We start from the raw sequence: 55,599 nt of genomic DNA on the forward strand, positions 1-55,599 counted from the left end.
GGAACGCCTGAACCACCCGGAGCTTTTTCAATGAGGCAACGAAGCGGCCCGCCGGAGGCCTCCAACGAGGCAACGAAGACACCCATCCGGGGATATTCAAATGAGGCAACGAAGTATCTCTGCCGGAGGTATTGCTTTGAGGCAACAGGGTACCAATTCCCGCCCGGGAGCGTTGGCGGGGCTTAGCCCGCGGCCCCGGCTGTAGCCTCCTCTGCCACCTCCAGGGTGGGCAGGGTGACCCTTTCCTGGCCTGCGTAGATGTTCAGGCTCGTGCCGCGGCTGAACCCCGCCAGGGTCATGCCACTGGCTTCCGCCAGCTCTACGGCGAGGCTCGAGGGCGCACTTACCGCCGCCAGGACCGGAATCCCGGCCAGGGCTGCTTTCTGGACAAGTTCAAAGGATGCCCGTCCCGATACCTGCAGGACCAACCCGGTCAGCGGCAGCATCTGCTCCCGCAGCGCCCAGCCCACGACCTTGTCCACGGCGTTGTGGCGGCCCACGTCCTCGCGCAGGCACAACAATTCCACGCCGCCGTCGTCCTTTATCCGGAAAAGGCCCGCGGCGTGGACGCCGCCGGTGGTGTCAAAAACGGCCTGGGCTTCCCGGAGCCGGTCAGGCAGGCTGGCCAGGACCTCCGCCGGTATGGTCACAGGATCGGCGGCCGGGCTGTAGCGGGAAGATTTCCGTACGGCTTCTATTGAGTCCGTGCCGCAGATGCCGCAGGAGCTCGAGGTGTAGACGTTCCGCCCCTTGGCCGGAAGTTCCACGTCGGGCCGCAGCTGGGCCTCCACCACGTTGAAGGTCTGAACACCGTCTTCATCCTCGCCGGCACAAAACCGGAGCGAAACCAGCTGCTCGGGAGCCCAAATGATTCCTTCGGACACCAGGAATCCGGCCACCAGGTCAAAGTCGTCGCCGGGAGTCCGCATCGTCACCGAGAATGAAAGCTGGCCGAGCCGGATCTCCAACGGCTCTTCTACAGCGAGGACATCCTCACGGTGCCGGATGGGGAACTCCAGGGCATCGGGCGAGCCGTCCAGGACGTATTTGTGCACCTTGCGGCGCTGGGTAACGCGTCCCATCAGCGGGCTTCCATGCAGTTCATAGGTCAATCATCGCACCACGGATGAGCCCGTGCAGTACGCACTGGGCCTGTGCAGGACGGCCCGGGCCCCTGCAGGAGGCCCCGTTAGCCGAGCAGGGCACTCCAGTCCACCGGCCCGGCAGGCTTCGCGGCATCCTTGCCCGCGGCTTTGGTGGCGCTCTTGGCCGCCGGCCGGGTTTTGGGCTTGGCAGCCGCCGTTTCGGGTACCGGCAGCGGCGGCCCCCACGGCAAAGCGAACGCAGGTACGGGCTCGCCGAGCTGCACTCCGTGGGGCGGGACAACCAGCACGCCGTCCGCCGACGCCAGCCCGCGCATCATCCCCGGGCCGGTGTGCTTGGCCGGCGAGGCCATGCCGTAGAGGAGCCGGAAAGGCATCAGGCGTGTCCGTCCCGGCTCGGGTTCGAGGGTGGTGCCGCAGGGAATGTGCTGGATGGGCGGCATGGCGCCGTGGCCCAAGGCCGCGAGCAGGGGTTCACCCACCGTGGACAGTGCCATCATGGCGGCCAGCGGGTTTCCCGGCAGTCCCAGCACAAAGCGCCCATCGGGGAGTTCGGCCAGGACAGCGGGGTGGCCGGGGCGCATGGCGATGCCGTCGATGATCAGCCGCCCGCCCAGTTCCGCCACGGCGCGGCGCAGGTGATCCGTGTCAGAGACTCCCGTCCCGCCGGTAGTGATGACGACGTCGGCGGGCAGCGCGGCGGGGTCCGGAACCTCCGGTGCGAGGTCCTCCAGCCCTGCCAGCCACTCGGGATAGGAGTCGCCGATCCTTTCCTGGCCGCCGTAAAGGCCGCCGAGCATGTCCACCACGGATGCAAGCTGGGGGCCGAACGTATCGCGGACCTGCCCCGGCACAGGCAAACCCTGTGCCACCACTTCGGATCCGGTGAGCAGGAGCTTCACCACAGGCTTCCCACGAACCAGCAGGTCATCATGCCCGGCCAGGGCGGCGACGGCCAGGTGTGCCGGATTCAGGGTCACACCGGCTTTCACCAGGATGTCCCCTTCGGCCGCCTCCTCGCCAGCTTTCCTGATGTGTTGGCCGTTGCCGGGCTCGCCCGGGCGGGCGGTGCCGCCCGTGAGCACAAGCGGCAGGCCGTCGTCGTCGGTGCCGAGCACTGCGCTCTCGCTGCGCAGCACCGCCTTGGCGCCTTGCGGGATCAATCCGCCGGTGACAATGGGACTGGCCTGATGCGGGGCCAGCCGGTGGCCGGTCTCCGCCACGATCCATGGGCCGCTGCCGTTGACCGCCCACCCGTCCATGGCAGACGATGCGTAGTGCGGCATGTCGTGCAGCGCCGTGATGTCTTCAACCAGGACCCGCCCCAAGGCCTGGCTGAGCGCGACGCGTCCCGGCGGAATCGGGGTGGCGCTGTCAAAGGCAGCTTGGCGCGCCTCTTCCCAAGTGTGGGCCAGGTGGGTTGAGTGGGACTTCGGCGGCGGCGGGGCATGCTGCGGGTCGGGGCTCCCGGCTTCATCGCCGGGGGCGGCGGTCATTCGACGGTGATCATTCGACGGGGGCCCCTGTGGCCTTGGAAGGGGTGGCTTCAGGCCCGCTGGCTACAGTCTCGCCTGCTTCAGAGTCGTAGTCCGCGGCCAGGGTCCGGGCGCGGTCCATGGCCGCTGCCATGGCTGCGGCGTCGGGCGCCTGCCCCGATCCGGCCGCCAGACCCGCTGCGAGACCGGCAATATAAGTCGTCAGCGGAGCGGCTGGCCGCACTACTGAGTGGGCCGCAACTCCGGCCAGCGAGAGGATGGCGTTGACGTCAATCTGCACGTCCTCCAAGTCATACGCCTGCAGCAGGGACCGGCACCACTCTTCCAGCGTCTCGTCCTGGCTCTTCATGCTGTGCCTCCCAAATCTTCTGCGGCCGCAGTGCTCCGGAATCCACCGAGTGGATCAGGGCCGGCCACCCCAAGGGTGGCGGCATCGTCCCAGGTATCCACGTCTGCCGTGGAGCCAGCCGGAACGGCGACAGGTTTTAGGTCAAGACTAGCAAGGAGTGCCCGGACCGACCCGTTGGTTAAGTCACCGTGGGCGGCAAGTTCCGCCGCGGAGCGTTGTAGCGCGGCCGTGCTATAAAAGCCCACCAGCGGCTGCCGGCGACCATCCTCAGAGACAGCCACCACGCCGTCCTGTTCCGCCGTCGGGCCCGCGGCGCGCAGCCCCTCCCGGAGGGCCGCCACTGCCTGCCTGACGTTGGGCATGTCGCAGGCAAGAACCAGGGTCAACGCCGGCCGGCTGCCTTCCGCCTTATCCAGTGCTGCGAGCCCGGCGGCGATGGCCGCAGCCGGACCGCCGAAGGGGGGCTCCTCACGGCAACTGAGGGTCCCGGCGGGAGTTTCCCCGGCGTCAGGACCCACGACGACGACGGCCCGGGCACCTCCGGCGGCGGCGACCGAACGGCGCAACAGGGTTTCGCCGTCGTACGTCAGCCCTTGCTTGGGTACGCCGCCCAGACGCGCCGAACGTCCGCCGGCGAGAATGAGGGCATCAAAATCGAAAGGGTCTGCATCCACGTCCCCAGCCTAACTGCGCTGGGACCTCACTGCGCTCGAAGGGATCAGGCCGCCCGCTCAGGCAGGAGGAAAGGATCCCAGGCAGGCGTCGGCTTCTCGAGTTCCTTGATCTGCCACATGGTGCCGTGCGGCGGTTCAGGCACAAACCTCAACTTCCAGCCCATCTCAGCAGGCGTATGATCGCCCTTGCTGTTGTTGCATCGAAGGCACGCAGCTACAAGGTTTTCCCACGAGTCTGCGCCGCCACGCGATTTGGGCTGCACATGGTCGATGGTGTGGGCACCCTTGCCACAGTAAGCACACCGGTGACCGTCCCGCCGCAGGACACCGCGGCGGCTGACTGCGGTGCTCTGGTTGTATCTCGGGCGGATGTAGCGGTTCAGGAGGATCACGGACGGGCGGCCCAGGATCTCCTGCGGCCCCACCACGGGGTCATCGCCCTCGGCAATCACGCTGGCCTTGCCCGTGAGCACAAGCACCAGCGCCCGGCGGAAGGTGACTACCGCCAGCGGTTCATATCCAGCATTCAGAACGAGAGTGCGCATGCACTTACCTCTTTGTGGCCGCACCCGTCAGGGGCACGAGGGCCGGCTGCCCCCGGCATATCCGGGCTATGGATCGACACCACAAGAGTAAACAAAAAATACCCGGAAAAACTAATCGCCCGGTCCGACCGTTCCGACGTGTCGAGGCCGCCACCTGCCCGCCCGGTTCCGGCAGGGCAAGAGACAGCAAAGGACCCCCGCCATCAGGCGGAGGTCCTTTGAAAGCTCAAACAGTTGCTAGGACACGCGGATGAAAACCGGTCCTGAGCCAACGTTGGCACTGAACACAACGGTCTGGTTGCCGTTGTAGCCGCCGTGCACGGCCTGTCCGTTGCCTGCGTAGACAGCAATGTGGGCCATGCCTGAGCCGCCGTTTGCGTAGTAGATCAGATCGCCGGGCTGTGCTTCTGCTGCACTCACGGTGCGGCCCAGGGAGAGGTAGCCGGCGGGCCAGTCGTGGAAGTGGATTCCTACAGCGGCCAGCGAGTTGGTCACCAGCATGGTGCAGTCCTGGTTGACACCCAACTGGGCGTACGCAGCGGACAGGATGGCCTGGCCCTTACCGCTGGCAGCGACCGGTGCGGCCGGTGCTGCGGGAGCGGAAGAGGCCACCTTGATGGCTGCCGCGGGCGTGGCCGCGGGAGCGGCGGCGGCCGGCGCCTCAACAACGGCCGCGGGCTCTTCAACGGGAGCCGGCGTGGTGGTGACTGCCGGCTTCTCGTAGGAGATGGCAATGGTGGATTCAGCCGAAATGACGGCCGGTGCCGCGACGCCAACCTCAACGGTGGGGGCCGCTTCGTGCTGAACACCGGTGTCGGCGGCGTTAGCCGCGATACCACTGGTCAGGACCAGGCCGGAAGCAGCGGCGATAACCGCGGCCTGACGGCCCATGCCGCCGGCGTTGTCGCCGACTGCCTTGGCAATGACAGCCAGCGAGTTGGTCTTGGTGACCTCGGCGCGGTGCCGTGCAACAGCTGCACGAGTAGTCATTAATGTTTCTCTCTTTCGTGTTCCTCAGCACCGCGGTAGCAGGCATAAGGGCTTTGGACGCGCCGGCATCTTGGGGGTACGCCGGCACGCCCCGAACGGGGATTCAGTATGGGTTTCCGCGAGGAAGAGTCCCTGCAGCGCAAGACTGCAGGGACAAAGGCGCAGGGAAGTTACTTCGCCAGGGTGAAGAAGGAGGAGGTGCCCGTTGCAGCAGCAGCGTGCAGCATGGTGCCCTGCGAGGGGTTCAGTGCGCTGATCATCATGCCGTTGCCGACGTAGATGCCCACGTGGGCGCCGCCGTTTTGCATAACCAGGTCACCGGGAGCGGGCGTGGAGGTGGGCCGCATAACGGTCCAGGCGTTCGTGCGGGGAATGCTGATGCCGGCCTGGGCGTAGACCCACTGCGTGAAGCCCGAGCAGTCCCAGCCGTTGGGAGTGGTGCCACCCCACAGGTAGGGGTGGCCGATGCCGGTGTAGGCAATGGCTGCCAGGCCCGACGCAGCTGCGGAGGAAACGGTATCCGCAAGCTTGGCCGATGCGTCCTTGGTCGCGTCGGCAGCCGGTGCACCAGCAGCCCGGGCTGCTGTTTCCGTAGCGGTGGACTGCGCACGCACCCGTTCGATCACGGGCGCGGCCGTGGTCTTGACCACCGGGCGCTCGAAGGAGACGGTGGCGGTGGGTGCGGCGGTCACGGCAAGCGCAGCCTGTGCGGATCCGGACTCGGTGGACGCGGACACACCAGCGGTGGTGTCAGCGGCGTTGGCCGGAAGCCCCATGGTCAGGATGAGACCTGACGCGGCTGCAATGACTGCAGCCTGGCGACCTACGGTCCCGGCATTTGCACTGACTGCCTTGGACACGGAGCCCAAAGGATTGGTGCGAACCGTTTGCGCACGGTGGCGCGCAGAATTATGGCGTGAAGACACGAAGGTAGCCTCTCCCAATGCCTGCGAGGTGAGCTGTCGGATTCGGATGGGAGTTCACCCGGCCGCGCCGCTTCCTGGGAAGCTTTGCGACTTAACCCCAAGGCCTTCAGAATCGAAGACCAAAATTGGTTCCCCCGCCCCTGCCAGACGATGTCATGCGAACGGACCTTGAGCGGTGGCAGAGCTAGGCAATCCACTCAAGAACGTCAACTTCGGAAAAGTTGACGCGCTTTAGACGTTACAGGAGATCAGAGCCAATGTCACATTCAGGTCACGGCATGTCACCGAGATTTGAGAGCTGACCATCATTTGAGCTCAGAGCCATCCGGTGGGATCAACGACGTCGCCGTTGACCTGAACCTCGAAGTGGAGGTGGCAACCGGTGGAGGCGCCCGTGGTGCCGCTGAGGGCCACAACCTGGCCGCGGGTCACGGTCTGGCCGACCTTGACGGCGAACGAGGACAAGTGGTTGTACGTGGTTTCCAGTCCGTTGCCATGGTCCACCACGACGCGGTTACCGCCGCCATACTGGTGCCAGCCAACAAATGTCACAGTTCCGCTGGCAGCAGCCATCACCTGGGTCCCGCACTGCGCCACGTAGTCCTGGCCGCGGTGGAAGTCACCGGTACCACCGGTGATAGGGCTGACGCGGAACCCGAAAGGCGACGCGGTGATCATCTGGGCCAACGGCGGGCCAAGGGTTCCGGCGGAGGCCGCACGCGTGATGGACCCGACTGACTGGGCGCTCAACAGCTGCTTGAGCTTGCCGTCCGGGTCGCCTTGGGTAACAACGGAAGAGCGGCTGAAGTCAATCTGCGCGCCAGCTTCGGCGGAAATCTCAGGCTGCGGAGCGGCCGACACTGCCGAAACGGACTGGCCGGGCTGCTGGTCCGCCATGACCGGGCCCGTTACCGGAACGGTCACGGTCAGGAGCAGGCCCGTTGCGGCAAGGGCGATGCCGGCTTTCTGCCCTACGCCGCTGGCGGCGGCGAAATCGGTCACCTGCCGGAATGCACCCCGGCGGCGGCGCGCTTCGCGCTGCGGATCGCGGGGCCTCTCCGCGGTGGAATCCCCGACCGTGCGAGGCGCCGAAGCAGGGCCCGCCGCGCGGCGGCGGCCCCTTGAGTATTGCGTGGTCAAGAATGTTCCTCTCTGGATAGCCTGCGAAGTTAGCTGTCGGATTCGGATCAGAGAGTTCAAAGACCCGGCCCGCCGCTGCAAGCACTTCGCGCAGAAATATCCCGTGAGGATCCCTCGCTGGAAGAGGCTTGCTGCTGACGGACTTCACCCCAAGGCAGCCTTGCGACTGCCGGTTGTGGTTCCCCCGCCTCTGCCAGTTGGTGACTCGTGCACCTGATTCGCTGGCAGAGCTCGGCTCCGGATCAGGTAACGCTTTTGTATCGACGCTTGGTTTCAAACTATAGGCGATCAAAACGGACAGTAACAATTCCGTTATATTTGCGGAATGGCAGAAGTTGCGCTAGCCCAAAGAGGATCGGCCGCGCCACAGGACCGCTTCATGTGACTGCGGCGGGTTTCAGCTAACCGAAACGAAAACGTGGGCCGCGACTTCCGGTGGCAGTTCGAGCGCGCCCTCGATCCCCGGAACCCGTACGGAAATGTACTCCCCTACGCGCTCCAGCGAGACCGCCGCGCCGGGCCTGATTCCGCCTTCATCCAGCTGTACCAACAACTCAGGTTCCACCTGGATGGGCTCAGCCAGCCTGCTGATCGTGACACTCGACGTCGGCCCGTATCCGCGCATGGCCTCAACGAGATTAATCACACCAGTTTCAGGGAGGGCGGCAGCTCCGCCCAGCGCGGCCAGCCCGGGGATGGGATTGCCGTAGGGCGACTTGGTGGGGTGGTCAAGGAGTTGGTAGATGCGCCGTTCCACCCGCTCGCTCATCACGTGCTCCCAGCGGCACGCTTCATCATGAACGTAGGCCCAGTCCAAGCCAATAACGTCAGCCAGGAGGCGCTCCGCGAGCCGGTGCTTGCGCATCACCTCGGTGGCGCGCTTGCGGCCGGTCTCGGTGAGTTCCAAATGACGGTCCCCGGACACCACAACCAAACCGTCGCGTTCCATCCGCCCGACGGTTTGGGAAACGGTGGGTCCGGAGTGGCGCAGCCGCTCGGCGATGCGTGCGCGAAGAGCAACGATGTTCTCTTCCTCAAGCTCCAAAATGGTTCGAAGATACATCTCCGTGGTATCGATCAGATCCGTCATCCAGCTCAGCTCCTCGAGCACAGTACCTTGCGTTGACCCACCGTATCGCGTTCAAGCCGCAGAGAGGTCCAGTAAAAAGCTTAACCTATTTTGAATTTGTCCGGATAATCGCCCTAGGCTGCGAATCGTCTCACTGACCAGACTATGACGGCGCCGGTTGCCGCCCGATCCAAGGTTTCAGGCAGAATAAAAGCGGCCCTCGTTGCAGTCGCCGCTGACTGCCGGCCACCCCACCGTCCCGGACGTCAACCACGTCCATGCCGAATTTGGAGCCCTTGTGAGCGAAACCAGCATCACTATTCCTGCCGATCTCCTGCCCAAGGACGGACGCTTCGGCGCGGGACCTTCCAAGGTCAGGCCGGAGCAGCTTGAGGCCCTCTCAGCAGCGTCCCGGACAATCCTCGGTACTTCCCACCGCCAGGCGCCCGTCAAGAACCTGGTGGGTTCCGTTCGCGAGGGCCTCAGCCAGTTCTTCCGCGCCCCGGAGGGCTACGAGGTTATCCTGGGCGTCGGCGGCTCCACGGCATTCTGGGACATCGCAGCCTTCGGCCTGGTGGAAAAGAAGGCCCAGCACCTGTCGTTCGGCGAGTTTGGCTCCAAGTTCGCCTCGGCCACCAACAAGGCGCCCTTCCTGGAGGCCTCCTCCATCATCAAGTCCGAGCCCGGCACCCGCCCGGATGCCCGGGCGGAGGCCGGCGTTGACGTCTACGCGTGGCCGCAGAACGAGACGTCCACGGGCGTTGCAGCTCCGGTCAAACGCGTCGAGGGCACCGACGCCGGCTCGCTGGTCGTGGTGGATGCGACGTCCGCCGCCGGTGGGCTGGACGTGGACGTTGCCGAGTCGGATGTGTACTACTTCGCCCCGCAGAAGAACTTTGCGTCAGACGGCGGCCTGTGGCTGGGCCTGTTCTCCCCCGCCGCACTGGAACGCGCAGCGCGGATCAAGGCGAGCGGCCGCTGGATCCCGGACTTCCTGGACCTCCAGACGGCCATCGATAACTCCAGGCTGAACCAGACGTACAACACGCCCTCTCTCTCGACACTGGTGACGCTGGATTCCCAGGTGCAGTGGTTGAACTCGAACGGCGGGCTCGACTTCGCCAGCAAGCGCACTGCCGATTCTGCAGGCCGGATCTACGCCTGGGCCGAGGCATCCGAATACGCCACCCCGTTCGTGACCAAGTCCGAGGACCGTTCCAACGTCATCGCCACCATCGACTTCGACGACTCGATCGACGCCTCAGCCATCGCCAAGGTGCTGCGCGCCAACGGTGTGGTGGACACCGAGCCGTACCGCAAGCTGGGCCGGAACCAGCTCCGGATCGCGACCTTCGTCGCCATCGAGCCGGACGACGTCTCCGCCCTGCTGGCAAGCATCGACTACGTCGTCGGCGAGCTGCGCAAGTAACTTCCGCGCGGCACCCGTGCTTGCGGTGAGCCGCAGGCGTCAGCGTTCGACGGCGTCGTCCGGATTCTGGTCCCGGGCGGCGCCGTTTGCTGTGTCCCCCAGCCTGGAGACGACGCCGAAGTGGCGCAGGCCGCGGGCACGCCGGTTGAACGTCAGCCGGAGCTGCTGGGCACGGATGATCCACACCATGCCAATCAGGGCAGCGATGATCCCGGAGGCGGCCGCCACGGCAAGCGACCAGCGTCCCCCTGCCACGTTGGCCACCCAACCCACCAGCGGCGCCCCGATCGGCGTGCCGCCCATGAAGATGGCCATATACAGTGCCATCACCCTGCCTCGCATGACCGGATCGGTGGTGGTCTGGACGTAACCGTTCGCGCTGGTCATCATCGTGATCGCAAACAGCCCCACCGGCACCAGCGCAACCCCGAACCAGAAGTAGTCCGGGGCAAGCGCGGCCAGTCCGGAGGTCACACCAAAGGCCGCGGCAGCACCGAAGATCATCCGCAACCGGGGTTTGCCGCGGCCGGCGGACAGGAGCGCACCCGTCACGGACCCGATCGCCATGATCGAATTCATCAGCCCGAAGGCGCCTGCGTCCAGCCCGAATTCCGTACCCACCATCGCAGCGATGAACAGCACGAAGTTGAGCCCGAGGGTTCCCACGATGAAGACTGCCACCAGGACCACCACGATGTCCGGCCGGAACCGCACATAACGCAGCCCCTCCCGGATGCGCCCCTTGCCGGGCGCCGCGCGGGGAAGCTGCCGCAGGGACGCCGTCGGAATCTTCCACAGGCTCAGGAGCATGGCCAGGAACGTGACGGTATTGATCAGGAACACCCAGCCGGGTCCGACGGCCACGGTCAGCATGCCTGCCACTGCGGGCCCGATCATGCGGGCCACATTAAAAGAAGCACTGTTCAGTGCCACGGCGTTGGGGAGGTAGTCGTCGCGGACCAGCTCAGAAACGAAGGTCTGGCGCACCGGCGCATCCAGTGCTGACACCACGCCCAGCAGCAGGGCAAAGCCATAGACATGCCATAACTGCCCGACGCCCAGAACCACCAGGACGCCCAGTCCGGTACTCAGCAGCGCCATCACCGACTGCGTCATGATCAGCAGTTGTTTGCGGCTGTAACGGTCCGCCACGAGTCCGGCGACGGGGGCCAGGAAAAGCTGGGGACCCAGCTGGAGGGCCATGGTGATGCCCATGGCACCGGCGTCATGATCGGTCAGGTGGTCGAACACCAGCCAGTCCTGAGCCGTCCGCTGCATCCAGGTTCCGATGTTGGAGACCAGCGCTCCAATGAACCAGATCCGGTAATTGAGGATGTGCAGGGATTTGAAGGTGGACATCATGGCCGGCCTCCGTGCTGTTCAACCCTGCGCGCCACCAAGTGCCTAGTCAGCCTCGCCAGCGGGTTCGGATTCGTCTGCTTGGTCCGCGTCCGGCTCGTCGTTGCCGGCGGGTTCTTCCTCCGCTGCCTGTGCGTCCTCGGGGCGGACCCGCTCGGCCCACGGCACCCACTCCGGGGACAGGATGGAGTCCGCCGACGGGAGGAGGCCCAGCTCGCTGACGGTAACCACCTTGGAGCGGGAGTTCCGGGTCATCACCGCATACCATTGCCAGCCCTGGTAGCCGGGCAGCTTGGATTCGAAAAGGTGGGTGACCAGGCGGTCGCCCTCGCTCTTGGCCGCGATGTGTGCCCCGATGTCCGACGGCGCCGTGATGCCTTCGACAGCGGCCCGCGCCACATCGACGGCAGCCGCGAGGAAAGCATCCGGTTTGCCGATCCGCCACACGGGCACGCCGACGCGACGCTTGGCCTCAGGTTTGACGCCTGGCTGATCCGCTGCGGTCGCCTGCGCGCCGGACGGTGCCTGCTCGCTCAAGGGCGCCTGCTCCACTGCCGTGGTGTCCGGCTGTTCAGCTTCCGGGTTCATCGCCAAGGCCTAAACGTCCAGCTCGTCGGCAACCTTACGCAGGGCCGCCGCGATGGCTTTGCCCTTGTTGCCTTCCGGGTACTTGCCCGCCGACAGGGTGCCGGAGAGGTTGTCCAACACACTCACCAGGTCCTGCACCAGCGGTGCCAGGTCCCGCGCGTTGGGCCGCTTGGCCTTGGCGATGGACGGCGTCTTGTCCAGGACGCGCAGGCCCAGCGCCTGGGCGCCCTTGCGGCCGTCGGCGACGCCGAATTCAACGCGGGTGCCGGCTTTCAGCTCCGTGACGCCTTCGGGCAGCGATGATTTGGGCAGGAAGACTTCCTGGCCGTCTTCGCCCGCCAGAAATCCGAAACCCTTTTCCTTGTCATACCACTTGACCTTGCCGGTAGGCACGTAATCAACCTTCTTCGTTCTGCGTCTTGAGACACGGCCGGCAGTCACCGCATCCGCACCGATATGCGGGTTCAGGGTATGACAGCGACGGACCGTGTTGGTCTGTTCCTTCAAGGTTATCCTGCCGGGGGCGGATTACCGCTTTCATTGGCCCTCCGTCACGCCCTTCGTCACGCCTGCCGTCTGCCTGTCCTCACGCCCGTCCCCGTGGCTCCTGCCCCACCGGACAGACCGGCGGCCACCCCGCCGGCCGCGGCCCGCCCTGTTAGCGTTACGTCCATGACACCCTCGCGTTACCGGCGCCCACTGATGATCTCTGCCGCAGTAGTTGCCGTCCTTTCCCTCGTGGCAGTTGGGGCGGTCATGGCTCTGGCCTTCGCGGGCGTGGCCGCCCCGGCCTGGGTAACGTCCACCGCTTTATACGGACTGCCGGTTGCCTTCCTCCTGATGCTCTTCCTCGTCCTGGACAGCGTGGCAGGCAAGCGCCGGGCGGGAAAGCCCGGTGGGCTGTAACGTTGGACTGATGTCCCTTATCCGCGCGCTCAGCAAAGAATTGGAGGCACGCAGCGATGACTCGCTGCGGGCCCTCTTTGCGGCGCGGCCGGACCTGATGTCCCCCCCGGTACCGGATTTTCCCGCACTGGCGGCAAGGGCCAGCGCCCGGGTCAGCGTCCAGCGCGCCCTTGAACGGCTGAACAGGCCCCAAATGCAGGTGCTGGAGACGCTCCATCTGTGCACCAACACGGACACTGAACACAGTGCCTCGGCCGCGGGCGTGCGCAAACTCATTGCCGGGTCCACCGTGGCGGCCGTGGAACGCATCCTGGCGTCGCTCCAGGACCTGGCACTGGTTCACAGAGCGGCGCCGCCACACGGAACACCGGTGTCGGGGCACCGGCAGCGCTATTACCTGCCTGTGGGTTGCCTCAAGGACGTTGTGGGGATCTATCCCGCCGGGCTGGGGCGCAGCTACACCGAGCTGGTACGGCTGCAGCCGGCGTTCGCCCAGCGGGTGGTCCAGCTCGTTGCCGAGCTCCACCGCAGCGGTGTCGCCATCCAGGAAGCCACCACGCCCATGGAGGCCGCGCTCGCGCTGCAGCACTGGACGTCCTCGCCGGAGGCACTCGCCCAGGCCTTGGCGGGAGCCCCGGAGCGGACGACGGCGTTGCTCGCCAAATTCCGTAACTGGGCCATGGGTGCCGTCCCCCAGGCGCAACGGAAAGCGTCCGTGGCGCATCAGGGCGCGGACGTCGGGCCCGTTGACTGGCTGCTGGCGCGGGGACTCCTGGTCCCCCTGGACGCTGCCCATGTGGAACTGCCGCACAGTGTGGGGCTGTCCTTGCGCGGCGGTGCCATTATCAACGATTTCACCCTGGCGCCGCCGGTTCCGGAGCTGGGCAGCACCACTGCTGCACTGCGCCGGAACGCAGCGCTGGGCGCCATCGCCGAGACGCTTCGCCTGGTGGGCGAGCTCCTCCACGCGGTCCGGGCCCAGCCGTTGGCCACGCTGCGCAGCGGCGGAGTGGGGGTCCGCGAAATGAAGCGTTTGGCCGAAACCTTGCGCGTCGACCAGCATCAGGCCGGCCTGATGCTGGAGCTCAGCGCACTTTCCGGTTTGCTGCGCCTGGATGTTGACTCCTCCACCTGGGTGCAGCCGCCGCAGCTGGAGTGGCTGGATCTCACCCGGCAGGAGCAATGGCTGTGGCTGGTCAATGCCTGGCTCGCGAGCGAGCGGGTGCCTTCGCTCGTGGGGCAGCCCGTCAGCGGGCCTGCCGGCGCCTCCGCAGCACACAGGAGCCTGGCCGGAACCACTGTCAACGCCCTCTCCGCCGAGGCGCAGCGGCCCGACGCCCCGATTGTCAGGAAACGGATCCTGGAGATACTGAATGAGCTCACGCGTGAGGCGGGTGCAGGAGACGGCACCGCCCCGGTCCTGGACGGGGCCGCCGTCCTGCAGCGAGCCGAATGGACGCAGCCCCGGATGGCCCGCCGTTTCAGCTCGCTGATCAAGGGTGTGCTGGCCGAAGCGGAACTGCTGGGACTGATCGGCTCCGGCGCCCTGAGCCAGCTGGGCAGCGCCATAGCGGGCGACAACCCGGATGAAGCCTTGAGTATCCTCGGCGAACACCTGCCAGCCGCGCTCAACCACGTCCTGCTCCAGGCAGACCTCACGGCCGTTGCCCCGGGCTACCTGGCCCCGGAGCTGAGCGAAAAGCTCCTCTTGATGGCCGATGCCGAGGGCCAGGGGCCCGCCACCATCTACCGCTTCTCCACTAACTCCATCAGGCGGGCCTTGGACGCCGGGCATGACGCGTCCAGCCTGCTGGGCTTCCTTCGTGAACATTCAGCCACCGCCGTGCCCCAGCCGCTCGAGTACCTCGTGGAAGACACCGCGTCCCGGCACGGACGCCTCCGGGTGGGAACAGCCGCCAGCTTTATCCAAAGCGATGACGAGGCCGCGGTCCTGGAGCTCGCCTCCGAATCGAGGGCGGCCGCCCTGGGGCTGGCCCGCATCGCACCCACTGTCCTGATCTCGGCAGCCCCGCCCCGGGAAACTGCCCAGGTCCTGCGCGGACTGGGGTTTTCCCCCTCGGTGGAATCCGAGCCCGCACTGGTCCGGCTCCGGCGCACCATCAGCGCCCCCGGCAGCGCCCGGCCCGTCTACACTGCGCCGCGGACGGCGCCTCCGGACGAGGACGTGGCCGCCCAACTGGCGGTCCTGCGGAACGGCCGGGCAGAGGCGCGGCCAGAGGGCAACGGAAGCCATCCAGGCCCCGCCGCCGGCTCCGGCGAGACAGCCACCCAGCTAGGCCTCGAGACCCTGCAGCGGGCCATCCGGCTCAAGCAGCTGGTGAGCATGAACGTGGTGGACAGTCACGGGAATTCCAACCTCGAAACGGTTGTTCCCCTATCCGTAGGCGGCGGCCGCGTCAGGGTGTTCGATCCGGCAAAGGAAACCGAGCGGGTGCTCTCCATCCACCGCATCATCGATGTCGAAGCCGCAGAGGAACTGCGCCAGTAAGGACTTCCCCAACGTGACCGACGGCCCCCTGATTGTCCAGAGCGACAAGACCATCCTGCTCGAGGTGGACCACGAACTGGCTACCGAGGCGCGCCACGCGATCGCCCCCTTCGCCGAGTTGGAACGCGCCCCGGAGCACATGCACAGCTACCGGCTGACGCCGCTGGGCCTCTGGAACGCCCGCGCCGCCGGACTCGATGCGGAAAAGGTCCTGGACACCCTGCTCAAATACTCAAGGTTCCCGGTGCCGCACTCGCTGCTGATCGACGTCGAAGAGACCATGTCCCGGTATGGCCGGCTGCGGCTCGAAAAGGACCCCCAGCATGGCCTGGTCATGCGCACGGACGATTACCCGGTACTGGAGGAGGTGATCCGGGCCAAGAAGATCCAGCCCTTGTTGGGGCCTCGGATCGATGGCGAAACCATCGTGGTCCATTCCTCCCAACGCGGCCAGCTCAAACAGCTGCTCCTGAAAATCGGCTGGCCGGCCGAGGATTTGGCTGGCTATGTGGATGGCACGCCGCACTTGATCGCCCTCAACGAGGACGGCTGGAAGCTGCGCCCGTACCAGCAGCTCGCCACCGAGAATTTCTGGGCAGGCGGCAGCGGCGTGGTGGTGCTCCCCTGCGGCGCGGGGAAAACCCTGGTGGGCGCCGCGGCCATGGCCACCAGCTCCACCACCACGCTGATCCTGGTCACCAACACGGTGGCCGCCCGGCAGTGGAAGGATGAGCTGCTCAAGCGCACCTCCCTCACGGAGGACGAAATCGGTGAGTACTCGGGCGCCGTCAAAGAGGTCCGGCCCGTAACCATCGCCACGTACCAGGTGCTCACCACCAAGCGCGGCGGCCTCTACCCGCACCTGGAGCTCGTGGATGGCCACGACTGGGGCCTGATTATCTACGACGAAGTCCATCTGCTGCCGGCGCCCATCTTCCGCATGACGGCCGATCTCCAGGCCCGCCGCCGCCTGGGCCTCACGGCCACGCTGGTAAGGGAGGATGGCCGAGAAGGCGAGGTCTTCAGCCTTATCGGGCCCAAGCGCTATGACGCGCCTTGGAAGGACATCGAATCCCAGGGCTACATCGCGCCCGCGGACTGCGTGGAGGTCCGCGTTGACCTTCCCCGGGACGAACGGGTGGCTTACGCGATGGCCGAGGACGCCGACAAATACCGGCTCTGTTCAACGTCGGAGTCCAAAACCCTGATCGTGGAGCAGTTGGTGGCCAGGCACCAGGGCGACCAACTGCTGGTGATCGGGCAGTACATCGACCAGCTTGATGAGATCGGCGAACGCCTCGGCGCCCCTGTCATCAAGGGCGATACCTCCGTCAAAGAACGGCAAAGGCTCTTCGACGCTTTCCGTGCCGGCGAGGTTCAGACGCTAGTGGTGTCCAAGGTGGCCAACTTCTCCATCGACCTGCCGGAGGCCTCGGTTGCCATCCAGGTATCCGGGTCGTTCGGGTCCCGCCAGGAGGAAGCCCAGCGGCTGGGCCGCCTGCTCCGGCCCAAGAAGGACGGCCGGGCTGCCCGCTTCTATTCGCTGGTGGCCAGGGATACCTTGGACCAGGACTTCGCAGCCAAGAGGCAGCGGTTCCTGGCGGAGCAGGGCTACGCCTACCGCATCATGGACGCCAAGGACGTGGGGCAGCCAGGCTAGTTCTGTCCGCGCTGATGCGTGCGGATGGGCCGCCGGCCGCGCACACTGGAGAAATGCGCCAGAAGATCAAACCAATCATTCCGCTCCCCGGCCAGGAATCGGTGTGGGACTACCCGCGGCCGCCCCGCATTGAACCCAGCGCTGAAAGGATCCGGATTTTCTTTGGCGGCCAGCTCATTGTGGACACGTCTGACTCGGTCCGGGTGCTGGAGACCAGCCATCCTCCGGTCTATTACGTGCCCCGCTCGGCCTTCAGCCCGGGCGTCCTGGAGCCGGCGGCGGGGAGCAGTTTCTGCGAATTCAAGGGCGCAGCTACGTACCTGACTGTCCGCGCCGGCGGTGCAGAGTCCACGGGCGCCGCATGGTTCTACCCCGAGCCAACGGCAGGATTCGAACTCCTGGCTGACCGTGTTGCCGTCTACCCGGGCCGAATGACCGCCTGTGAGGTTGACGGGGAACGCGTGCGTCCGCAGGAAGGGGGCTTCTACGGCGGCTGGATCACCGACAAGGTGGCCGGGCCCTTCAAGGGCGGGCCGGGAACGCTTGGCTGGTAAGGCCCCGCCGTTTCCCTCGTCAAAAGCACAGGGAACGTCCAGAAAACTCACAGATTCTGGGAGCATGATGGGAGTATGAAGAAGACCGGTCCCGAAGCCAAGCTCCTCGTTGTTGACGATGAACCCAACATCCGCGAGCTGCTGTCCACGTCCCTGCGCTTCGCCGGTTTCGAGGTGGTTTCGGCTGCCAACGGGCGGGACGCCCTGGCCGCGGCCGAGCTGCACGCACCGGATCTGGCCGTCCTGGACGTTATGCTGCCTGACATGGACGGGTTCACCGTCACCCGCAAGCTCCGGGCATCCGGCAAGCACTTCCCCGTCCTGTTCCTGACGGCGAAGGACGACACCGAGGACAAGGTCACCGGCCTCACCGTGGGCGGGGATGACTACGTCACCAAGCCCTTCAGCCTGGACGAGGTGGTAGCACGCATCCGGGCCGTCCTGCGCCGCACCCAGCCTCTGCTGGACGACGACGCCGTCATCCGTGTTGATGATCTGGAGCTCGACGACGACGCCCATGAGGTGCGCCGTGGCGGCACCGTCATCGAGCTCTCCCCCACCGAGTTCAAGCTCCTGCGGTACCTGATGCTTAATCCCAACCGCGTACTGTCGAAGTCCCAGATCCTTGACCACGTCTGGGAGTACAACTTCAACGGCGACGCCTCGATTGTGGAGTCCTACATTTCCTACCTGCGGCGCAAGGTGGACATCGATCCTGACGCCCCTGCCCTGATCCAGACCAAGCGCGGCGTCGGCTACGTGCTCCGGACGGCTGAGAAGCGCTGACCTTGCTGCAGCGGTGGAAGTTGGCTTCCCTCAAGTCCCAGCTGGTCGCCATCATCATGGCGCTGCTGATTGTTGCCCTGACCGCCACCGGCGCGGGCACGCTGGCACTGCTGAACAGCTATCTCCAGGGCCAGGTGGATGACAAGCTGAACGCCGCCGTCGACCTCGCGAGCAAACAGCGCTCGTTCACGCCGCTGCAGGCGCCCAACCCGATGGTCCCCACCGATTACTCGCTGACTCTTTTTGTGCCCGGCGAGGAGCCCTACCCGTTCGGCGGAGACGCGAGCACCCGGCCGGACATCAGCGGTATCTCTTTGGATGAGGCCCAGCAGCGTGGCACCGAGCCTTACCAGGTCAGGGGAACGGACGGGCAGAACTGGCGCGTCGTTGCCGTGACTGTCCTCAGCGGCGGGCGCCTGGCCGTTGTGGTCATCGGTTTGCCGCTGCAGAGCGTGGACGACGTTCTCAAACACGCCACCTTGGTGATCTGCGGGGCCGGCCTGCTCACTCTGCTGCTCGCTTCCCTGATCGCCAGCTGGACAGTGTCCCGGTCGTTCCGGCCCTTGGCCAAGGTGGAGAAAACCGCCGCTGCCATCGCCGCCGGCGACCTCTCCCGGCGCGTGGACGTTGACAACCCCCACACCGAACTGGGACGGCTGGGCAGTTCGCTGAACGCCATGCTGGCCCACATCGAAACGGCTTTTGCCGCGAGGACCGCCTCCGAGGCCAGGATGCGCCGGTTCGCGGCCGATGCGTCCCATGAACTGCGTACCCCGCTGGTGACCATCCGGGGCTTCTCCGAGCTTTACCGCCACGGTGCCCTGGCCACTGACGAGGATGTGGCCACGGCCATGGGCAGGATCGAAAGCGAAGCCAAACGGATGGGTTCCATGGTGGAAGACCTCCTGCTGCTTGCGCGTCTGGACGAACAGCGTCCGCTCCAGCAGAAACCCGTTGACCTGCAGCTGATCGCGCACGACGCCGTGGTGGACACCCAGGCCAGCGACCGGGCCCGTCCCGTCTCCCTCACAGGGCTCGACGGCGGCCAGGCCATGCCCGCGCCTGTGCTGGGCGACGAAGCCAAACTGCGGCAGGTGGTGGGAAACCTCGTCGGCAATGCGCTGCGCTACACGCCCGAAGGCAGCCCCATCGAACTGGCCGTCGGCATCCGCACGTCCGACGCCGGACCGCGCGCCGTGATTGAAGTCCGCGACCACGGCCCCGGCATCTCGGAAGAGGAAGCTGCCAAGGTCTTTGAGCGTTTCTACCGCGCAGACACGTCCCGGACCCGTGAGACCGGTGGAAGCGGGCTGGGGCTCGCGATCGTCGCCGCCATCGTCGGTTCGCACGGCGGGTCCGTCAGGGTGGCCACGACCGACGGCGGCGGCGCCACTCTCGTGGTGAGCCTGCCCGTCCGCCAGGAAGCTGACGGCGTCCACACCGACCAGACGGAACAGGCGGGCCGGGCCGACGGGGACGACGGGGACAACCGCCCCGAGGGAGACGCGCGGGGTGGTGGTATGGGCGACGGCAAGGTTATCCACATATAGCACTCCAGCGTGGCGGGCCGGCAGCGCCCCTCCGTAGGCTCGATGCAGTGGCCCGGAACAGCCGGGCGGGCAGCGGACGCTGTCCCACTACATCGAGAGGCGCCAGCCATGAGCATCATTTCCGTCGATACCGAACTTCTCCAGCTCAAGTCAGCGAACGTCAAAGCAACTGTGGACCGGATCAGTTCCGACGTGCAGGCCATGAAGCGGGGCCTGGACGAACTGCAGGCCACATGGCGTGGCTCTGCCGCCAACAATTTCCAGGCCCTCGTTACGGAGTGGACCCTGACCCAAGGCAAGGTTGAAGCGTCGCTGGCATCCATCAACATGGCTCTGGCATCCGCGGCTAACACTTACGCCCAGGCCGAGCAGGGCAACACGCAGCGCTTCAGCTGAGCCGGTCAGGCTTCGGGTGTCGCCTGGTGAAACCGCAGCCGCCATTTCGTGCCATCCAACACCCACAGAGAGCTCCGGAGAACCGTGCCCGAGCGCGCATAGCTTCGGTACGTCAGCAAGACCGCGCTGGTGCCGATGCGGTCAGCGCCCAGGATCTCGAGCTCCGTCTGGTGTCCCGGGTCCTCTTCCAGTGCCATCATCATGGCGTCCCGGGTCCAGACCCTGCCTGAACTTCCGATCTCCATAAAGTCCGGGTGCAGGAGGACGCCGGTGCGGCCTATGTCGCCCCTGACCTCCGGGCCGGCCAGCTCGCGTTCGAGGGCCTCGACGATCGCCTCCGGGCTCGGTTCCGCCCCGGTGGCCACCGCTTCGTCGAACGCCTCGGCCTCGAGTTCGCTGAACAGGTCCGGCTCCTCAAAGGGCGCATTTCCGAGGGGGCTCGCGCCGACGGCGGGAGAAGGCTCCGTGCGGGCAAGCGCGGCAGCACTCCCGGCTTTGGCGGCTGCACTCCCAGCCCCGGCAGCAGTAGCAGCCCCCGCGGTGGTCTGGGACTGGCCCGCTGACTGGGAGTGGCCCGCTGAGACGGGGGCACCGGCGAACCCGGGGCCGGAACGGGCCGCGACCCCCTGCTGGTAGGCGGTGGCTGCGGCGCGGGCACGTTCATCGGCTGCCTCGTTGAGGTCATGACCGGCGTGGCCCTTAACCCATTCAAACGTGTACTTTCGGCCGGCGATTTCACGGTCCAGTTCCTTGAGCAGCTCCAAGTTCATGACAGGCTTGCCGTCACCTTTTCGCCAGCCCTTCCGTTTCCAGCCCGGCATCCATTTGGTGATCGAGTTGATGACGTACTGGCTGTCGCAGAGGACCCTCAGGTGCTCGTCAGGAACATGGGCGGTAGCGCGGAACAGGTCAAGCACGGCCATCAGCTCACCCTGGTTGTTGGTGCCGTGCGGCCATCCCCCCGCCCGCCAGCACTCGTCGTCGACGTACCAGGCCCAGCCGGCCGGGCCCGGGTTTCCTAAAGCCGAACCGTCGGCAGCTGCTGTAATTGTCACTGTTCCATCCTGCCAGAGTTCCGGCGCACTCCCGCGCCGATGCGGGCCGATGCGGGCCGATGCGGGCCGATGCGGGCCGCGATGCTCTATCAGGTTTGGTTGCCAAGGGGCACTTTTGGGAACCAAACCTGATAGAGCAAGTCGGGGTCAGCAGGTTACCCGGGTTAACGGCCGACGGCGGCCCCCACCTTTGGTGAGAACCGCCGTCGTGCGTTGTGCTGTGGTGCGTCTTGCCTGGGCTTTTTGGGGGCTAGAAGCCGCCCATGCCGCCCATGTCGTCGCCGCCACCCATGGCCGGAGCGTTCTTCTCCGGCTTGTCGGCCACTACGGCCTCGGTGGTGAGGAACAGACCGGCAATGGAAGCCGCGTTCTGCAGGGCAGAGCGGGTTACCTTGACGGGGTCGTTGATGCCGGCAGCCAGCAGGTCGACGTATTCGCCGGTTGCTGCGTTCAGGCCGTGGCCTGCGGGCAGGCCGCGGACCTTGTCCACCACAACGCCGGGCTCGAGGCCGGCGTTGAAGGCGATCTGCTTCAGCGGAGCGTCGATGGCAACGCGGACGATGTTGGCGCCCGTTGCTTCGTCACCCGTGAGGTTCAGGTTGGCGAACGCCTTGGCGCCGGCCTGGATCAGTGCAACGCCGCCACCGGCGACGATGCCTTCTTCAACAGCAGCCTTGGCGTTGCGGACAGCGTCCTCAATGCGGTGCTTGCGTTCCTTGAGCTCAACTTCGGTTGCGGCACCGGCCTTGATGACTGCAACGCCGCCGGCCAGCTTGGCCAGGCGTTCCTGCAGCTTCTCGCGGTCGTAGTCGGAATCGGAGTTTTCGATTTCGGCACGGATCTGGGAAACGCGGCCAGCGATCTGGTCGGCGTCGCCGGCACCTTCAACGATGGTGGTTTCGTCCTTGGTGACAACAACCTTGCGGGCGCGTCCCAGGAGTTCCAGTCCGGCGGTCTCCAGCTTGAGGCCGACTTCCTCGGCGATGACCTGGCCACCGGTGAGGACAGCAATGTCGGCCAGCTGGGCCTTGCGGCGGTCGCCGAAGCCCGGAGCCTTGACGGCAACAGACTTGAACGTACCGCGGATCTTGTTGACGATCAGCGTGGCCAGGGCCTCGCCCTCGATGTCCTCGGCAATGATCAGCAGCGGCTTGKWGGACTGCATGACCTTYTCCAGGACMGCAACSAGTTCCTTSACGTTGGAGATCTTGGAGTTGACGATCAGGATRTACGGGTCYTCAAGGACCGTTTCCTGGCGCTCKGYGTCGGTSACGAAGTAAGCGGAGATGTAACCCTTGTCGAAGCGCATGCCTTCGGTGAGCTCAAGCTCCAGGCCGAAGGTGTTGGACTCCTCGACCGTGATGACGCCTTCCTTGCCAACCTTGTCCAGGGCTTCGGCGATCAGGGCGCCGATTTCGTCGTCACCGGCGGAGATGGARGCSGTGGCYGCGATCTCTTCCTTGGTYTCGATCTCCTTGGCGGAGGCRAGCAGCTCAACCGTGACGGCTTCWACAGCCTTCTCGATGCCGCGCTTGAGGGACAGCGGGTCAGCGCCGGCTGCGACGTTGCGCAGGCCTTCTTTGACSAGGGCCTGGGCCAGCACGGTTGCCGTGGTGGTACCGTCGCCAGCGACGTCATCAGTCTTCTTGGCAACTTCCTTGACCAGCTCGGCGCCGATCTTTTCGTAAGGATCGTCCAGCTCGATCTCCTTGGCGATGGAAACACCATCGTTGGTGATCGTGGGGGCGCCCCACTTCTTTTCGAGGACGACGTTGCGGCCACGCGGGCCGAGGGTGACCTTGACGGCGTCGGCGAGGATGTTCAGGCCCCGCTCAAGACCGCGGCGTGCCTCTTCATCAAATGCAATGATCTTGGCCATAACGGCAGTAGTCCTTTCGGGACAGTCGTTAAGAATGAACCTCACTGCAGTGCCCGCGACGGACGATCTTTGACCGCGGCCTCTGTATGCCGCGGCTGGGGATCTCACTCCAGCTAGGTGTTTCTCTCGCTCCAGGCCCGGCGCCAAGCTCCGCAACCGGCGGATGCCGGACGTTGCTTTAGCAGTCGGTACGTAGGAGTGCTAACTCAATAATTAGCACTCCCTAGGTGAGAGTGCAAGCGAATGGGCCCCGAAACCGCGTATCCGTCGGCGGCCGTTCGCCGTTGGCGATCAGCCCGCCGCCCGGCCTGCTGCCTCGCGTCCGGTGAGTACGGCCCGGTTGTCCGCGCCGTACGTGAACACCATGAAGTTCGCCGTGGTGATATCTCCATGGGAGTCGAAGGCGACCGGCCCCGATTCGCCGTCGTAATTGATTTTTGCCCCAGTCTTCGCAACCGCAAGGCAGTCGGCATATGAGAGGCACGGTTTGCCGGGCTGGCCGGTGTCCTGCCCGGCAACTGTCCCGCCAGAAACAGGTATGAGGTTGGCCGCGATGGAGCGACCGGCGTCGTCATCGGCCACAGCCGCAGCCAAAGCCGCGAGGTTCACCGCGTCGTAGGCCTCGGCCGCGAAGGACAGGTCCTTCAAGGCCGGATTCGCTTCGAGCAGCCGCGCCTGGAAGGCCGCCGAGGCGAACACGCCGGGCACCACGGCACGGGCACCGTCCAGGGCTTTCGAGCCAAGCCCCGAGCCGTACTGCGCGAAGGCACCGTCGCTGAGGATCAGCTTGCTGCCGGCCAGCCCCGCATTATTGAGTTCCGCGAGGGCACCCTGGGCATCGTCGCGGGCGATCAGGACCACGGCGTCGGGCTTTGCCATCCGGGCCGCGGCGGCTGCCTGCTGCGCGGCACCCGGCTTGAACGCCGAGGTGCTGACGGTTTCCAGGCCCGCGGCGGTGGCGGCACCGGCCACCGCGGCGGAGACGTCCTTGCCATAGGTGCTGTCCTGGTGGACAACGGCAATGCTCTTGGCACCGCTATCCTTGGCCAGCTTCACCAATACGGAGGCCTGGGCAACGTCCGCTGCCGCCGTCCGGAAGTAGTAGCCGCCGCTCTTGTACGTGCTCAGCGCCCCCGCTGAATTCGCCGGCGAGATCAGCGGAGTCCTGGCGGCGGACAGCACGTCAATGGCGGCTGCCGCATGGCTGGAATCCGTGGGTCCAATCACCACGTCAGCCTTACCGTCAACGAGGTTTTTGGCCTGCGCTCCGGTATCTTCGCCGGCCCCGATGATCAATTCAACAGGCTTGCCTTTGTGGCCTCCGGCGGCGTTGATGTCCTTGACGGCGACCTCCGCGGCCGCCCGTTGTGCGTCGTTGAGGAAGCTCTGCTTTCCCGTGTTGTCCAGGATCATGCCGATGCGCAGGACACCATCGCCGGAGGCTTCAACGGTGTCCAGCCGGGCGTTGCCCCCGGCGGTGCCGGCACACCCGGCCAATGCCAGCAGAACGGCCGCCGCTGTGGTGCTCCGGAGGATTGCTGAAGGCAGGCTGCCGCCGTTCACTCTGCGGGCCGGACGCTTTCGGCCTGCGGGCCCTTCTCGCCTTCGCCGACTTCGAGCTCCACGCGCTGCCCCTCTTCGAGGGCCCGGTAGCCTTCGCCGTCGATGGCCGACCAGTGCACAAAGACGTCATCCCCGGAGCCATCCACGGTAATGAAGCCATAGCCCTTTTCGGCGTTGAACCACTTGACGGTTCCCAATGCCATGATGTCCACTCTTTCCGTAGTGCCGACGATCCACCTCACTGTGAGCCGCGTAAGCCGTATGCGCGTGCAGCTGTGCGCCGTGTACAGCTTTTTGCGCCGCGAAAGGGACCGAAGCCTGAATTCACTCTAGCCACAACCCGTCCCGGTGGCCGAGCCTCATGGCCCTCCGCGGCACGAAAGTTATTGACGCGTGACCGCGGGGCTTCCGGGGGTGGGTGTTACCGGTAGTCCGGCCCCAGTATCACTACAACAGGCAGCTGGAATTCCTGGCTGTTGACCAATGTGGGGATGCCCAGGAGGGTCCCCAGCGCTGCGGCGTTGGCCCGCTGAGCTTCACCCGCATAGAAGATCCTGGACGCCTGTTGCGGCGCTCCGGCCCAGTTGCCGACCTGTCCCAGCTTCCAGCCGTCGTTCTGCAGCACCGCACTGACCCGTCCGGCGAGCCCGGCGGTGCCGGCCGCGTTGTACACGGCAACGCCCTGCGACTTGTTCAGGAGGGCGGCCGGCGTTTCAGTGGCGGACGGAGAGGCCGTGGGCTCCGGGCTCGCAGAAGGCTCAGTGCTCACCGACGGCCCGGCGCTGGGGGACGGTTCCGCACTGGCCGATGGGGCGGCGCTCGCTACGGGGGATGCTGACGTTTCGAGGCTTGTGGACAGCTCGCTGCCGGCCTGGGTGAAGCCGAGTTTGGGGAGAATCAGGAATGAGACAAGTCCGATGGCCAGCGCCGCGATCCCTACCGCAAGGACCGGCCAGAGCTTCCGCCGGACGGGCGCCGAGGCCGTGCGGTGGACGCCTTGCCGCGAGGCGGTCTCCGGTACCTTGTCGAATTCATCGCGAGCGTATTTGGTCATGGTGCAGAGACGTCCTTGTTGATTGCTGCTGATGGCTCAGCACGAAGTTAGTCAGGCGTCGGAACCCAGGCGGCGAGCAGTGCGTGCCCGGTGACGCGACGTACGTAGTCTACGCAATCTCTTGACCAGCATGGGGTCGTGGGCCAGCGCCGCCTCGGAATCAATGAGGGCATTCAGCAGCTGGTAGTAGTGTGTCGCGGACAGGTCGAAGAGCTCCCGGATGGCCTGTTCCTTGGCCCCGGCGTACTTCCACCACTGCCGTTCCAGGGCAAGCATCTGCTGGTCGCGCTCGCTCAACGGGGAGTCACGAAGGGTGAAGTCAGCCAGCAGCGGGGTCTGTTCCGCGGCGTCCGGCAGGTGTTCCCGAGCAGGCTCCGCCACGGCACATCCCTTCGCTGGTGAGGTTGGAAATCTCATCCCATGCTACGGCGTAAATAACATGCTTGTCATTTGAAGCCCGGCCGCACTAACCGGCGGCCCCGGGGGGAACCCTGCGAGAATGGGACCGTGTTTGAATCTGACGCCCTGTTCGAGTTGGCGGAGGAGCCGGCGGACGCCGTTGGTTTCGCCGAGTTGGCGGCAATGCCGCTCCGTGAGTTGATGGTCGCCGACTGGGCGGCCGCGCTGGGCCCGGTTGAACCGGAGCTGCGCGGCGTCCTCACCTTCCTGGCCGCGGAAGTGGACGCGGGGCACCAAGTGCTGCCATCGCCGTCGAACGTCCTTCGCGCCTTCAGGCAGCCACTGGCTGAGGTCAAAGTCCTCATTGTGGGCCAGGACCCTTACCCGACCCCCGGCCACGCGGTAGGCCTTGCCTTCGCCGTCGACGCGCGGACACGACCCATCCCCCGGAGCCTGGCGAACATCTACCGCGAGCTGGAGTCCGATCTGGGCATTCCGCCGCGCGTCCACGGCGACCTGTCCGCGTGGGCCGGTCAGGGCGTCCTGCTGCTGAACAGGGTCATGAGCGTCCGGGCGGGCGCCGCCGGCTCGCACCGCGGCAAGGGCTGGGAGGCAATTACGACGGCGGCAGTCACCGCGGTGGCCAACCGCCGTGCCGCCGACGGCGGCAGCCTGCCGCTCGTGGCGGTGCTCTGGGGCAAGGATGCCGACGGCGTCCGGTCCCTCCTGCCCGGCGCGGCGGTGGTGGCCAGCGCGCACCCGAGCCCCTTGTCGGCGTCGCGCGGTTTCTTCGGCTCACGGCCTTTCAGCAGGATCAACGGGCTGCTGCGGGAACAGGGCTCGTCCGGCGTAACCTGGGAGCTCCCCGCCGGTCGTTTAGCTTAGGGTTGCCTTATGAGTACCGTCCCGGCCGCCACGAGCGCAACGAAGAACACCCGTCCGCAGATTGACCTCACCGTCATCCGACGGGAAGAACTCTCGCCGCACATGGTCAGGATCGTGGCGGGCGGCCCGGGCTTTTCCACCTACGCGAACAACGCCTTTGTGGACCGCTACGTCAAGATTGTGTTCCCGCAGCCCGGCGTTGAGTACGCCCAGCCGCTGGATCTGTGGACCATTCGCGAAACCATGCCCCGGGCGCAGTGGCCTTTCACCCGCACCTATACGGTCCGGTGGGTGGACACGGCAGCCCAGGAACTGGCCATCGACTTTGTCATCCACGGCGACGAAGGACTGGCAGGCCCCTGGGCGGCCACCGCGAAGCCCGGTGACACCTTCACCTTCACCGGCCCCGGAGGGGCCTACAACCCCTCGCCCGGCGCCGACTGGTACCTCTTTGCCGGGGACGAGGCCGCCCTGCCGGCCATCGCCGCAGTCATCGAATCTCTGCCGTCGGACGCCAGCGGTCTGGCGTTCATCGAGGTGGACGGCGACGCCGACATCCAGCAGATTGCGGCCCCGGCAGGCGTCCAGCTCAACTGGCTCCGCCGGAACGGTGCCCCCGCCGGTGAAGGCGATCTCCTCGTCTCCGCAGTGGCCGACGCCGACTGGCCGGACGGACGGGTTGACGTTTTTGCCCACGGCGAGCGCGGCTACATGAAGGCCCTGCGGAACGTGCTCTTTGTCCAGCGTGGCCTCGAACGGAGCCAGGTGTCCCTCTCCGGCTACTGGGCAAAGGGCCGGGTGGAGGACGATTTCCAGGCGGAGAAGAAGCTGCCGATCGGGAAGATCTAGGCAGGCGGCTTTACCGCTCTACCGCCGGCGTGCGCGGCGTCGCTCGTTGCTGGCCAGGCTACGCGTCAGGGGCCGGGCGAGGGTGTCGCCGAGGACAATGCCGGCCGCCGTGCCCAGCACAATCGCGCCTGCGTTGAGCATCCCCCCGGCGCCAAACAGGATCTCGGACTCCTTGATGGTCAGGACGTACATGGAGCGGAAGATGGTCAGGCCGGGCAGGAGGATCAGCGCGGCCGGAACGGCAACCACCAGCTGCGGGGCGCCCATCTTCAGTGCCACCACCCTCGCCAGCAGACCGATCACGACGGCGGCGATTGCCGGGGAGAACCGGTCACCGATGCCGAGGGAGCCTGCACCCAGCAGCACAAAGTAACCCACCACGCCCACACCCGCGGTGGGCAGCAGCAGATCCCAGGAGGTCTGCTCTGTGATGCCGATGGCCATCACGGCGAGGGCAATGAAGATCACCAGGACCCACAGATCGTAAGCGGGCGGGAACGTCTCAGTGACGTCTATGGCCTGCATCCCGCTCATCGCCCCCGCAACAGAGGCCACCGCGATCCCGGCCACAATGGCGCCAAAAGTCAGCAGCGTGGACAGGAACCGGCCCGCTGCCGTCACGGGGAACCCGTTGATGGCGTCCTGGACAGAGGAAACCAGCCGCCCGGTGGGGAGGAGCAGCAGGATGCCGCCCACCACCACGATCGCCGGTGCATTGGTGAGGCCGAAGCGCCACAACAGCAGCGCGGTGAGCGTGACACCGAAGGAGCACGCCGCCGTCGTAAAGAAGTCCGGCACCCGCCACCGGCCCAGCTGACGGGCAAGGAGGCTGACCCCGAGGTTGGCCACGAAGGCGATGGCTGAGGACGCCGGTCCCCCGCCGAGGACGCCCACAAAGGCGGCCGCGAACACGCCGAAGGCCATGGTGACCATCCAGCGCGGGAACGGTTTGGGGCTGGTGATGGCCTCGTCCAGCCGTCGGATGGCTTCATCGCGGCCCACACCCCCGGCCACAATGTCCGTCACCAGCCGGTGCACTTTCGCCAGCCCGGCGTAGTTGTTGGTCCAGGACCGCACCACCCGAAGCAGCGCGATGGGCGGCTGGTCCTTGGGAGCGTAGTTGATGGCCACCGACTGGTTGGTGATGTCCACCTCGATGTTTTTCAGCCCCAGCGCCGCGGTGACGGCAATGATGCTCGTCTCCACCTCGAGGGCGCCGGCCCCGTAGCGGAACATGGTCTCGGCCAGGTGTAGGGCAAAATCCAGGGTCTTACGGGCGGAGGTGTCCACGCCTCCCACCTGGATCATGGGGTTGGCGTAGGGGCTCCCGGCGAGCCTGTCCACGATGCTCAGTGGCGCCGTCGGCGGGTTCTCCCCCTGGACCAGGCGTCGCAGCATCCGCTTCGCGGCAGCATCCTGGCGGAGCTGGGAAGGCGAGAGCGGCTCTGTCTTGGGCAGGCCGTCGGTATGGGCCTTGCCCCGGGAATTTTCAGGACGTTTGGTCACGTTGGTCCTCCTCCCTGTTTGGCGCGTGTGGTTTGGTGTTACGCCTGCCGCTTCAGCGGCAGTTTGCCGAGCAGTATCCTGGCGACGGCAACGGCGGCTCTGCCCAGGCGGTTGGCCCGGAAGGCGAGGGGCCGGACCGGCATCACGAAGTCGCCAACGAGTTGAACCACGTTTCCGCCGAAACCCTTCTTGAACTGGTAGCCGCCGTGGCCTTCCTCGTCCTGACCCTCGATGCCAAAGGTGCCATAGAAGTTGTACCTGGCGTAGCCCTTCTCCAGGCCGTGCAGCATCATGCCCCAGTACAGGGAGGTGGCCCCGTTGAAGTAGATGTAGTCCTGTTTGGTGCCGCCGATCACGCACACCACTTCGTCGCCGAAGCACACAAAGTGAATGGCGGCCACGGTGGCGACGCCCACGGAATCAGGGAACCGTTCGATGTCCTTGAGACTGCGCTCATAGCTGTCCGCGAGGTCCTGGACCACTTTGAGCCGGTTGGCTTTCTTTTTGCTGCCGGATTCTTCGACCTCGCGGCGCAGTTCGGCGGCGGCCGCGGCTTCGGCTTCCAGGCGTTCGGTGATGGACTTCCGATACGCGGGGATGTCGATCTTCGCCATCATGAGTTTGGTGAACTCGGGCGAGGTGGTCCGCAGGAGCTGTTCGTAGTATTCGCGTTCCCGGTAGACGAAGCCCTTCTCGTCCCCTGCGGTGCTCAGCGCGTTGTAGAACTCATCCAGGGTCGCCAGGGTGGCCTGTTCCAGGAACACGCCGTTCTTTTCCGCCTTGCGGATGGCCTTGCGGGTCCGGTAGCTGGTGCTCATGATGAGCTCTTCGGAATCCTTGATGCCTTCGAGTGTCTTGATGAACATCCAGTTCACGTTGACGAAGTCCATCTCTGAGCCCTGGTGCTCGAACCCCAGTCCCGCAAGCTCGGCCACGAGCGGCCTGTTGTCCGTCAGCTCGGGGTGCTCGGCGCCGTCTTCATCGCGGGCGATATAGGTCAGGTTCGGGGAGATCCGAAGTTCGGCGGCTTTCCGGCCGGCGGCGCGTTCTTTGAGAAGTCTGACGACGTCACGCACCAGGGTGGTGTCCGTGTAGTCCATGAGGGGGCCCTTGGCGCACTCGCACACCTTGTAGCCCCAGCGGTTGGTGGTGTAGTTGAGCTTGCCGGCGGCGACAAGTTCGCCGTCGCGCCTGACACCGAAGAGTTCCACCACCAGGCCGCGGGAACGCTGGAACCGGACGAAGTCAGCGGACTGGATGAAGCTGTTTTGCGGGTGTTTGAGTGAGTAGGCCTCGAACTCGGCATCGCTGAGGATGCCAAGCTCGAGTCCGGCTTCGGCCTTGGTTGGATTCACGGAAGTAACCTCATCTGTGGCTGCGCCGCCCGGCTGGGGCCTGCGCTGGCAGTCGTAGTGGTTGGCGGGTGGTGGGTGTGCGTTGGTGGCGCGCTCTCAGTAGAACTGCTGGCCGGTGCGGGCGGTTTCGAGCCGACGGAAGATCCGTTCCGCTCCCTTGACCCAGAGGGCGTGCCGGATCGGCGAGAGGACGTAGTCATGGCAGCCGACGAAGTCCGTGACCGTCTTGGTGAAGCTCGTCTTGAACATGCCCATACCGTACAAATTGTGGGATTTGTCCTTGATCCGGGCCGCCGGAGGCGTCCCGCAGAAGTCGTATTCGGTGCAGCCGAGCTCCTGCATGCGGCGGATCGCGGCCCATTGGACCAGATGGGAATCGCCGTACTGCTTGCGGTTCTGGGTGGAGCCGCCGTCCTTGTAGGTTGCCTTGGCACCGTAGTTGATCACAAAGGCACCCACGCTGGGTTTGCCGTCCTCGTACACGAAGAAGAACCGGCCTTGGCCGCGGTTGCAGAATTCGTCCCAGAATTGGGCGTAGTACTCGTAGCTGCGCAGCGGCATGGAGCCCTTGGCGTTGACGGTGTCCGCCATGAGGTCATAAAGGGCCTGGTACGTTTCCGGGCTCTGTTCGCGTTCCACCACCACGCAGCCTTCGCGTTCGGCCCGGCGGATCGCGTTGCGGGCACGGGAGGAAATGGCACGGAGAACTTCGTTGGCAGGCGCGGCAATATCCAGCAGCGCAGTTGAGTCGTTGGACTGGATGTTGGGGGCCTTCACCAGGCCCGCGGCGGCAAGCTGCGCCGGGACTTCCGGTGAATCGATGATGTCCGGCTCGATCTTGATGCTGAAGACATTGAGCCTGCGGCCGCGGGCGAACGCGGCGCACGCTTCCAAGGCCGGCTTAAGGTCTTCGACGGAGTCCAGGTCCGGCCCCTTGATCAGGTACCAGAGCCGGCCCAGGACCGGGAATTTCTTCTCGAGGACCACGTTGTAGCTGGACGTTGCTCCCGATTCCAGGACCAGGAAGCGGACGCTCCAGCCGCTGCCGTTCTTTACCGACGCGTAAGCCGCAGACTGCAGCATGTTGCCGCCGTTGGGGTTGGCTGTAACGTGCTTGTCCCAGTTCTCAATTTCCTCCGCAGTGGCAAAGCGGGCGGTGAATTCTCGCAAGGGGGCAGTGTCCAATCTCAGGGTTTCGTGCGCGGTTCTGTTCTCGTGGCGGCGTGCGGACATGTAGCCACAAGTCTAAAGCCTGATCCTGTCCGGCCGTTCCAGCAGGGTGGAGGGCGGCTTGACCAGCGGGCCGCCCTTCGCAAGGGTTGACCCATGGAGTCACTGCCCGGAAAATCCGTCCAAAGCCCCGAGGGCGCCAGCCCGAAACGTGGGCGCGGCCCCCAGGCGCTCGCCCTCGCGATCTTCCTGGCAGGCTCCGCCTTCGTCGCCTGGCTGGGTGCTTTTGCCACCATCAACAACGTGAACGGCTGGTACGTCGACGCTGATAAGGCTCCCTGGTCACCACCCAACTGGCTGTTCGGGCCGGTCTGGACAGCGCTCTACACGGCCATGGCAGTCGCCGCCTGGCTGGTCTGGCGCCGCCACAGCCAGGAGTCGCGGCCGGCCTTGGTGGTCTACGGAATCCAACTGGGCCTCAACCTGCTGTGGACTCCGACATTTTTCAGCCTTTATCCCTCGATCGGCACGGCGGCTCTTTGGCTGGCTTTCGCCATCATCCTTGCGCTGATCGTGGCAGTGACCGTAACGGTGGTCCGCTTCGGCCCGATCAGCCGGATGGCAGGGCTCCTTATGCTGCCCTACATCACCTGGATTGTGTTCGCGTCGTCCCTCAACCTCTGGGCAGCGCTGAACAACTAATCAGCCGGCCTGGTTCTCCCCGCCCGGGAAGCATCGAGTCAGCCGCGGAGCCGCTCCACGGCAGCCAGGAGCACCTCCACGTCCCCCTGCCGGCCATCCGCGCTCGAGGCCGCGCCGCCTTCCCACATGGCATTCAGGTACAGCCCGTCCCCCATATACAGCACGGCCCTGGCCATGCCGTTGCCAACATCGCCGGCGATGAGTTCCAGCCACTGCTGCTGGATGGCAGCAAAGCGACGCCGGGCCTCCACGTGGGCCACCTCCGCCAGACGGCTGGCCGCGAGGAAGGAACGGTCCATCGGCGAACCGGACCAGAGCGACGTCCGGATGAAGTACGTCGCTGCGCCTTCGGGAGCCGCCGCCATGAGGGCAATGTCCTCGCCGGCCAGCGAATCAAGGCGCTCCAACATGGCCGCGATCAGCGCCTCCTTGTTGGGAAAGTGGTAGAGCAGGCCGCCTTTGGACACTCCGGCCTGCTTGGCCACCGCATCCAACGTGGCGGCCCGCTCCCCCACCCCGATCAGGAGTTCTTCGAACGCATCGAGGACGGCATCGCGTGCTACGGGTTTTCTGGCCATGGTTCCCATCATGCATGGTCGGAGTCCGGTTTCTTAACTATACCGTCCGGACGGTATAGTTATTCAATGACATTGTCCGAGGCCTTTCCCCGCAACACGCACAGAACGCAAGCCGGAGCCCTGCCGCCGAGGCCTGGGCGGGCGCCGTGGCGCGACTGGCTCGCGCTGCTTTTGCTGATGTTCCCGGTACTTCTGGTGGCGGTGGACAACACCGCCCTGACGTTCGCGCTCCCGGCGATCGCTGGCAGCCTGCAGACAACCGGCGTCCAGTTGCTGTGGATTGTGGACGCCTATCCCCTGGTGCTTGCCGGCCTGCTGGTGGCCATGGGCAGCCTGGGCGACCGGATCGGGCGCCGCCGCCTGCTCCTGATCGGCAGTGCCGGCTTCGCTGCGGTTTCGGCAGCCACAGCCTTTGCCCCCAGTGCTGAGTGGCTCATCGCCGGACGGGCCGCGCTGGGCCTCTTCGGTGCCATGCTGATGCCCTCCACCCTGTCCCTGATCCGCAACATCTTTCCGGAGCCAAACCGGCGCCGGCTGGCTGTGGCCATCTGGGCGGCAGGCTTCTCCGGCGGTGCCGCACTGGGGCCCATCTTTGGCGGCTGGCTGGTGGAGCATTTCTGGTGGGGCGCCATCCTGCTGGTCTCAGTGCCCATCATGCTTCCCCTCGTGGCCTTTGGCCCCGTCTTCATCCCGGAGTCGAAGGATCCGCGCCCCGGACGTCTCGACGTGCCGAGTATCGCCCTCTCCCTGCTGGTCATGGTTCCCCTGGTGTATGGCATCAAGGAGCTGGCAACGGAAGGTTTCGGTGCCGTTCCTGCGGCCCTCGTCGCCTTCGGCCTGGTCATGGGATGGGTCTTTGTCCGCCGCCAGCAACGGCTGGCCAGCCCCTTGTTGGACGTGTCGCTCTTCAGCAACCGGGTCGTCAGCACTGCCATCGCGGCCAACGTGCTGGCATTGTTCTCCTTCACCGGTTTTATCCTGTTCCTGGCCCAGCACCTGCAGCTTCTGGACGGGATGACGCCGTCGGCCGCCGGCGTGGCCATGATCCCCGCCCTGGTGGCCACGGTGATCGCCGGCCTGGCAGTGGTTCCACTGGTCCGGAGGGTGCGGCCTGGCTTCGTAGTGGCCGGAGGCTTGGCTCTTAGCGCCATGGGCTACGGGCTCGTCACCTTTGGGGACCACACTTCCGGCCCGGTTCTGCTGCTGGCCGCACTGTTGATTCTGGCCCTGGGAGTGGGCGCTGCGGAAACCATTTCCAACGATCTCATCCTGGGCTCCGTTCCTGCTGAGAAATCAGGTGCTGCGGCGGCCATCTCGGAAACCGGCTATGAGCTGGGCTCCTTGCTGGGGACTGCCGTCCTGGGATCCATCCTCACTGCGTCCTACCAGCACAACCTGCGCATGCCCGCGGGACTGGAAGGCTCGGCGTCCGCGAGCGCTGTACACCAGGCGGGCGAGACCCTTGCCGGGGCAACGGATCTGGCCGCAGGCCTCCCTGCCCCACTCGACGAAGCGGTCCGCGCAGCGGCGCGCTTCGCGTTCGATTCAGGCGTCCACATCACTGCGGCAATTGCGCTGGTGCTGATGGCGGGCGCGGCGGCCACCACCGCCGTCGTCCTCCGAAAGGTCCCGACGGCGGACTAGGCACAGCGGTGGCGGACTAGGCACAGCGGGAAGGCGCCGCCGGCGCGCACACAAAGGCCCGGCGTCGGAAGTAATTCCGGCGCCGGGCCTGTATTCGCCTTATGAGCGGTGCCTACTTCATTCGCCTTATGAGGGGTGCTTACTTCGTGTCAGGCGCGGTGACGCTGGCCGAGGCCTTCATGGTCTCGGCGTTCACCATCCAGGCGTACTGTTCCAACTTGGCGATGAATTCGTGGAGCAGGTCCGCGGTGGTGGGGTCCTCGTCATCCACCTCGTCATGAACCTTGCGCATGGTGCCCACCGCAGCTTCAAGGGCGGCGACGATCCGCTCGATGGCGTCCTTGGTACTGATGAGGCCCTCGGGGAACTGGGCCAGGGACGTCGATTTGGCCACGGTGGAGCTCCGGCCATCCGGCAGGGCGTGCAGGGCGCGCATCCGCTCGGCTGTGTCGTCCGCGAACTGCCGGGCGGCGTCGACGATTTCGTCCAGCTGCAGGTGGAGGTCCCGGAAGTTGGTTCCCACGATGTTCCAGTGCGCCTGCTTGCCCTGGATGTGCAGCTCGATCAGGTCCGCGAGAACGGCCTGCAGATTGTTGGTCAGGGTCGGTGAAGCTTTCATGAATCCTCCTCGATTGGTCCAGTGATGCCGACGTTATCAGGCCGGCTACGGGCGGCGCGGGCCTCCGCCCGTAATTTCACAGTAAGCTTACTAATCGCTTGCGGCCACCAGCAACGTCCTAAACTGCAGCAGGCACGACGCCGGGCGACAGCGGGTGCCCTACCGGAAAGTCTCCGGACAGGGCGCCGCTATTTGTGGGTTTTCCACGGTCTCAACGCCGGCCCGTCACGCCGGTGAACCGGCCGTCACCAGAAGTGCGCCACATCCACCACCAGGCGCGAGCCGGAGTCGGGGCCGTCCAGGGTGAAGACCCGGAACGGGAGCCGGGCCCGGACCCCCAGGCCAAGGCTGGTGTAGCCTTCGAAGCTGCCCGCGTACGCCACCTGGCGGAAGGTCTGGTAGCCCGACACGTCGGATAGTTCGGTCTGGGACACCGGGCTGTACGTGGCGTTGCCGCTGCTGTCATAGGACGGCGCGTTCACCGTTACCTGGAGGAACGCCGAACCCCGCAGTGGGATCTCCAAACCTGAACCGTCCTGCACCACCACCGGAACATACCGGACCGTGTAGCCGGCAGCGGGGCCGCTGAGATCAACCACCATCCGGTCGAAGCAGTAGTGCTGCCCCGTCCTGACATTGGTGACGGATGCGGCGCTCATCCCCGGCTCTGTCTTAGCCAGCGACCCCCAGGCGAGTCCGCAGTACGATGTTGCTGCCGAGGCGGGCCCCGGAGCCAGGAAACCCAATCCAACGGCCACCAAAATGACCGTTAGCCACGTGTGAAACTTTTTCATTGTGGGCCACCCTTCGAGTGATTCGGTACCTCAAGCGTAGGTGGCTCCGGGGCCGTAAATAAGGGTTGTGGCCGCTTCGGCGCGGAACCGTTAGGGACGGCCTTCGCCGGTCACGCTGGAGTAATTCCGGCGACTATTTGCCGCCCAAAGAAACGCTGTTAACGCCATTTCTGCATCCCGTCGTTATGCACCATAACGACGGCGGACCCGGCCGCACGGGGCTCCGTCGCGTTTGCGCCGTGGAGACGCAAAAGCCCCGTCCGGCCGATAGGCTGACGGGGCTCGGTTCGCGCTTGAGGGGCGTATAAGGTCCTAGCCTTCGCACTCGATGCAGTACTTCAGGCCGTTCTTTTCGCGGGCAATCTGGGAGCGGTGCCGGACCAGGAAGCAGGACGAGCACGTGAACTCGTCGGACTGCTCGGGAACAACCACAACCGTCAGTTCTTCGCCGGAAAGATCGGCGCCAGGCAGGTCGATGCCCTCGGCCGTATCGTTCTCCTCGACGTCGATGACGGCGGTCTGGGCGTTGCCGCCGCGGGACGCCTGAAGTGCCTCCAGCGACTCGGCGGAAGACTCGTCGTCTGTCTTGCGTGGAGCGTCGTAATCGGTAGCCATAACGGGGTTCACTTTCGTTGCTGCGCGGCACCATTTCAGGCACCTCAGTGAAGCAGTTTAGGTCATTGCCCCACCACTTAGGCAATAGTGTGGGCAAACAGACAGGTTATGTGTTCTACTAGTTGTAGCTTCAACTAAAGACTATGCCCCAACCCGAAGGACTACTCATGAACCTCCCCGCCGACCCCGGCCTACCCTCCGCGAGTGCCCAGCACGTTGTGGCGACGGCAGGGGCAACCGATCCGTCCGCACCCCTGGTGGTGCTGCTGCACGGGCGGGGGTCCAATGAGCGCGAAATCCTCAGCCTGGCAGCCCACCTCCCGCAGAGTTTCGCCTACGCTGCCGTTCGAGCCCCGATCGCCGAGGGCAACGGCTATGCCTGGTTTGCCAACCGGGGCATCGGCCGGCCCACTCCCGAGTCCTTGGCCGAACAAATGGCCTGGTTCCGGCGCTGGCTCGATGGATTCGCCCCCGCCGGCCGGCCCGTCATCCTGGTGGGCTTCAGCGGCGGCGCCGCGTTTGCCGGCGGCCTCATCCTGGACGATCCGAACCGCTACTCCGGTGCAGCCATCCTCTACGGCACCTTGCCGTTCGATGCAGGAGTACCTGTCACGGCCGCAAGGTTGGCCGGCCTTCCCGTATTTGTCGCCCACGGGGACCAGGACCGGGTCATCCCGGCTGAGCTGCTCGCCCGGACCTGGGAGTACCTGACCACGGAGTCTTCCGCCAGCGTCCACACCCGCCGCGACGCCGGGGGCCACCAGATCTCAGCACAGACGCTGAGTGAACTCGGTACCTGGATCAGCGCTACGGGATCTCCCCGAGCTTAGATTCGGCGGGCCTGATCGTCCTCGAGGATGAGTCCTAACGGGACGTTTGGCGAAAAAGCCACGGAGAAATGGCCAAAGTCGTGGCGCGTCACGAGAAGGCCGTGTCTCTTGTCAGAGTATTCATCAGCCCGAGCCGCAGCGACTGCAGCGTCGAGCTTTTCGTACAATTCTGCTTTTCGCTGGATCTTGAAATCGGCGATGATGTGCATCGATTTTTCCTCTCGGAACGGGCCCCGTTTAGCGGAGATAACCTGAAAGCTCTGGCGGCTGGGTGTGGAGGTCTGCGAGACCGATGTTCGGACGGTTATGCTGCGGAGTCGTCCTAGCGGCACGAGCCTTTGCTTGAGGACCTTTTTGGGTCGATGACGTCGTAAGACCATTGAGGAGTGAGATTCACGGCTCCCTGACATGTAACCCGGCGTCGTTTGCCGGCTCAAGGTGGATGCCGTCACCCCCAATGATCAATGAATGCGGAGCTCTAGGATCGTACCGGTCATCCTCTGATACTCCCCTGTGTACGAATTCAGTGATCAGCTGCCGCATGGCGGTGGTGATGCGTGCGGATTCTGACACTGAGGCACCCTCGAGCATGGGTGAGTCCCGCCACTGCGTGGCATTACCGAACAGGAACGGCAGGACAAAGCAGTGTGGTGCATAGGCTGCCTTGAGCTTGCTGCGATGATCCAGCCTCACCACCTGCACAGAGGCAGGTGCATGCGTGGCGATCTCCAGTGCTGTGGAACGGAACTGGGCTAACGTCGCGGCATGCACCATTCGCAGGTACAGATCGGGCTCAACGCCATCAGCGTCGAGCATTGCCGTCACGGCTGCGGGGTTTGTGAATGTTTGGTCGATGAACCGCTCGACGTTTTCTGCCAAGAACTCGTCGCGAGGCCTACTGCGAAGGAATCCTGCAGACTCCTCGGCTGTCGTGACGACGAGTACGGCGCTCGTATGAAGCATCGATGCGGAGGTCGCATAACGTGCAATCCCCGGCGGTGCGTCAGCTGACTCTGCAGGCATGAAGGGGAAGCCCGGAAGCCCTGCGCGTACACGCGTCTGTACGTCCAGAACCGCGCTCACGGGCGCGGTCAGGAGCGCAGATGCCGACCCGAGGGCATCGACTAAGGCCGCGCGGTGTCGAAGCCAAGTATCCACGGGCAGTGGTGCGAGCCGAGGCATGCTGATCAGGAGGGTCTGCGCGGCGCAGCCGCGCAGACCGGGGTCCGTACTCAGGGCGTAGGCGTACCACGCCCCCGCGGAGTCACCAGCAAGAGTGATGCGAGCGGGGTCTCCGCCGAAGGAGGCGATGTTCTCCCGCACCCACGCCAGCGCAGCCCGCAGATCGCGGACCGGCCTGGTCGACTCTGCCGGGTCCCCCAGAGGACCAAAGTGCCCCAGCACGCCGATACGGTAGTTCACGGTGACGAGGACGATGCGCCCCTGGCTCACGAGCTCCACCGATTTGTACCATCGTGTTTCGCCCGACCCCGTTGTGAAGCCGCCCCCGGGAACGAAAAACAAAACGGGAAGCCCTTGAGCATTCACAGGTGCCTGGATACGAAGCTGAAACGCGTCTTCCTGTTGCGGGAGTTCATTCAGCGCCGGCCCGAGGAGGCCGTCGAGCACACCAGGCGTCTGCGGGAAGGCAGCGGGCGGGCTCTGCAGCTCGCCCGACGACACCACGCCGATTTCGCCGAATCGCACGTCATCCCTACGTTTCCCATAGCGAACGCCGCGCACATCGATCACTCCTGCGTGCAGATGAGCGTGCAGGTCACCCTGCAAGGTGGGAATGACGCGCATACAGTTCACGCTATGAACTCGTGTTCGCTTTCGCTGACCTCCTCGGTGGCCCGCCAGTACTCCACGTTCGTATAAGGCCAGACTTGAGAGACACGGCCGTGCGCGTTTTGGTACCAGGAGTGCACATACGGCTGTCCCCATGCCATCCGGCGGTTCCCGGCGTCGATCCAGTCCACGAAACGGTCCAGGGCGGCGGGTCGTACATCAATCGCGGATGCGCCCTTCCGCAGTACCTCGTAGACAGATTTGAGGGAAAATTCCACCGCCCGTTCAATCATGAAGTGCAGGCTGCCTGCCACCACACCTCCAACGTTGGGGCCGTACAACAGGAAGAAGTTAGGAAAGCCGGGCACCGTGATTCCGTTGTACGCCCGGGCATCGCCCTTCCAGAAATCATGGATCTCCACTCCGTTGCGACCAACCACCTCTACCTCATCGACGTAGTCCGACGGCTTGAACCCGGTGGCAAAGACAACGATGTCCACTTCATGCTCCACACCATCAGCATCGATGATCCCGCGTTCGGTGAATCGATCGATACCCGCAGTCACCAGCGTGGTGTGCGCTGACTTAAGGGCAGCTGCCCAGACTCCGTTGTCACGGAGCATGCGCTTTGCCCCCGGCGGGTAATTTGGAACGACGTGCCCAAGGAGGTCGGGGCGGTCCGAATACTGGTCAGCGAGCCGCTCGATGAGCACCTCCCGAACCTCCTGGTTCTTGCGGGAGACGCTCAAAGGTGCACCTTCCCAGCCCTCCTCTGCCGTCACGGTGTGCATGCGGCCGGGGATACCCTGCAGTGTCACCCAGAGGCGGTACCACTGGGCGTAATGCGGCACCTTCCGCCGCAGCCACGCGAAGGCATCCGTGACGTCGTCGTGGTAGTTCGGTGCGGGGAGCATCCACGGCGCGGAGCGCTGGAAAAGCACCAGCTCCGCTACGTCCCCGGCCAGCTCCGGCACAATTTGGTACGCGCTCGCGCCTGTGCCGATAACGGCAACGCGCTTCCCTGCATAATCCACATCGTGTGACCACTCTTGTGAGTGCATGGTCACTCCGCGGTACTCGTCGGCGCCCTCAAAGTCCGGAATATTGGGGCGGTCCAATTGCCCCAGAGCGCTGACGACAACAGCGAAGGTCCTTGTCTGCTCCTGCCCTGCGGCGTCACGGGTGGTCGCCTTCCACACGCGGGAGGACTCGTCCCACCGCATCCGGATCAGGCGGGTGGAGAACTCGATATTTCCAACGACACCGGCGCGTTCCGCGACATCACGGACATATTCGAGAACATCGTTTCCCCTGGCGAATTGGTGCGGCCAGTCGCCACGCTGCGCAAACGAGTATGAGTATCCGAAGGTTGGGGTGTCGAGCCGGACACCGGGGTAGGAGTTCTTGGCCCACGTCCCGCCAAGGGTTGGAGCATCTTCAACCACCACAAAAGGTACCCCAGCTTGCGAATACCGGTGCGCCGCAGCGATGCCGGCTATCCCGGCACCCACGATGAGAACTGGGAAATCGCGGCCGTCGGACACGTCGTCGAAGTGCCATTCAGGAGCTCCTCCTTTGTCCGCAGCAAGGGCAAGCTCATGCTTCAGCGAGCTGTACCAATCCTCGCGGCCCCCGGTGAGGAAGCGCAGGAGATCGGTGACTGTCTCATCGGGGAGCAGATCAACTGACGTGATTTCCTTGTCCCGGAGTTCGCGCAGCCCCGCCAACGCCAGCACCCTTGCGCGTTCCTGCTGCTCGGAGGACATGCCACCGTGCGGGTGGGGCTCGGTGTCCACCAGGCTCAACGGAGGCTGAAGGTCCTGGCTGAGGAACGTTGTATCGTCGCGTGCGGCAGCGATCGCGGCAAGGAGTACGGGAAGTTCCGCTTGGGCGACCATCTTCGCCAGAAAGTCATCGTCCTCGACGATAGGCTCCGAGCTGAGCTCCGAATAGAGATCATCAAACTGCGCGGTCCCGGACCGCGATTCCTGCATGCTGGGCATTCTCTTCCTCCTTGGATTTTCAGCGCCGTGAAACGGGATCGACGTACGAACGCAGCTTGTTGATGACTGACTGTTCACTTTCGTCCGTGAAGACGGCCGCGACATACCGGTCTGGACGAACCACCACGGTGTGCGGCTTCGAAAGACCGGGTATTGCGAGAACCCGTCCGGCGTCGCGCAGAAGCGAACCATCTTCCGCTGCCGGCGTCGAAGGTACCCCTGCCAGGCGAAGCCGGCGGGCGCCGAGCGCGGTCCAGAAAGGGTTCGGCGTGATGAAGCCCCCGCCTTCGGCTTCCAAGGTCAGAAGCGTCCAACCTTCGCCGAGGTAGGCATCGAGAAGTGCGGTCTCGCCGTCCCGCTCCGTTACCAGAGGTTGGCTCAGTGCGAAACCGACCCATCCAGCGACGCGGCGATCTACATCCCTGCCCGCCCTCACCGCCACACCGTTGCGGTAGTCCGGCGGGGTGATGAATCGCATCGACCCCAGATACCGGTGAACTGCGGGGATAAGGCTGACTGCACGGAACGCGATATCCCTGAAATTGGTCCTGATGGAACCCACCGCCATGACGACGGCTCCCGTCCTGCGCGAAATCTTCACCATCTTGGCTGCGTGGGTGCGGCGTTCGGATTCGTACGTTGCCAGCAGGCGGTCAGTGCCTGCTCCGCGGAGTACTGCCAGCAGCTTCCAGCTGAGATTGTTGGCGTCACGCAACCCTGCGTTCAGCCCCTGACCGGAAAAGGGTGGCATGAGGTGCGCCGCATCGCCAATGAGGAAGGAGCGACCCGAACGATAGGTACGCGCGATGCGCTGGTGGGCGACATAGACCACGGCACGCCTGACGTCCGCGGACCCAATTTCCGGATGGAAAGGCCGGGACAAGTCAAGTATTTTGGCCGGCGCGGTCATCTCATCCGCATCTTCGTGATCGAAAAGCATGAACTCCAGGCGCAGCCGCCCCTTGATCCCGGGGACGAGGACGTATGGGCGGGTCCCGTTGCCATGGAACTCGGCGTAGGGTTCGCGCGAGTCCGGAACATTGAGCAAGTCAATCACCACCCAACGCTCCTGCTGGGTGGACCCGACAAGGTCGATGCCGAGTGCCTCGCGGACGAAACTGCGGCCACCATCGGCGCCCACAAGCCAGGAGGCGGCGACAGTGCCGTTGCCGGCCGCCGACTGATATCCGACGGATACCTTGTCCGAGTCCTGGGCGACCGCGTTTACTTCGGCGCCCACGAAGAACGTGATGCGCTCGTCGGTGCGCGCTTTGTTCCAGAGGAGCTCCTCCAGGACAGGCTGATCGAACTGCGATTTCGCCGGATGCCCGATCCGCGAAGGAACCGGCTTGGACGAGGCAAGGGGTCGATCGTTCAACCCAAAGTAGCGGCTGCCTGTGCCGAGCAGCGACTCCGCCTTCAAGGCCTCGGCGAGCCCCAAACGGTCCATGGTCCGAAATGTCTCGTCAGCGATGCTGATTGCCCGTGGCAAGTCCATCGGCTCGGTGGCGGCGTCGAGCAGGGCGACGCGGGCACCGCCGTCGGCGAGCAACAGCGCTGCAGTCAGACCTACCGGACCAGCGCCGACCACCGCGACATCGAACCTATCCATGCCGTTACCTGCACGCATGTTCAGGCGACGAGGACGTTGCGCAGGGTGCCCAGCTTGCCGACCTCGACCTCGACGACATCGCCCGGAGCCAGGAACGTGGGCGGCTCCATGAACAGTCCAACTCCGCCAGGGGTGCCGGTGACGATCACGTCACCGGGGGCGAGCGGCGTGAACGCCGTTACGTACTCGATGATGGCGGGAATATCGAAGATGAGGTCCGAAACAGCAGCGCGTTGGCGCACTTCGCCGTTGACTCGCGTTTCGACAACGAGTTCCGTGACGTCTCCCACCTCGGAAGCAGTCATGAAGTAGGGGCCGAAGGCCCCGCTGAGCGGGAAGTTCTTCCCCGGCGTCCACTGGCCGCTGTGGCGCTGCCAGTCGCGGGCGCTGAGGTCGTTGAACGCGGCGTAGCCTGCGACGAAATCCCATGCATCCTCTGGACTGACGTGGTCGGCATGCGCTCCCACCACCAATGCGACTTCGCCTTCGTAGTCGTACATGGTGCTTTCACGGGGAATCGGCAGGTCGGCACCATGTGCTGCCAGCGTGTCAGCGAAGCGGGCAAACACGGTGGGCTTTTCGACGTTGGCCCGRCCGGTTTCTTCGCGGTGGCTTCGGTAGTTGACACCGATGCAGATGACTTTGCCCGGGGTGGACAAGAGGGGGAGGAACTGGGTTCCTTCAACCTGCTGGACGGGAGCGTTGCCCCACTCCGGCGTCGTTGCAAGAAGGCCGTCCACGATCGCTGATTGAAGTGAAGGACTGAGGTTGGCGCCGCTTGGCCCCAAGTCGAGCAGCTGCCCGTCCATCTCGATGCCCCAAGTCGGCTGCCCGGCGGGGGTTAGGTAACTCGCGTAACGCATGTTTGGTCCTTTCGGGGTTCGACGGCGTCTGCCGTCGCCAAATTCTCGGTGTTCTCGAACTGTATCGAGAATGCATTATTGAGTCAACAATGCATTCCTATACGAGTATTGCGCTTGTGTAGTCTTATCCCATGGCACGACAAGCGAATGCAGAGACGATCAGTGAAGGGGTCCGCGGGAAGCTGCGGGCCGACATCTTTGCTGCACAATGGGCTCCTGGTACCAACTTGCAGATTGGCGAGCTGACCAAGCGGTACAGCGCCAGCTCTACTGTGGTCCGCGAGGCAATGGTGCGGCTGGCAGGCGAGAAGCTGCTGCAATTCCGCCCCAACCGGGGCTTCTTCATCTCGGAATACTCCTTGGAGGAATTGCGTAGCCTGGGGGAACTTCGCTGCCGGGTGGAGGAATACGGGTTGACCCTGGCCATCGAGCGAGGTGACGTGGCCTGGGAATCAGACCTCCTGGCCGTGCACCACCTTCTCGAGCGGACGCCCCGGCGTGGCACTGAAGATCCGAACCACATCACCTCCGAATGGTTCATAGCCCACCAGGCCTTCCATGCCAAGCTCCTGGAAGCGTGCGGCGTCCCGTTGCTGCAGGACTTCGCCGCAACGTTGGGCGAAGCGACTGCACTGTACCGGCTTTGGACTGCTCCGGATCAGCGTGCCCAATCCCGGGACATTGAGGCTGAGCATCGGGCCATCCTCGACGCGACCATAAGGCGCGACTCCGTCACGGCCACCAAGCTGCTGCGCGAGCACTACATGCGCACCATCGACATCATTGAAGATGCTGAATTCCGCGCCACGGCAGAGGCCGCGCCGTCGCAGGAGTGAGGACGGCACGGCAACCGCTTAGCCCAAAGCGAGTGGGAAAACTCCATGCGACCGGAAATCCTCGCCGTTGTAGACGCCCCACCGGTTGAACCACGTCCGGTCGTCCTGGCTCCACTCGATGGGAGGACGGTCAATTTCGTGGATCTGCTCAAGGTCCGTGTACAGCTCGACCACTGTGCCGTTGGGCTCGACGTAATAAGCAGCAATGTTGTGGCCGGCGCCATGACGGACCGGTCCCCAGATCAGTCGACGGCCCCTGGCAAATAACCGGTCCCCCAACCGTCCAAGGTCAGCCACAGACTGCGTCTGCCATGCATGGTGGTGCAGTGTGCCGCGTCCCTTGATGAGCGCGATGCCATGGTGGTCCGGGTTGCAGCGCAGGAAATAGCCGAAGTCCTTGCCGATGACGTCCGAGACCTTGAAACCGAGGAAATCCACCAGGAAATCCTTCATGACGGTCGGGTTCTGCGGGTGGATATTGATATGGCCGTACCTGTCTGGCCCGAAGGAGGACGGACCATGCTGGAACGACTTCATTCCGACATAGATGTGGAAGACGTACCCTTCAGGGCCCATGACGGCAAACCCTTCGCCGATCTGGCGTTCCAGAGGGCTCCGCGTAAGGCTGGGAAAGCCTGCTGCCTCAAGGCGTTTGCGGATGATCTCCAAACCCTCCGGGCTGTCCGCGACAAGGCCAATATGGTCAATGCCGTCCTCCTCACCCTTCACGTAGACGAGCTCGTGGTGACGGTCCGCCGCGGACAAATACGCCCGGTCGTCGTCGTTGAGTGTCATTCGCAGACCGAGGACGTCAGTCGCCAGCTCGAGCGACTCATCGTAGTCGCGGGTCCGCATTGCGAGATAGCCCATTTCGGCAATCGCACCAAGTGACATAGCTATAACCTTTCTTTCAGCGTCGGCCCCTAAACGGAGCGGGACGCACCGCCATCCACTCGGATGTTCTGTCCTGTGATGTAGCTGGATTCGTCGCTGGCGAGGAACCGGATCACGCGGGCCACCTCTTTCGTACTGGCAGCCCTGCGCAAAGGTATTCGGGTGGTCCATTCCGCCGGCACAGTGCTCGGATCCTCTTTGGTGAAGCCTGGAAGGACATTGTTCATCCGAATTCCAGCTGGCCCGTACTCGTCGGAATACAACTTGGTAAAAGTACCCAGAGCCGCACGGAAAGTGCCGGAGACCGGATAGTTGGGATTGGGCTCGTAGGGGGAACTCGTGGAGACATTGACGATCGCCCCACCGCCTGCAGCAACCAGGAGCGGAGTAACGATTCGAGTCATGCGGATGACGCTGAGAAGGTACGTCTCGTAACCCTCTGCCCACTCCTCGTCGCTAATCTCCAGTACAGGCTTTTTGGCTGCGTGTCCGGAACTGTTAACCACGACGTCGATGCGTCCGTAAGTGGTCAGCGCCAAGTCCGTGACTGCTTTCAGGTCCGCCACGGACCGGTTGGAACCCTTGGTTCCAACCCCGCCCAGGCTGCGGGCCAGGTCCATCGCGCTCCCGGACGGCGAAAGTGCAGCAATACGGTACCCATCGCCTGCCAGTGCGCGGACCGCGGCGGCTGCAATGCCGCGGCCGCCGCCAATCACCAGGGCTACCCGGTCCGAACCGGTCATGGTTGATCCGCCGCGGCCCCAAGGTCGGCGTAGTGCTGGACGAGCTTATCCATGGCCAGCGCAGACAGCTCCGCCGCCTCGGCAAAGTCGATCTCGTCCCCGGCGGATGCCGATATGTAAAAACCGTCCGTCAGGGCCCGGCCAAGCATAACGACCTTCCGGGCGAGGTCTGGTTTCACGCGCAAGGCTGCGGCGGGGATACCCGGAGTGACAGCCTCGACCATGAGTTCGTACATCTCCTCGCGCACTTCCAGGTATTTCTGGCGTGCAGCGTTCCCCGCCAGCCGCTTCTCCAGCGCAAAGAGCAGTCCAATGATCCAGAATGCTTCCTGCGCGTTCGCCGGGTCGGCGGAATTAGCTGCGGATCCGGCGATGCTCGTGCGGAGAATGACCCTGTTTTCCGGTCCCCGGTGACGCGTCTTCCAGTTTTCGAAGCAGTAGTCGATCAGCGCGGCGAACAGGCCTTCCTTGTTCTCGAAGTGCCAGTAAACTGACCCGATCGGCAAACCGGCCACACGGGCCACCTCAGCCATCGTTGTACCCTCGTAGCCCACCTTCACCGCGAGCTGCAGGACTGCCTCGAGAATGGCGCGTTCATTCTCCGGAGTGGACTGGTGGACCCGGCGTCGTTTGCCCGCCTCCTGCTTGGCTGCTCCATTACTGCCGACATCGGCGCCCGCCCGGGGGCTCATGCGCGCAACTCCCCGCGGGCTGTCGCCCGTTCGCCACCCGGGTTGATCTTGGCGAACTGAACTTCCTCGTAGACCTGATGGCGCAGTTCGCCGAAGCGGTGAAGCGACCTGGTGTCAGCCTGGCTGCGCACGTCCGGAAGGTCGATGTGCAGGTCGGCCTGGATGATGGTCGGCGAACTCGAGAGCACCAGCACCCGCTCCGCAAGGTAGACGGACTCGTCAATATCGTGGGTCACAAAGAGAATCGTCATATTAAGGCGCTTCCAGACGTCGCGGACGAGGTCTTCGAGCTCTCCGCGGGTTTGTGCGTCGACTGCTGCGAAGGGCTCGTCCATGAGAAGCACGCTGGGGTTGGAGGCGACAGCACGGGCAATTGCGACGCGCTGCTGCATGCCACCGGAGAGCTGCCACGGGTAGCTCTTGGTCGCGTGGGAGAGACTGACGGCCTCGAGCGCCTCACTGACACGGGCCTTGCGTTCAGCCTTGGGCACGCCGGAGGTCTTCAGCGGCAGCTCGACGTTGTCTTCAACGCTCAGCCAAGGGAACAGGCTGCGGCTGTACTCCTGAAAGACCACTGCCATGCCCTCGGCAGGGCCGGCAACGCGCCGGCCATCGAGCACCACCTCGCCGGATGTGGGATCCAGGAGGCCCGCGATGCATTTCAGCAGCGTCGTTTTCCCCGAACCGGACGGCCCCACCAGGCAGGCGAACTCGCCGGCATGCAGATCGAAGGTGAGGGACCTTACGGCCTCTACTTCGTTGCGGCTGCCTACACCATAGACCTTGCGCAACTGCTGGACACTGAGTCGGACTTCCGACTTGTTAGCCGTCATTCGAGGCCTCCTTTAGACCGTAGTACCATCCCAAAACGCGCTTCTGGATCGCTTGGAAAGCTACCGACAGCAGCACTCCTATGATTCCCAGGAGAACGATGCCGCTCCACATTTCCGGGATCGCGACGCGGTTTTGGAAGTTAATAATCGAATAGCCTATGCCGTCGGTCGAAGCGAACATCTCCGAGACGACCAAGAGGATGAGGCCGACCGCGAGGCTGTGGCGGATGCCGGCCATAATGAGCGGCGAGGCCCCCGGCAGCACGAGGTAGCGGATGCGGTCGAATCCCCGAAGGCCGTAGACACGGGCGGTATTCTTCAGGACTTCATCAAGGGACCGCACGCCTTCCACAGTATTCAGCAGGATGGGCCAGAGGCAGCCGAGGACGATGACGGTGACCTTCATCGTGTCATTGATACCGATCAGCAGTAGCAGAACCGGAATGAGGATCGTTGAGGGTACCGCCCTGATGAATTCGAGCAGCGGCTCGAGAAGCCAGCGCAAATTGCGGGACAGCCCAATCGCGACTCCGAGGACCACCCCGAGCACTATTGAGATCACGAGGCTGATGGACAGTCGCCCCATGCTGGGGAGAACGTCCGTGAAGAACCTTTCGCTGAACCACACCTTGCCAAAAGTGCTGGCCAGCTTGTCCGGTTTGGGGACGAAGAAATTCACTCCCTGGGCTGTGGCCGCCCACCAGATGACGATGAGGATGACTGGCAGGCCGAACCAGATACCTATGCGTTTGAGGGCGATCATACCGCCACCTCCGAACGGACTGAGCTGTGCCAGAAGAGCACTTTGCGCTCAATGAAGCGGAATATCAGGTTTACCAGGATGCCCAGCAGACCGGATGTGAGGATAAGGGCGATCATGGCTGGCGGGTTGTCGTTGAGTTGGGCCTGCGCGACCGCCCGGCCGATCCCCGGCGTGCCAACGATGAGCTCGGAACTGATCGCGAGGATCAGTGCGACTGTGGCCGCGATCCGAATGCCGGTCATCAGGTATGGCAAAAGCGTGGGCAACACGAGGTGACGGACCCGTTGCAGCCATGTCATCCGCATGGTGTGAACTGTGTCATTTGCCACCTTGTCGATATCGGTGATGCCGTAAAGGACCTGGATCATGATGATCCAGAAGCAACCGTAAACGACGATCATGAGCTCGGCGCCGATCCTCGGTCCGAACAGCAGCGCAGCCAAGGGGATCAGTCCCACGGCCGGAATGGGGCGGAGGAACTCGATAGTAGTGTGCGTCGCAGACCGCAGGAAGTTGCTGGATCCGATGAGCAGGCCAACTGCGACACCACCGAGGGTGGCGATGCCGAGCCCCAGGAGCCATGCCCACATCGTCTGGCCCATGGTCAGCCAGAATTGGGTGAAGGTCAGGTTGGTGAAGAATGTTGGAAGCACCACCGACGGTGGTGGCAGGTGGTGCTGACTGACCGGGCCAAAGGCTGAGTAGAGTTCCCAGACGATTAGTGCGGCGAGGATGCCGGCGACACCCAGGACGTAGGGCCCGACAGCAGTCCACCTGGCAGCACGACGCACTCTGTGCTCCCGCGTAGGCAGGGTGCTCACAGCCACTGGGCTGCGGGTTGGAGTTTGCGTTTCCACGGTTTTGTTCTGCTCTCAGTTGTTGCGATCAGTATGCGGTCGGGGCCGACGAGCGGCCCCGACAGCGGGGTTACGGCTTCCAGATCACCTTGTCAACGTCTGGCTTGGTGCTCACGATGCCGTATTTGACGAGCAAATCCGCGAACAACTGGATGGTCTCTTTGGAGACGTCCGGGTTGTAGAGGGAGAGCTGTACTTTCGCCGCTGCGGCCGGATCGGTGCCGAGCGCAGCGGGCATTGCCGCGCGGACCAGATCATTGTTCGCAGTCAGGAACGGCAGAGCTTCCTTCGTGGCCGCAGTGAACCGCTTGACCAGGTCAGTGTTGCTGTCAACGAGTTTGCCACTGGAGATCGTCACGAGTTCATTCGCGCCCAGGCCTGTGTCATGGATGAAGTCGCTGACCACTCGGCCGCCCTTGGCCACTACCTGCTGCATGAAGGGCGAACCCGCCATCCCTGCGTCAATCTGGCCGGCTTCGATCTGAGCTGCAACCTCGGGGAATGACAGCTGGACGAACGTCACCTTTGCCGGGTCCCCGCCATCCTTGGCCACGGCTTCACGAATGCCGATTTCTCCGATGCTGCCCAGTGCGTTGACCGAGACCTTCTTGCCTTCGAGATCACGGGCGCTCTTGATGGTCGACTTGGCACCGACTACTACGGCGGTGGAGTCTTCCACGGTCTTGGGGTCGTTCTGGGTAACACCGTCAACGATACGGACATCGAGGCCTTGCGTGGTTGCCGTCAGGGCTGTGACCGGGCTGGCCAGCATGAAGTCCAGCTCCCCGGTTGCGAGAGCGGGCAACTGTGCCGCGCTGCTGCCCGCACCCACGACCAATTTGAGGTCGATGCCCTGCTTTTCGAAGTAGCCCTTGTCGATGGCAACCTGGAGCGCTGCAACGGTGCTGGACGGAAACAGTCCGTAGTTGACTTTGATGAGCCCGGCGGAGCCACTCGTGGCTGCCGTGGAGGCGCTGCCGTCTACAGATCCGGACGCACAGCCGCTAAGTGTCAGTGCAAGTGCCATGGCACCAACGGCCGCTGCACGGGTTTTCTTGATGTTCATAGGATTCGCTCTCCCTTGAGTGAACGCTGCGCGGGCCTTCCCGCCTACCGCCTGTTCTGGCGAGTTGCAGCAACAGTATTTCTTGATTAAGTTTTTGTCAACGGATTATGCATTCGTAAAACTATTATGCGTTCTGATGGGCCAATGTGACGTCAGCCACGCTAAATACTTTCTTGAGAACATCGTTCAGTTCCTGGGCGATGCACTCCGCGGCGACCACGTGGTCGGGCCGCACAACGATCGCGGAGAAGGGCCTCTCGTCGAACCAGGCCTTCAAAAGGCCGCTTTCGTCGCCAACCACTCGAACCCCCGGCGCTGCCGCAGCCTTCGCCCACGTCAGCTGCGTGGCTGGCACGGCGTGCACCAGGTTTCCGCCGAGACCTGCCAGCGTCTGCGCCTCAGCCTCGCTGACGAACGCCCGTGGATCGTTGTTCCAGACGATGACCCGCCATCCCTGGCCGGTGGCGTCGTCCAGAAGGACCGAACAGCCTTCCTCGTTCCGGACCGTGGGCTGCGGGAACAACATGCCCACTGCGCGCGGGGCATCCGCCCGGTCAGGCAACGCCTTCCACGTGGGGAGCACGGACGGAACCACGACGCCGTGCTCGTACTTGGGCATCGGTTTGTAACCCTGGCTGTTGAGCCGCGCGCGGGCCTTCGGCATCTTGTCTACAACGGCCGCTGCCATGTCGCGCACCGCCGTGCGCAGTTTGTTGTGGTCGGTGACGAGGTTCGCCATATTCAACGACAACGCCACCATGGCCTTTACATGCGCACGACGCTCACCCTCGTAGGAATCCAAGAGTTTGTCGCTGGCTTTGCCCTGGACCACTGCGGCCAGTTTCCAGCCCAGGTTGAGTGCATCACGGATGCCGGAGTTCCAGCCTTGCCCTGCCACTACCGGCATCACATGGGCAGCATCCCCGGCCAAGAGGAATCGTCCTACGCGGAACTTCTCGGCTACACGGGCGTGGTGGGCGTAGACGCGACGGCGAATGATGTTCAAACCCGCTGGATTGGGCACATGCGCGGCAAGGAGGGAGAACACAAAGGCGTCGTCTTCGGCAAGTTCCTCCGATTCGCCCTCAAACAAGGTGAATTCCCAGCGCCTGATGCCATGAGGCAGACTGAGCGTCGCGTACCCGCGGCTCGGGTCCCCGCCAAAGACCGCGTGCGGAGTGCCAATGGGATCATTGTCCACGTCAATGACAAGTCCGCGCGTGGACCGCGTCTCGCCTTCAAAAGCCAAGCCGAGGTGCTGCCTGGTCAACGACCGGCCACCATCGCAGCCGACAACGTAGCTGCCAGTCACCTGTTCTTCGCCTGATTTCGTATTGATGGTTGCCGTCACGCCGTCGGAATCCGATGTGAAGCCGGCAACTTGGCAGCCAAAGCGCACTTCGACGTGCGGGTAACGGTCCAGCCCGTCGAGCAGCACCTTGTCCACGAGGGGTTGGACGAAGCCATTGCGGCGCGGCCACCCGAACTCCCTCGTCGTTGGGTTGATCTCGGCAAGTATCTTGCGTTCACCGTTGATGATGCGGATCTTTTGATCCGGCACAGTATGCGGAAGCACTTTGTCCACAAGGCCGATCGTCTGCATCGTCCGCAGCGCTTCGTCGTCGATGCCCACGGCACGGGGATAGTCGATAAGTTCGTCACGGCCTTCGAAAACGACCGTGCTCACCCCGAGCTGACCCAGCAGATTGGCGAGAGTCAGCCCTACCGGGCCGGCTCCGATGATAATTACGTCCTTGCGGTCGCTCATTTTGCACCCCTCAGGGTCTGAATTGATTCCTGGGCCGCGCGGCCCAGGAAAATAAGGTCGATACCGAGGCCTACATAATCGATCAGGCCCCGTTCCAAAAGGTCTGCCGCGTAGGTGCCTGATCCGGAGTAGATGCCCAGCGTCACACCGTGTGACCTGGTCAACGCGGATAGATGCACAATGGCATCGCGAACAGGCCCGTCATCCCAGTCCCCTCGGCCCGGGAGGCCGTACGAGACTGCGAGATCAGCTGGCCCGATGTAGATCGAGTCGATCCCGGGAGTTGAGGTGATGCTTTCCGCCTGGTCGACGCCGGATGCTGTCTCTATCTGGGCGATAGTGGATACAGTGTCGTTCCCCGCTTCTGTGTAGGAGATGCCCTTGTACAGGTTGGGGCGGCTGGGGCCGAGGCTTCGATTGCCAACTGGCAGATACTTTGTGGCTTCGACTAGCATCCGCGCTTGGTCTGCCGACTCAACCGTGGGGGCAATGATCCCCCGGGCGCCGCTGTCGAGCAACCTCAGGATGGGAGCCGGATCAAGGCTGCCCACCCGGGCGTAGCTGTAAGCACCGTCCCGGGGTGCTGCGCGCAGCATCGTGCAGGCCGTGTCCACCCCGATCTCGCCATGTTGCAGGTCGACGACCACGCCGTCATACCCGGCAGCGAGGGCCCACTCGGTCACCGATAGCGACGGGAGGGCCTGATGCAGGAGCGCCGGCGGCTGCCCGCCGCGCATGTCCCATTTCATTGGGACCCGCTTTCGGCGAGCCGCTTCGCATGCGCTGCGGCGTTGGTTCCACCGAAGATTGGCGCAATGTTCCGCCGCGCAATCTTCCAGGTCCCATCGACTTTCCGGTAGACCTCTTGGAATTCCCCCACGCTTGCGGGCACCAAGGGGTCTTCAGAGGAATCGCGGTACGTCACGTACTGGGTCCAGCCATGCAGCTCATCGCCGTCCCAGGCCAAGCGGATGCCACCGACATGGTGTCTCCCAACGACACCCGTGATCTTTGCCCTGCGCTGCCCCCATTCCTTGATGGCTTCGCGTCCATCCATGTCGCCGAGGGGACCGGTCGACACGGCGTCTTCGGTGTAAAGCTCCCAGGTGGTGTCCGCACGGCCGTGATCAAGCCGCCACAACAATTCTGCGACGAGCTGCTCGATGGCCACCCTGGTGTCAACGTCGATTTCACGCATCAACGGTCTCCTTTAGGTGTGCGACGACGCTTCCCAGGCCGTGCGAATACTTAGCGGTATAGGTGATGTTTGGATCCCAGTCGACAATGAGCCCGATGGATCCGGAGAGCAGGATTTCGCCTGCGCGCAGAGGCTTGCCGATGCTGATGGACGTCTCGGCCAGCCACCGGATCGCGTTGATCGGATCCCCCATGACATTTGAGCCCGTTCCGCGCGTCAATTCTTCATCGCCGCGATACAGGACCATCTCGACATCCTTGAGCTCGATTTCGCCAAACGGGATCCGAACGGGTCCTGTAACGATGCCTTCGCAGGCCGCATTGTCGGCGATCGTGTCCACAATGCTCATCTGGTAGTCGAAGTAACGGTTATCCACGAGCTCCATTGCAGGCGTGACGTAGTCAATGGCCGCTTCGATGGATACCAGGTCGGAGGCCAGGATGTCCGACTTCAGGACGAACGCGATCTCGGCCTCGATTTTTGGATGGAAGTACGCTGAAGCCGGCCGCTCGATCGGCGACTCGAAAGTCATGTCGTCGAGGATTATCCCGTAGTCGGGCTCGTCGACTCCGGCCCGCCTCTGCACCATCGGGTTGGTCAGCCCAACCTTCCGGCCCACTCGGCGGCGGCCCTCTGCAACCTCCCGCTGCTGGGTGACGAGCTCGGAAATCCGGTAGGCCGCATCCTTGTCGTTGTCCGGCAGGCGATGGCGTACGAACTCGATAGGCGTGCGGGTCGTGCGCGCACTGTAGAGATCTCCAGCGATCTCCCTGATGATGTCCGGCATCTTTCAGCCCTTTCTGCGGAGGAAGTCGAGTGTTCTGTCATTGAAGGTGGCAGGGTCTTCCCACTGCGGCCAATGTGCGGCGTTACAGATCAGTGCAAACTCGCCGTCGGGAATGGCTTCGGCAAGCGCCTTTCCCGCCTCGATGCCCCCACTCGGTTCGTGGTCGGTCCATACGAGTAGAGCCGGGACAGGGATCGCCGCGTAGTCCGCCTCGGTGACTTGGTTTCGGCTACGTATCTCCGGCACCTGGAGTGCCATGATGTGTTCCATGGAGCGGATGAACTCGGGCTGCGCGTAGATGGAACGGCGCACCTCGACGAGTTCATCGGTGATCTGTTCCGGATCGTGGATGACCACTTGCAGGCGTGCCTTGACGTTTTCGTAAGTGGGGTCCTCCACGGCCTTCCGGCTCACCGGGCTTACCCGGTCCATCGAGGTGCGGCCAATCATCTGGCCACCTGGCGCACTCAGTACTACGCTGAGCAGCCGTTCGGGATGATGTGCGGCGAATTTGATGGCCACCCATCCTCCCAACGATTCACCGAGGAGGTGCACCCGGTCCAATCGGAGCACGTTGAGAAGCTCCAGCAGGTGTTCCTCGTAGTCTGGAATCTCGAGGTCTGACTCGGCCAGCGTCGAGAAGCCGTGACCGGGGTAGTCGTAGCCGATGACGCGGTAGTTTTGGGCCAGCGCGCGCACATTGTGGGTCCATGCTTCGATGTGGCCGCTCGTGCCGTTGAGGAGAATAAGGGTCTGTTCCCCCGATCCGATGGTTAGGACGCGGGTCCGCCACTGTCCAACCTGGAGGTATTCAATACTGTGGGGCAGGTCAGCGATCTGCTCCCACATCGTTGCCTGCATCATGTTGCGAGAGGAAGTGCCGCGGTGATGCCGAATCCAGCGCCCCAGGTTTCCACGGGCCAGTAGCGATCCACCACCATGCTGTAGTCACCCACGGTGGAGAGGGCGCTGAACGCTGCAATCCACGAACGCATCTCATGGGCGGCGCTTCCGCCGTCAGCGATGAATTCGTCATTGTCCCAGCTGTCGACTTCGCTCATGGAGCCGGATCGGAAGACCTTGAGCAACTTATGGTCCCAATCGGTGTTGAGGGGCGCACTGGATGCACGTCCATCGGCAATCGCCTGGATGCCTTCGATGATCTTTCCTTCCCGGGCAGCCCGGTCCTCCTTCGAGGGCGAGTAGGACACAAGGCGCTGCTGGACCGGTTCCGGCGAGCCGTCGTATACGGGAATCGGCGGGTTGTGGGACAGCCCTCCGGAAGCTAACAGGAGCACCCGCTTATCCAACTGCTGGGCCGCCCGCCCGATCGCCTCACCCATCAAGCGGATGCGGGCCATCGGAGT

The 55,599-nt window shown here is 64.4% G+C and carries 57 protein-coding genes and 2 riboswitches (1 of these 59 only partly in view); of the genes, 14 read left to right on the forward strand and 43 right to left on the reverse strand.

Features of this window, described 5'->3' with window-relative positions:
• Positions 1 to 182: 182 nt before the first annotated feature.
• The 9 genes from fdhD to AC1DIM_RS16075 all read right to left on the reverse strand — a co-directional run bounded on the left by fdhD (position 183) and on the right by AC1DIM_RS16075 (position 8,313).
• Positions 183 to 1,082 carry a formate dehydrogenase accessory sulfurtransferase FdhD gene (gene fdhD / locus AC1DIM_RS16035; protein WP_477711495.1) on the reverse strand — a complete coding sequence of 300 codons (900 nt, stop codon included), beginning with the start codon at positions 1,080 to 1,082 and terminating at the stop codon, positions 183 to 185.
• A gap of 107 nt (positions 1,083 to 1,189) precedes the next feature.
• Positions 1,190 to 2,599: a molybdopterin molybdotransferase MoeA gene (locus AC1DIM_RS16040; protein WP_477711496.1), complete on the reverse strand. Its 1,410-nt coding sequence runs from the start codon at positions 2,597 to 2,599 to the stop codon at positions 1,190 to 1,192.
• Positions 2,600 to 2,609: 10 nt separating this feature from the next.
• A complete protein-coding gene (locus AC1DIM_RS16045; protein ID WP_477711497.1) occupies positions 2,610 to 2,948 on the reverse strand; it encodes a DUF6457 domain-containing protein in 339 nt (112 codons plus the stop codon).
• On the reverse strand, positions 2,945 to 3,622 hold the full coding sequence (gene mobA / locus AC1DIM_RS16050) for a molybdenum cofactor guanylyltransferase (RefSeq protein WP_477711498.1): 678 nt from the start codon (positions 3,620 to 3,622) through the stop codon (positions 2,945 to 2,947). Before mobA ends, AC1DIM_RS16045 begins: the two co-directional genes overlap by 4 nt.
• A gap of 44 nt (positions 3,623 to 3,666) precedes the next feature.
• Entirely contained in the window at positions 3,667 to 4,167 is a 501-nt protein-coding gene (locus AC1DIM_RS16055; protein ID WP_477711499.1) for an HNH endonuclease, read from the reverse strand.
• Between the two features lie 237 nt (positions 4,168 to 4,404).
• Positions 4,405 to 5,157, reverse strand: a complete 753-nt coding sequence (locus tag AC1DIM_RS16060; RefSeq protein WP_477711500.1) for an NlpC/P60 family protein — start codon at positions 5,155 to 5,157, stop codon at positions 4,405 to 4,407.
• A gap of 170 nt (positions 5,158 to 5,327) precedes the next feature.
• Positions 5,328 to 6,017: a C40 family peptidase gene (locus tag AC1DIM_RS16065; RefSeq protein WP_477711501.1), complete on the reverse strand. Its 690-nt coding sequence runs from the start codon at positions 6,015 to 6,017 to the stop codon at positions 5,328 to 5,330.
• A 70-nt stretch (positions 6,018 to 6,087) separates the two neighbouring features.
• Positions 6,088 to 6,249, reverse strand: a riboswitch (cyclic di-AMP (ydaO/yuaA leader).
• Positions 6,250 to 6,398: 149 nt separating this feature from the next.
• Positions 6,399 to 7,223: a M23 family metallopeptidase gene (locus tag AC1DIM_RS16070; protein WP_477711502.1), complete on the reverse strand. Its 825-nt coding sequence runs from the start codon at positions 7,221 to 7,223 to the stop codon at positions 6,399 to 6,401.
• Positions 7,224 to 7,226: 3 nt separating this feature from the next.
• Positions 7,227 to 7,445: riboswitch (cyclic di-AMP (ydaO/yuaA leader) on the reverse strand.
• A gap of 175 nt (positions 7,446 to 7,620) precedes the next feature.
• A complete protein-coding gene (locus AC1DIM_RS16075; RefSeq protein WP_477711503.1) occupies positions 7,621 to 8,313 on the reverse strand; it encodes an iron-dependent transcriptional repressor DtxR in 693 nt (230 codons plus the stop codon).
• 277 nt (positions 8,314 to 8,590) lie between these two features.
• On the opposite strand from AC1DIM_RS16075, the gene serC reads away from it, so the two are divergent.
• Positions 8,591 to 9,721 (forward strand): phosphoserine transaminase, encoded by a 1,131-nt coding sequence (serC, locus tag AC1DIM_RS16080; protein ID WP_477711504.1) that lies wholly within the window; start codon positions 8,591 to 8,593, stop codon positions 9,719 to 9,721.
• 39 nt (positions 9,722 to 9,760) lie between these two features.
• Here the strand turns inward: serC and AC1DIM_RS16085 are convergent, their stop codons facing one another.
• The 3 genes from AC1DIM_RS16085 to AC1DIM_RS16095 are packed head-to-tail and all read right to left on the reverse strand — an operon-like array spanning position 9,761 to position 12,061.
• On the reverse strand, positions 9,761 to 11,080 hold the full coding sequence (locus AC1DIM_RS16085; protein WP_477711552.1) for an MFS transporter: 1,320 nt from the start codon (positions 11,078 to 11,080) through the stop codon (positions 9,761 to 9,763).
• Between the two features lie 45 nt (positions 11,081 to 11,125).
• Entirely contained in the window at positions 11,126 to 11,668 is a 543-nt protein-coding gene (locus AC1DIM_RS16090; RefSeq protein ID WP_477711505.1) for a DUF3027 domain-containing protein, read from the reverse strand.
• A gap of 9 nt (positions 11,669 to 11,677) precedes the next feature.
• Positions 11,678 to 12,061, reverse strand: a complete 384-nt coding sequence (locus AC1DIM_RS16095; protein WP_190991490.1) for a cold-shock protein — start codon at positions 12,059 to 12,061, stop codon at positions 11,678 to 11,680.
• 279 nt (positions 12,062 to 12,340) lie between these two features.
• Between AC1DIM_RS16095 and AC1DIM_RS16100 the strand changes: the two genes are divergently transcribed.
• The 7 genes from AC1DIM_RS16100 (at position 12,341) to AC1DIM_RS16130 (ending at position 20,029) form a co-directional block, all read left to right on the forward strand.
• Positions 12,341 to 12,574, forward strand: coding sequence for a hypothetical protein (locus tag AC1DIM_RS16100; protein WP_477711506.1), 234 nt, complete (start codon positions 12,341 to 12,343; stop codon positions 12,572 to 12,574).
• A gap of 10 nt (positions 12,575 to 12,584) precedes the next feature.
• The gene (locus AC1DIM_RS16105) at positions 12,585 to 15,083 is read left to right on the forward strand and encodes a helicase-associated domain-containing protein (RefSeq protein ID WP_477711507.1); all 2,499 of its coding nucleotides are present in this window, start codon (positions 12,585 to 12,587) and stop codon (positions 15,081 to 15,083) included.
• A gap of 13 nt (positions 15,084 to 15,096) precedes the next feature.
• On the forward strand, positions 15,097 to 16,743 hold the full coding sequence (locus AC1DIM_RS16110) for a DNA repair helicase XPB (protein ID WP_477711508.1): 1,647 nt from the start codon (positions 15,097 to 15,099) through the stop codon (positions 16,741 to 16,743).
• A 53-nt stretch (positions 16,744 to 16,796) separates the two neighbouring features.
• Positions 16,797 to 17,297, forward strand: a complete 501-nt coding sequence (locus tag AC1DIM_RS16115; protein WP_477711509.1) for a DUF427 domain-containing protein — start codon at positions 16,797 to 16,799, stop codon at positions 17,295 to 17,297.
• A gap of 75 nt (positions 17,298 to 17,372) precedes the next feature.
• The gene (locus AC1DIM_RS16120) at positions 17,373 to 18,083 is read left to right on the forward strand and encodes a response regulator transcription factor (protein ID WP_058929981.1); all 711 of its coding nucleotides are present in this window, start codon (positions 17,373 to 17,375) and stop codon (positions 18,081 to 18,083) included.
• A gap of 2 nt (positions 18,084 to 18,085) precedes the next feature.
• Positions 18,086 to 19,633, forward strand: coding sequence for a sensor histidine kinase (locus AC1DIM_RS16125; RefSeq protein ID WP_477711510.1), 1,548 nt, complete (start codon positions 18,086 to 18,088; stop codon positions 19,631 to 19,633).
• A 108-nt stretch (positions 19,634 to 19,741) separates the two neighbouring features.
• Complete coding sequence (locus AC1DIM_RS16130; protein WP_477711511.1) at positions 19,742 to 20,029, forward strand: WXG100 family type VII secretion target; 288 nt, start codon at positions 19,742 to 19,744, stop codon at positions 20,027 to 20,029.
• Between the two features lie 5 nt (positions 20,030 to 20,034).
• On the opposite strand, the gene AC1DIM_RS16135 is transcribed toward AC1DIM_RS16130, so the two are convergent.
• From AC1DIM_RS16135 to AC1DIM_RS16160, 6 genes are all read right to left on the reverse strand, one after another.
• Complete coding sequence (locus AC1DIM_RS16135; RefSeq protein WP_477711512.1) at positions 20,035 to 21,084, reverse strand: RNase H family protein; 1,050 nt, start codon at positions 21,082 to 21,084, stop codon at positions 20,035 to 20,037.
• Positions 21,085 to 21,334: 250 nt separating this feature from the next.
• Positions 21,335 to 22,963, reverse strand: a complete 1,629-nt coding sequence (gene groL / locus AC1DIM_RS16140) for a chaperonin GroEL (protein WP_477711513.1) — start codon at positions 22,961 to 22,963, stop codon at positions 21,335 to 21,337.
• 291 nt (positions 22,964 to 23,254) lie between these two features.
• Positions 23,255 to 24,526, reverse strand: a complete 1,272-nt coding sequence (locus AC1DIM_RS16145; RefSeq protein WP_477711514.1) for an ABC transporter substrate-binding protein — start codon at positions 24,524 to 24,526, stop codon at positions 23,255 to 23,257.
• The gene (locus tag AC1DIM_RS16150) at positions 24,523 to 24,729 is read right to left on the reverse strand and encodes a cold-shock protein (protein WP_190991472.1); all 207 of its coding nucleotides are present in this window, start codon (positions 24,727 to 24,729) and stop codon (positions 24,523 to 24,525) included. The genes AC1DIM_RS16145 and AC1DIM_RS16150 overlap by 4 nt, the downstream gene beginning before the upstream one ends.
• A 218-nt stretch (positions 24,730 to 24,947) precedes the next feature.
• A complete protein-coding gene (locus tag AC1DIM_RS16155) occupies positions 24,948 to 25,580 on the reverse strand; it encodes a LytR C-terminal domain-containing protein (protein WP_477711515.1) in 633 nt (210 codons plus the stop codon).
• Positions 25,581 to 25,631: 51 nt separating this feature from the next.
• Positions 25,632 to 25,961, reverse strand: coding sequence for a DUF3263 domain-containing protein (locus AC1DIM_RS16160; RefSeq protein ID WP_477711516.1), 330 nt, complete (start codon positions 25,959 to 25,961; stop codon positions 25,632 to 25,634).
• Positions 25,962 to 26,087: 126 nt separating this feature from the next.
• On the opposite strand from AC1DIM_RS16160, the gene AC1DIM_RS16165 reads away from it, so the two are divergent.
• Complete coding sequence (locus tag AC1DIM_RS16165; protein WP_477711517.1) at positions 26,088 to 26,864, forward strand: uracil-DNA glycosylase; 777 nt, start codon at positions 26,088 to 26,090, stop codon at positions 26,862 to 26,864.
• 9 nt (positions 26,865 to 26,873) lie between these two features.
• Positions 26,874 to 27,713 (forward strand): siderophore-interacting protein, encoded by an 840-nt coding sequence (locus tag AC1DIM_RS16170; RefSeq protein ID WP_477711518.1) that lies wholly within the window; start codon positions 26,874 to 26,876, stop codon positions 27,711 to 27,713.
• Between the two features lie 18 nt (positions 27,714 to 27,731).
• On the opposite strand, the gene AC1DIM_RS16175 is transcribed toward AC1DIM_RS16170, so the two are convergent.
• From AC1DIM_RS16175 to AC1DIM_RS16185, 3 genes are all read right to left on the reverse strand, one after another.
• Positions 27,732 to 29,219 (reverse strand): threonine/serine exporter family protein, encoded by a 1,488-nt coding sequence (locus AC1DIM_RS16175; RefSeq protein ID WP_477711519.1) that lies wholly within the window; start codon positions 29,217 to 29,219, stop codon positions 27,732 to 27,734.
• A gap of 38 nt (positions 29,220 to 29,257) precedes the next feature.
• Positions 29,258 to 30,574, reverse strand: coding sequence for a peptidoglycan bridge formation glycyltransferase FemA/FemB family protein (locus AC1DIM_RS16180; protein WP_477711520.1), 1,317 nt, complete (start codon positions 30,572 to 30,574; stop codon positions 29,258 to 29,260).
• 96 nt (positions 30,575 to 30,670) lie between these two features.
• Positions 30,671 to 31,744: a lipid II:glycine glycyltransferase FemX gene (locus tag AC1DIM_RS16185; protein ID WP_477711521.1), complete on the reverse strand. Its 1,074-nt coding sequence runs from the start codon at positions 31,742 to 31,744 to the stop codon at positions 30,671 to 30,673.
• Between the two features lie 156 nt (positions 31,745 to 31,900).
• On the opposite strand from AC1DIM_RS16185, the gene AC1DIM_RS16190 reads away from it, so the two are divergent.
• Entirely contained in the window at positions 31,901 to 32,446 is a 546-nt protein-coding gene (locus tag AC1DIM_RS16190) for a TspO/MBR family protein (RefSeq protein WP_477711522.1), read from the forward strand.
• A gap of 38 nt (positions 32,447 to 32,484) precedes the next feature.
• On the opposite strand, the gene AC1DIM_RS16195 is transcribed toward AC1DIM_RS16190, so the two are convergent.
• Positions 32,485 to 33,024 (reverse strand): TetR/AcrR family transcriptional regulator, encoded by a 540-nt coding sequence (locus AC1DIM_RS16195; protein ID WP_477711523.1) that lies wholly within the window; start codon positions 33,022 to 33,024, stop codon positions 32,485 to 32,487.
• Between the two features lie 66 nt (positions 33,025 to 33,090).
• On the opposite strand from AC1DIM_RS16195, the gene AC1DIM_RS16200 reads away from it, so the two are divergent.
• Positions 33,091 to 34,668, forward strand: a complete 1,578-nt coding sequence (locus AC1DIM_RS16200; protein ID WP_477711524.1) for an MFS transporter — start codon at positions 33,091 to 33,093, stop codon at positions 34,666 to 34,668.
• A gap of 139 nt (positions 34,669 to 34,807) precedes the next feature.
• Here AC1DIM_RS16200 and AC1DIM_RS16205 read toward each other — a convergent pair whose 3' ends face one another.
• The 3 genes from AC1DIM_RS16205 to AC1DIM_RS16215 form a co-directional block, all read right to left on the reverse strand.
• Positions 34,808 to 35,287: a Dps family protein gene (locus AC1DIM_RS16205; RefSeq protein ID WP_477711525.1), complete on the reverse strand. Its 480-nt coding sequence runs from the start codon at positions 35,285 to 35,287 to the stop codon at positions 34,808 to 34,810.
• A 245-nt stretch (positions 35,288 to 35,532) separates the two neighbouring features.
• A complete protein-coding gene (locus tag AC1DIM_RS16210; RefSeq protein ID WP_477711526.1) occupies positions 35,533 to 36,081 on the reverse strand; it encodes an AMIN-like domain-containing (lipo)protein in 549 nt (182 codons plus the stop codon).
• A 312-nt stretch (positions 36,082 to 36,393) separates the two neighbouring features.
• On the reverse strand, positions 36,394 to 36,696 hold the full coding sequence (locus tag AC1DIM_RS16215) for a DUF4193 domain-containing protein (protein WP_190991448.1): 303 nt from the start codon (positions 36,694 to 36,696) through the stop codon (positions 36,394 to 36,396).
• A 167-nt stretch (positions 36,697 to 36,863) separates the two neighbouring features.
• Between AC1DIM_RS16215 and AC1DIM_RS16220 the strand changes: the two genes are divergently transcribed.
• The gene (locus AC1DIM_RS16220) at positions 36,864 to 37,526 is read left to right on the forward strand and encodes an alpha/beta hydrolase (protein WP_477711527.1); all 663 of its coding nucleotides are present in this window, start codon (positions 36,864 to 36,866) and stop codon (positions 37,524 to 37,526) included.
• Here AC1DIM_RS16220 and AC1DIM_RS16225 read toward each other — a convergent pair.
• The 5 genes from AC1DIM_RS16225 to AC1DIM_RS16245 all read right to left on the reverse strand — a co-directional run bounded on the left by AC1DIM_RS16225 (position 37,523) and on the right by AC1DIM_RS16245 (position 43,795).
• Positions 37,523 to 37,735, reverse strand: a complete 213-nt coding sequence (locus tag AC1DIM_RS16225; protein ID WP_477711528.1) for a hypothetical protein — start codon at positions 37,733 to 37,735, stop codon at positions 37,523 to 37,525. The two genes, AC1DIM_RS16220 and AC1DIM_RS16225, sit on opposite strands and share 4 nt — an antisense overlap.
• A gap of 184 nt (positions 37,736 to 37,919) precedes the next feature.
• A complete protein-coding gene (locus tag AC1DIM_RS16230; protein WP_477711529.1) occupies positions 37,920 to 39,332 on the reverse strand; it encodes a carboxylesterase family protein in 1,413 nt (470 codons plus the stop codon).
• 5 nt (positions 39,333 to 39,337) lie between these two features.
• Positions 39,338 to 41,320 (reverse strand): flavin-containing monooxygenase, encoded by a 1,983-nt coding sequence (locus AC1DIM_RS16235; RefSeq protein ID WP_477711530.1) that lies wholly within the window; start codon positions 41,318 to 41,320, stop codon positions 39,338 to 39,340.
• A 19-nt stretch (positions 41,321 to 41,339) separates the two neighbouring features.
• A complete protein-coding gene (locus AC1DIM_RS16240; RefSeq protein ID WP_477711531.1) occupies positions 41,340 to 42,950 on the reverse strand; it encodes an FAD-dependent monooxygenase in 1,611 nt (536 codons plus the stop codon).
• A 2-nt stretch (positions 42,951 to 42,952) separates the two neighbouring features.
• On the reverse strand, positions 42,953 to 43,795 hold the full coding sequence (locus AC1DIM_RS16245; protein WP_477711532.1) for a fumarylacetoacetate hydrolase family protein: 843 nt from the start codon (positions 43,793 to 43,795) through the stop codon (positions 42,953 to 42,955).
• Positions 43,796 to 43,926: 131 nt separating this feature from the next.
• Between AC1DIM_RS16245 and AC1DIM_RS16250 the strand changes: the two genes are divergently transcribed.
• Positions 43,927 to 44,631, forward strand: a complete 705-nt coding sequence (locus AC1DIM_RS16250) for a GntR family transcriptional regulator (RefSeq protein ID WP_477711533.1) — start codon at positions 43,927 to 43,929, stop codon at positions 44,629 to 44,631.
• A gap of 18 nt (positions 44,632 to 44,649) precedes the next feature.
• Here the strand turns inward: AC1DIM_RS16250 and AC1DIM_RS16255 are convergent, their stop codons facing one another.
• From AC1DIM_RS16255 to AC1DIM_RS16315, 13 genes are all read right to left on the reverse strand, one after another.
• A complete protein-coding gene (locus AC1DIM_RS16255) occupies positions 44,650 to 45,525 on the reverse strand; it encodes a VOC family protein (RefSeq protein WP_477711534.1) in 876 nt (291 codons plus the stop codon).
• Positions 45,526 to 45,554: 29 nt separating this feature from the next.
• Positions 45,555 to 46,268: an SDR family oxidoreductase gene (locus AC1DIM_RS16260; RefSeq protein WP_477711535.1), complete on the reverse strand. Its 714-nt coding sequence runs from the start codon at positions 46,266 to 46,268 to the stop codon at positions 45,555 to 45,557.
• The gene (locus AC1DIM_RS16265; protein ID WP_477711536.1) at positions 46,265 to 46,960 is read right to left on the reverse strand and encodes a TetR/AcrR family transcriptional regulator; all 696 of its coding nucleotides are present in this window, start codon (positions 46,958 to 46,960) and stop codon (positions 46,265 to 46,267) included. The genes AC1DIM_RS16260 and AC1DIM_RS16265 overlap by 4 nt, the downstream gene beginning before the upstream one ends.
• The gene (locus AC1DIM_RS16270) at positions 46,957 to 47,793 is read right to left on the reverse strand and encodes an ABC transporter ATP-binding protein (protein ID WP_477711537.1); all 837 of its coding nucleotides are present in this window, start codon (positions 47,791 to 47,793) and stop codon (positions 46,957 to 46,959) included. Before AC1DIM_RS16270 ends, AC1DIM_RS16265 begins: the two co-directional genes overlap by 4 nt.
• Complete coding sequence (locus AC1DIM_RS16275) at positions 47,783 to 48,556, reverse strand: ABC transporter permease (protein WP_477711538.1); 774 nt, start codon at positions 48,554 to 48,556, stop codon at positions 47,783 to 47,785. The genes AC1DIM_RS16270 and AC1DIM_RS16275 overlap by 11 nt, the downstream gene beginning before the upstream one ends.
• Positions 48,553 to 49,377, reverse strand: a complete 825-nt coding sequence (locus AC1DIM_RS16280; RefSeq protein WP_477711539.1) for an ABC transporter permease — start codon at positions 49,375 to 49,377, stop codon at positions 48,553 to 48,555. Before AC1DIM_RS16280 ends, AC1DIM_RS16275 begins: the two co-directional genes overlap by 4 nt.
• Before the next feature lie 106 nt (positions 49,378 to 49,483).
• Positions 49,484 to 50,479: an ABC transporter substrate-binding protein gene (locus tag AC1DIM_RS16285; protein WP_477711540.1), complete on the reverse strand. Its 996-nt coding sequence runs from the start codon at positions 50,477 to 50,479 to the stop codon at positions 49,484 to 49,486.
• 124 nt (positions 50,480 to 50,603) lie between these two features.
• The gene (locus tag AC1DIM_RS16290) at positions 50,604 to 52,247 is read right to left on the reverse strand and encodes a bifunctional 3-(3-hydroxy-phenyl)propionate/3-hydroxycinnamic acid hydroxylase (RefSeq protein ID WP_477711541.1); all 1,644 of its coding nucleotides are present in this window, start codon (positions 52,245 to 52,247) and stop codon (positions 50,604 to 50,606) included.
• Positions 52,244 to 52,996 carry an HpcH/HpaI aldolase family protein gene (locus tag AC1DIM_RS16295; protein ID WP_477711542.1) on the reverse strand — a complete coding sequence of 251 codons (753 nt, stop codon included), beginning with the start codon at positions 52,994 to 52,996 and terminating at the stop codon, positions 52,244 to 52,246. The genes AC1DIM_RS16290 and AC1DIM_RS16295 overlap by 4 nt, the downstream gene beginning before the upstream one ends.
• On the reverse strand, positions 52,993 to 53,445 hold the full coding sequence (locus tag AC1DIM_RS16300) for a nuclear transport factor 2 family protein (RefSeq protein WP_477711543.1): 453 nt from the start codon (positions 53,443 to 53,445) through the stop codon (positions 52,993 to 52,995). The genes AC1DIM_RS16295 and AC1DIM_RS16300 overlap by 4 nt, the downstream gene beginning before the upstream one ends.
• Complete coding sequence (locus AC1DIM_RS16305) at positions 53,438 to 54,232, reverse strand: 2-keto-4-pentenoate hydratase (RefSeq protein WP_477711544.1); 795 nt, start codon at positions 54,230 to 54,232, stop codon at positions 53,438 to 53,440. The genes AC1DIM_RS16300 and AC1DIM_RS16305 overlap by 8 nt, the downstream gene beginning before the upstream one ends.
• A gap of 3 nt (positions 54,233 to 54,235) precedes the next feature.
• A complete protein-coding gene (locus tag AC1DIM_RS16310; RefSeq protein WP_477711545.1) occupies positions 54,236 to 55,096 on the reverse strand; it encodes an alpha/beta fold hydrolase in 861 nt (286 codons plus the stop codon).
• Positions 55,093 to 55,599, reverse strand: partial view of a 3-carboxyethylcatechol 2,3-dioxygenase gene (locus tag AC1DIM_RS16315; RefSeq protein ID WP_477711546.1) — the 3' portion only. Its footprint extends 435 nt past the window's final position; 507 of the gene's 942 nt are visible here — the last part of the coding sequence; its start codon lies beyond the right edge, outside the window; the stop codon is at positions 55,093 to 55,095. Before AC1DIM_RS16315 ends, AC1DIM_RS16310 begins: the two co-directional genes overlap by 4 nt.

It is taken from the genome of Pseudarthrobacter sp. 01T43 (assembly GCF_056398665.1).

Coding starts and splice junctions, on each gene's coding strand:
- fdhD (WP_477711495.1), bottom strand. CDS start 1,082: ATGGGACGCGTTACCCAGCGCCGCAAGGTGCACAAATACGTCCTGGAC.
- AC1DIM_RS16040 (WP_477711496.1), bottom strand. CDS start 2,599: ATGACCGCCGCCCCCGGCGATGAAGCCGGGAGCCCCGACCCGCAGCAT.
- AC1DIM_RS16045 (WP_477711497.1), bottom strand. CDS start 2,948: ATGAAGAGCCAGGACGAGACGCTGGAAGAGTGGTGCCGGTCCCTGCTG.
- AC1DIM_RS16055 (WP_477711499.1), bottom strand. CDS start 4,167: ATGCGCACTCTCGTTCTGAATGCTGGATATGAACCGCTGGCGGTAGTC.
- AC1DIM_RS16060 (WP_477711500.1), bottom strand. CDS start 5,157: ATGACTACTCGTGCAGCTGTTGCACGGCACCGCGCCGAGGTCACCAAG.
- AC1DIM_RS16075 (WP_477711503.1), bottom strand. CDS start 8,313: ATGACGGATCTGATCGATACCACGGAGATGTATCTTCGAACCATTTTG.
- AC1DIM_RS16085 (WP_477711552.1), bottom strand. CDS start 11,080: ATGTCCACCTTCAAATCCCTGCACATCCTCAATTACCGGATCTGGTTC.
- AC1DIM_RS16090 (WP_477711505.1), bottom strand. CDS start 11,668: ATGAACCCGGAAGCTGAACAGCCGGACACCACGGCAGTGGAGCAGGCG.
- AC1DIM_RS16100 (WP_477711506.1), top strand. CDS start 12,341: ATGACACCCTCGCGTTACCGGCGCCCACTGATGATCTCTGCCGCAGTA.
- AC1DIM_RS16105 (WP_477711507.1), top strand. CDS start 12,585: ATGTCCCTTATCCGCGCGCTCAGCAAAGAATTGGAGGCACGCAGCGAT.
- AC1DIM_RS16115 (WP_477711509.1), top strand. CDS start 16,797: ATGCGCCAGAAGATCAAACCAATCATTCCGCTCCCCGGCCAGGAATCG.
- AC1DIM_RS16120 (WP_058929981.1), top strand. CDS start 17,373: ATGAAGAAGACCGGTCCCGAAGCCAAGCTCCTCGTTGTTGACGATGAA.
- AC1DIM_RS16130 (WP_477711511.1), top strand. CDS start 19,742: ATGAGCATCATTTCCGTCGATACCGAACTTCTCCAGCTCAAGTCAGCG.
- AC1DIM_RS16150 (WP_190991472.1), bottom strand. CDS start 24,729: ATGGCATTGGGAACCGTCAAGTGGTTCAACGCCGAAAAGGGCTATGGC.
- AC1DIM_RS16155 (WP_477711515.1), bottom strand. CDS start 25,580: ATGACCAAATACGCTCGCGATGAATTCGACAAGGTACCGGAGACCGCC.
- AC1DIM_RS16170 (WP_477711518.1), top strand. CDS start 26,874: ATGAGTACCGTCCCGGCCGCCACGAGCGCAACGAAGAACACCCGTCCG.
- AC1DIM_RS16190 (WP_477711522.1), top strand. CDS start 31,901: ATGGAGTCACTGCCCGGAAAATCCGTCCAAAGCCCCGAGGGCGCCAGC.
- AC1DIM_RS16195 (WP_477711523.1), bottom strand. CDS start 33,024: ATGGCCAGAAAACCCGTAGCACGCGATGCCGTCCTCGATGCGTTCGAA.
- AC1DIM_RS16200 (WP_477711524.1), top strand. CDS start 33,091: ATGACATTGTCCGAGGCCTTTCCCCGCAACACGCACAGAACGCAAGCC.
- AC1DIM_RS16205 (WP_477711525.1), bottom strand. CDS start 35,287: ATGAAAGCTTCACCGACCCTGACCAACAATCTGCAGGCCGTTCTCGCG.
- AC1DIM_RS16210 (WP_477711526.1), bottom strand. CDS start 36,081: ATGAAAAAGTTTCACACGTGGCTAACGGTCATTTTGGTGGCCGTTGGA.
- AC1DIM_RS16215 (WP_190991448.1), bottom strand. CDS start 36,696: ATGGCTACCGATTACGACGCTCCACGCAAGACAGACGACGAGTCTTCC.
- AC1DIM_RS16220 (WP_477711527.1), top strand. CDS start 36,864: ATGAACCTCCCCGCCGACCCCGGCCTACCCTCCGCGAGTGCCCAGCAC.
- AC1DIM_RS16225 (WP_477711528.1), bottom strand. CDS start 37,735: ATGCACATCATCGCCGATTTCAAGATCCAGCGAAAAGCAGAATTGTAC.
- AC1DIM_RS16230 (WP_477711529.1), bottom strand. CDS start 39,332: ATGCGCGTCATTCCCACCTTGCAGGGTGACCTGCACGCTCATCTGCAC.
- AC1DIM_RS16235 (WP_477711530.1), bottom strand. CDS start 41,320: ATGCCCAGCATGCAGGAATCGCGGTCCGGGACCGCGCAGTTTGATGAT.
- AC1DIM_RS16240 (WP_477711531.1), bottom strand. CDS start 42,950: ATGCGTGCAGGTAACGGCATGGATAGGTTCGATGTCGCGGTGGTCGGC.
- AC1DIM_RS16250 (WP_477711533.1), top strand. CDS start 43,927: ATGGCACGACAAGCGAATGCAGAGACGATCAGTGAAGGGGTCCGCGGG.
- AC1DIM_RS16255 (WP_477711534.1), bottom strand. CDS start 45,525: ATGTCACTTGGTGCGATTGCCGAAATGGGCTATCTCGCAATGCGGACC.
- AC1DIM_RS16260 (WP_477711535.1), bottom strand. CDS start 46,268: ATGACCGGTTCGGACCGGGTAGCCCTGGTGATTGGCGGCGGCCGCGGC.
- AC1DIM_RS16265 (WP_477711536.1), bottom strand. CDS start 46,960: ATGAGCCCCCGGGCGGGCGCCGATGTCGGCAGTAATGGAGCAGCCAAG.
- AC1DIM_RS16270 (WP_477711537.1), bottom strand. CDS start 47,793: ATGACGGCTAACAAGTCGGAAGTCCGACTCAGTGTCCAGCAGTTGCGC.
- AC1DIM_RS16275 (WP_477711538.1), bottom strand. CDS start 48,556: ATGATCGCCCTCAAACGCATAGGTATCTGGTTCGGCCTGCCAGTCATC.
- AC1DIM_RS16285 (WP_477711540.1), bottom strand. CDS start 50,479: ATGAACATCAAGAAAACCCGTGCAGCGGCCGTTGGTGCCATGGCACTT.
- AC1DIM_RS16290 (WP_477711541.1), bottom strand. CDS start 52,247: ATGAGCGACCGCAAGGACGTAATTATCATCGGAGCCGGCCCGGTAGGG.
- AC1DIM_RS16295 (WP_477711542.1), bottom strand. CDS start 52,996: ATGAAATGGGACATGCGCGGCGGGCAGCCGCCGGCGCTCCTGCATCAG.
- AC1DIM_RS16300 (WP_477711543.1), bottom strand. CDS start 53,445: ATGCGTGAAATCGACGTTGACACCAGGGTGGCCATCGAGCAGCTCGTC.
- AC1DIM_RS16305 (WP_477711544.1), bottom strand. CDS start 54,232: ATGCCGGACATCATCAGGGAGATCGCTGGAGATCTCTACAGTGCGCGC.
- AC1DIM_RS16310 (WP_477711545.1), bottom strand. CDS start 55,096: ATGATGCAGGCAACGATGTGGGAGCAGATCGCTGACCTGCCCCACAGT.